The 50,879-nt window shown below is 58.0% G+C and carries 50 protein-coding genes, 1 tRNA gene and 1 rRNA gene; 2 read left to right on the top strand and 50 right to left on the bottom strand.

Going from position 1 to position 50,879, the window contains the following annotated elements:
• Window positions 1-339: 339 nt before the first annotated feature.
• From lysS to ACFFIY_RS07020, 13 genes are all read right to left on the bottom strand, one after another.
• On the bottom strand, window positions 340-1,830 hold the full coding sequence (gene lysS, locus ACFFIY_RS07080) for a lysine--tRNA ligase (protein ID WP_354198136.1): 1,491 nt from the start codon (window positions 1,828-1,830) through the stop codon (window positions 340-342).
• 162 nt (window positions 1,831-1,992) lie between these two features.
• Window positions 1,993-3,003, bottom strand: a complete 1,011-nt coding sequence (gene dusB / locus ACFFIY_RS07075) for a tRNA dihydrouridine synthase DusB (protein WP_354198134.1) — start codon at window positions 3,001-3,003, stop codon at window positions 1,993-1,995.
• Window positions 3,004-3,064: 61 nt separating this feature from the next.
• Entirely contained in the window at window positions 3,065-3,568 is a 504-nt protein-coding gene (folK, locus tag ACFFIY_RS07070) for a 2-amino-4-hydroxy-6-hydroxymethyldihydropteridine diphosphokinase (RefSeq protein ID WP_354198132.1), read from the bottom strand.
• Window positions 3,565-3,933 carry a dihydroneopterin aldolase gene (gene folB / locus ACFFIY_RS07065; protein WP_354198144.1) on the bottom strand — a complete coding sequence of 123 codons (369 nt, stop codon included), beginning with the start codon at window positions 3,931-3,933 and terminating at the stop codon, window positions 3,565-3,567. Before folB ends, folK begins: the two co-directional genes overlap by 4 nt.
• A gap of 5 nt (window positions 3,934-3,938) precedes the next feature.
• The gene (gene folP, locus ACFFIY_RS07060; protein ID WP_354198130.1) at window positions 3,939-4,790 is read right to left on the bottom strand and encodes a dihydropteroate synthase; all 852 of its coding nucleotides are present in this window, start codon (window positions 4,788-4,790) and stop codon (window positions 3,939-3,941) included.
• Window positions 4,791-4,921: 131 nt separating this feature from the next.
• Window positions 4,922-5,851, bottom strand: a complete 930-nt coding sequence (cysK, locus tag ACFFIY_RS07055) for a cysteine synthase A (RefSeq protein WP_354198128.1) — start codon at window positions 5,849-5,851, stop codon at window positions 4,922-4,924.
• A gap of 187 nt (window positions 5,852-6,038) precedes the next feature.
• Entirely contained in the window at window positions 6,039-6,977 is a 939-nt protein-coding gene (locus ACFFIY_RS07050; RefSeq protein WP_354198126.1) for a peptidyl-prolyl cis-trans isomerase, read from the bottom strand.
• Window positions 6,958-7,845: an Hsp33 family molecular chaperone HslO gene (gene hslO, locus ACFFIY_RS07045; protein WP_354198124.1), complete on the bottom strand. Its 888-nt coding sequence runs from the start codon at window positions 7,843-7,845 to the stop codon at window positions 6,958-6,960. Before hslO ends, ACFFIY_RS07050 begins: the two co-directional genes overlap by 20 nt.
• Window positions 7,846-7,865: 20 nt before the next feature.
• A complete protein-coding gene (locus tag ACFFIY_RS07040; RefSeq protein ID WP_354198142.1) occupies window positions 7,866-8,630 on the bottom strand; it encodes a type III pantothenate kinase in 765 nt (254 codons plus the stop codon).
• A gap of 239 nt (window positions 8,631-8,869) precedes the next feature.
• Window positions 8,870-10,852: an ATP-dependent zinc metalloprotease FtsH gene (gene ftsH, locus ACFFIY_RS07035; protein WP_354198120.1), complete on the bottom strand. Its 1,983-nt coding sequence runs from the start codon at window positions 10,850-10,852 to the stop codon at window positions 8,870-8,872.
• 124 nt (window positions 10,853-10,976) lie between these two features.
• On the bottom strand, window positions 10,977-11,519 hold the full coding sequence (hpt, locus tag ACFFIY_RS07030; RefSeq protein WP_354198118.1) for a hypoxanthine phosphoribosyltransferase: 543 nt from the start codon (window positions 11,517-11,519) through the stop codon (window positions 10,977-10,979).
• Window positions 11,516-12,958 carry a tRNA lysidine(34) synthetase TilS gene (gene tilS / locus ACFFIY_RS07025; RefSeq protein ID WP_354198116.1) on the bottom strand — a complete coding sequence of 481 codons (1,443 nt, stop codon included), beginning with the start codon at window positions 12,956-12,958 and terminating at the stop codon, window positions 11,516-11,518. Before tilS ends, hpt begins: the two co-directional genes overlap by 4 nt.
• Window positions 12,959-13,041: 83 nt before the next feature.
• Entirely contained in the window at window positions 13,042-15,447 is a 2,406-nt protein-coding gene (locus ACFFIY_RS07020) for a SpoIIE family protein phosphatase (RefSeq protein WP_354198114.1), read from the bottom strand.
• A gap of 184 nt (window positions 15,448-15,631) precedes the next feature.
• On the opposite strand from ACFFIY_RS07020, the gene ACFFIY_RS07015 reads away from it, so the two are divergent.
• A tRNA-Met gene (locus ACFFIY_RS07015) sits at window positions 15,632-15,705 on the top strand.
• Here the strand turns inward: ACFFIY_RS07015 and ACFFIY_RS07010 are convergent.
• From ACFFIY_RS07010 to metG, 27 genes are all read right to left on the bottom strand, one after another.
• Window positions 15,706-15,999 (bottom strand): hypothetical protein, encoded by a 294-nt coding sequence (locus tag ACFFIY_RS07010; RefSeq protein ID WP_354198112.1) that lies wholly within the window; start codon window positions 15,997-15,999, stop codon window positions 15,706-15,708. It lies immediately after the preceding tRNA gene.
• 52 nt (window positions 16,000-16,051) lie between these two features.
• On the bottom strand, window positions 16,052-16,489 hold the full coding sequence (locus ACFFIY_RS07005) for a S1 domain-containing RNA-binding protein (protein WP_354198110.1): 438 nt from the start codon (window positions 16,487-16,489) through the stop codon (window positions 16,052-16,054).
• A gap of 857 nt (window positions 16,490-17,346) precedes the next feature.
• Entirely contained in the window at window positions 17,347-17,811 is a 465-nt protein-coding gene (locus ACFFIY_RS07000; RefSeq protein WP_354198108.1) for an FtsB family cell division protein, read from the bottom strand.
• Window positions 17,812-17,861: 50 nt separating this feature from the next.
• Window positions 17,862-18,365, bottom strand: a complete 504-nt coding sequence (gene yabQ / locus ACFFIY_RS06995) for a spore cortex biosynthesis protein YabQ (protein ID WP_354198106.1) — start codon at window positions 18,363-18,365, stop codon at window positions 17,862-17,864.
• Entirely contained in the window at window positions 18,362-18,667 is a 306-nt protein-coding gene (yabP, locus tag ACFFIY_RS06990) for a sporulation protein YabP (RefSeq protein WP_354198104.1), read from the bottom strand. Before yabP ends, yabQ begins: the two co-directional genes overlap by 4 nt.
• A gap of 161 nt (window positions 18,668-18,828) precedes the next feature.
• On the bottom strand, window positions 18,829-19,119 hold the full coding sequence (locus ACFFIY_RS06985; RefSeq protein WP_354198102.1) for an RNA-binding S4 domain-containing protein: 291 nt from the start codon (window positions 19,117-19,119) through the stop codon (window positions 18,829-18,831).
• Window positions 19,116-20,579, bottom strand: a complete 1,464-nt coding sequence (gene yabN / locus ACFFIY_RS06980) for a bifunctional methyltransferase/pyrophosphohydrolase YabN (protein ID WP_354198100.1) — start codon at window positions 20,577-20,579, stop codon at window positions 19,116-19,118. Before yabN ends, ACFFIY_RS06985 begins: the two co-directional genes overlap by 4 nt.
• A complete protein-coding gene (locus ACFFIY_RS06975; protein WP_354198098.1) occupies window positions 20,572-22,170 on the bottom strand; it encodes a putative polysaccharide biosynthesis protein in 1,599 nt (532 codons plus the stop codon). Before ACFFIY_RS06975 ends, yabN begins: the two co-directional genes overlap by 8 nt.
• A 147-nt stretch (window positions 22,171-22,317) precedes the next feature.
• Window positions 22,318-22,854, bottom strand: coding sequence for a stage V sporulation protein T (gene spoVT / locus ACFFIY_RS06970; protein WP_354198096.1), 537 nt, complete (start codon window positions 22,852-22,854; stop codon window positions 22,318-22,320).
• Between the two features lie 86 nt (window positions 22,855-22,940).
• Entirely contained in the window at window positions 22,941-26,459 is a 3,519-nt protein-coding gene (gene mfd / locus ACFFIY_RS06965; RefSeq protein ID WP_354198094.1) for a transcription-repair coupling factor, read from the bottom strand.
• 66 nt (window positions 26,460-26,525) lie between these two features.
• Window positions 26,526-26,753 carry an anti-sigma-F factor Fin gene (locus ACFFIY_RS06960; RefSeq protein ID WP_354198092.1) on the bottom strand — a complete coding sequence of 76 codons (228 nt, stop codon included), beginning with the start codon at window positions 26,751-26,753 and terminating at the stop codon, window positions 26,526-26,528.
• A gap of 59 nt (window positions 26,754-26,812) precedes the next feature.
• Entirely contained in the window at window positions 26,813-27,376 is a 564-nt protein-coding gene (pth, locus tag ACFFIY_RS06955) for an aminoacyl-tRNA hydrolase (RefSeq protein WP_354198090.1), read from the bottom strand.
• Between the two features lie 103 nt (window positions 27,377-27,479).
• Complete coding sequence (locus tag ACFFIY_RS06950; RefSeq protein WP_354198088.1) at window positions 27,480-28,127, bottom strand: 50S ribosomal protein L25/general stress protein Ctc; 648 nt, start codon at window positions 28,125-28,127, stop codon at window positions 27,480-27,482.
• Between the two features lie 472 nt (window positions 28,128-28,599).
• A complete protein-coding gene (locus tag ACFFIY_RS06945) occupies window positions 28,600-29,559 on the bottom strand; it encodes a ribose-phosphate diphosphokinase (RefSeq protein WP_354198086.1) in 960 nt (319 codons plus the stop codon).
• Window positions 29,560-29,562: 3 nt separating this feature from the next.
• On the bottom strand, window positions 29,563-30,951 hold the full coding sequence (glmU, locus tag ACFFIY_RS06940; RefSeq protein ID WP_354198084.1) for a bifunctional UDP-N-acetylglucosamine diphosphorylase/glucosamine-1-phosphate N-acetyltransferase GlmU: 1,389 nt from the start codon (window positions 30,949-30,951) through the stop codon (window positions 29,563-29,565).
• 206 nt (window positions 30,952-31,157) lie between these two features.
• Window positions 31,158-33,179 (bottom strand): penicillin-binding transpeptidase domain-containing protein, encoded by a 2,022-nt coding sequence (locus tag ACFFIY_RS06935; protein WP_354198082.1) that lies wholly within the window; start codon window positions 33,177-33,179, stop codon window positions 31,158-31,160.
• A gap of 94 nt (window positions 33,180-33,273) precedes the next feature.
• A complete protein-coding gene (gene spoVG / locus ACFFIY_RS06930) occupies window positions 33,274-33,558 on the bottom strand; it encodes a septation regulator SpoVG (RefSeq protein ID WP_354198080.1) in 285 nt (94 codons plus the stop codon).
• A gap of 167 nt (window positions 33,559-33,725) precedes the next feature.
• Window positions 33,726-34,103 carry a RidA family protein gene (locus tag ACFFIY_RS06925; RefSeq protein ID WP_354198078.1) on the bottom strand — a complete coding sequence of 126 codons (378 nt, stop codon included), beginning with the start codon at window positions 34,101-34,103 and terminating at the stop codon, window positions 33,726-33,728.
• Window positions 34,100-34,936: a pur operon repressor gene (gene purR / locus ACFFIY_RS06920; protein WP_354198140.1), complete on the bottom strand. Its 837-nt coding sequence runs from the start codon at window positions 34,934-34,936 to the stop codon at window positions 34,100-34,102. Before purR ends, ACFFIY_RS06925 begins: the two co-directional genes overlap by 4 nt.
• Window positions 34,937-35,043: 107 nt before the next feature.
• A complete protein-coding gene (gene ispE / locus ACFFIY_RS06915) occupies window positions 35,044-35,907 on the bottom strand; it encodes a 4-(cytidine 5'-diphospho)-2-C-methyl-D-erythritol kinase (RefSeq protein ID WP_354198076.1) in 864 nt (287 codons plus the stop codon).
• Between the two features lie 183 nt (window positions 35,908-36,090).
• The gene (locus ACFFIY_RS06910) at window positions 36,091-36,276 is read right to left on the bottom strand and encodes a small, acid-soluble spore protein, alpha/beta type (RefSeq protein ID WP_354198074.1); all 186 of its coding nucleotides are present in this window, start codon (window positions 36,274-36,276) and stop codon (window positions 36,091-36,093) included.
• Between the two features lie 115 nt (window positions 36,277-36,391).
• Window positions 36,392-36,658 (bottom strand): biofilm formation stimulator Veg, encoded by a 267-nt coding sequence (gene veg, locus ACFFIY_RS06905; protein ID WP_040224486.1) that lies wholly within the window; start codon window positions 36,656-36,658, stop codon window positions 36,392-36,394.
• Window positions 36,659-36,818: 160 nt separating this feature from the next.
• The gene (rsmA, locus tag ACFFIY_RS06900) at window positions 36,819-37,697 is read right to left on the bottom strand and encodes a 16S rRNA (adenine(1518)-N(6)/adenine(1519)-N(6))-dimethyltransferase RsmA (protein ID WP_354198072.1); all 879 of its coding nucleotides are present in this window, start codon (window positions 37,695-37,697) and stop codon (window positions 36,819-36,821) included.
• Window positions 37,690-38,256, bottom strand: a complete 567-nt coding sequence (gene rnmV / locus ACFFIY_RS06895) for a ribonuclease M5 (protein ID WP_354198070.1) — start codon at window positions 38,254-38,256, stop codon at window positions 37,690-37,692. The genes rsmA and rnmV overlap by 8 nt, the downstream gene beginning before the upstream one ends.
• A 122-nt stretch (window positions 38,257-38,378) precedes the next feature.
• The gene (locus tag ACFFIY_RS06890) at window positions 38,379-39,605 is read right to left on the bottom strand and encodes a resuscitation-promoting factor (protein WP_354198068.1); all 1,227 of its coding nucleotides are present in this window, start codon (window positions 39,603-39,605) and stop codon (window positions 38,379-38,381) included.
• 132 nt (window positions 39,606-39,737) lie between these two features.
• Window positions 39,738-40,511: a TatD family hydrolase gene (locus ACFFIY_RS06885; protein WP_354198067.1), complete on the bottom strand. Its 774-nt coding sequence runs from the start codon at window positions 40,509-40,511 to the stop codon at window positions 39,738-39,740.
• Between the two features lie 249 nt (window positions 40,512-40,760).
• Complete coding sequence (gene metG / locus ACFFIY_RS06880; RefSeq protein WP_376837214.1) at window positions 40,761-42,731, bottom strand: methionine--tRNA ligase; 1,971 nt, start codon at window positions 42,729-42,731, stop codon at window positions 40,761-40,763.
• 320 nt (window positions 42,732-43,051) lie between these two features.
• Between metG and abrB the strand changes: the two genes are divergently transcribed.
• Entirely contained in the window at window positions 43,052-43,342 is a 291-nt protein-coding gene (gene abrB / locus ACFFIY_RS06875) for a transition state genes transcriptional regulator AbrB (RefSeq protein ID WP_354198065.1), read from the top strand.
• A 49-nt stretch (window positions 43,343-43,391) separates the two neighbouring features.
• Here the strand turns inward: abrB and rsmI are convergent, their stop codons facing one another.
• The 10 genes from rsmI to rrf form a co-directional block, all read right to left on the bottom strand.
• Window positions 43,392-44,267, bottom strand: a complete 876-nt coding sequence (gene rsmI, locus ACFFIY_RS06870) for a 16S rRNA (cytidine(1402)-2'-O)-methyltransferase (RefSeq protein ID WP_354198063.1) — start codon at window positions 44,265-44,267, stop codon at window positions 43,392-43,394.
• Window positions 44,264-44,533, bottom strand: coding sequence for a GIY-YIG nuclease family protein (locus tag ACFFIY_RS06865; RefSeq protein WP_354198138.1), 270 nt, complete (start codon window positions 44,531-44,533; stop codon window positions 44,264-44,266). The genes rsmI and ACFFIY_RS06865 overlap by 4 nt, the downstream gene beginning before the upstream one ends.
• Window positions 44,526-45,275 (bottom strand): tRNA1(Val) (adenine(37)-N6)-methyltransferase, encoded by a 750-nt coding sequence (locus tag ACFFIY_RS06860; RefSeq protein WP_354198061.1) that lies wholly within the window; start codon window positions 45,273-45,275, stop codon window positions 44,526-44,528. The genes ACFFIY_RS06865 and ACFFIY_RS06860 overlap by 8 nt, the downstream gene beginning before the upstream one ends.
• Before the next feature lie 62 nt (window positions 45,276-45,337).
• On the bottom strand, window positions 45,338-45,700 hold the full coding sequence (gene yabA, locus ACFFIY_RS06855; RefSeq protein WP_354198059.1) for a DNA replication initiation control protein YabA: 363 nt from the start codon (window positions 45,698-45,700) through the stop codon (window positions 45,338-45,340).
• Window positions 45,701-45,724: 24 nt separating this feature from the next.
• Window positions 45,725-46,531 (bottom strand): PSP1 domain-containing protein, encoded by an 807-nt coding sequence (locus tag ACFFIY_RS06850; RefSeq protein ID WP_354198057.1) that lies wholly within the window; start codon window positions 46,529-46,531, stop codon window positions 45,725-45,727.
• Window positions 46,521-47,531, bottom strand: coding sequence for a DNA polymerase III subunit delta' (gene holB / locus ACFFIY_RS06845; protein ID WP_376837213.1), 1,011 nt, complete (start codon window positions 47,529-47,531; stop codon window positions 46,521-46,523). Before holB ends, ACFFIY_RS06850 begins: the two co-directional genes overlap by 11 nt.
• A 68-nt stretch (window positions 47,532-47,599) precedes the next feature.
• Complete coding sequence (gene darA, locus ACFFIY_RS06840; RefSeq protein ID WP_076760181.1) at window positions 47,600-47,929, bottom strand: cyclic di-AMP receptor DarA; 330 nt, start codon at window positions 47,927-47,929, stop codon at window positions 47,600-47,602.
• Window positions 47,930-47,978: 49 nt separating this feature from the next.
• A complete protein-coding gene (tmk, locus tag ACFFIY_RS06835) occupies window positions 47,979-48,611 on the bottom strand; it encodes a dTMP kinase (RefSeq protein ID WP_354198053.1) in 633 nt (210 codons plus the stop codon).
• A gap of 20 nt (window positions 48,612-48,631) precedes the next feature.
• Window positions 48,632-50,059, bottom strand: a complete 1,428-nt coding sequence (locus ACFFIY_RS06830) for an aminotransferase class I/II-fold pyridoxal phosphate-dependent enzyme (RefSeq protein WP_354198051.1) — start codon at window positions 50,057-50,059, stop codon at window positions 48,632-48,634.
• Between the two features lie 581 nt (window positions 50,060-50,640).
• A 5S ribosomal RNA gene (rrf, locus tag ACFFIY_RS06825) occupies window positions 50,641-50,756 on the bottom strand.
• Window positions 50,757-50,879 lie beyond the last annotated feature (123 nt).

The following is a 50,879-nucleotide window of genomic DNA, read 5'->3' as shown; positions in this document are numbered from 1 at the left end:
TTCACCCGACGGGGTCGGGATCCGAAAACAATTTTATCAGCGTTTTGCTGTTCAGTTTTCAAGGTTCAGTTCGTTGCCGCTCGTTTTGGCGACTTTATTAGTATAGCACCGGCCGCCGGCCGAGTCAACAACTTTTTTAACTTCTTTTTTCGTTGCCGTGATCGGTTAAAATCACAACGTTGATTAATATACCACCGTCTCCCGATCCTCGCAAGCCTTTCTCGCATAGTCGGAATGTTCACTTTCGCTTGCTTGCCTGCCGACTTGGCTTCAACCCATAAAAACAACCGCCCGTTCCCAAACACGGGGAACGGGCGGCCAGTATCATCCATCATCCAATCAGTCGCGCTGGCGCATCTGCGGGAAAAGCAGGACGTCCCGGATCGATGCCGAGTCGGTGAGCAGCATGATGAGCCGGTCGATGCCGATTCCCAGGCCCCCGGTCGGCGGCATGCCGTATTCGAGCGCTTCAATGAAGTCCTCATCCATCTCATGGGCCTCATCGTTGCCCTGCTCCTTCTCGACGAGCTGTGCTTCAAAACGCTGGCGCTGGTCGATCGGGTCATTCAGCTCCGTGAAGGCATTCGCATGCTCACGGCGGACGATGAAGAGCTCAAACCGGTCCGTGAAGCGGCCGTCCTCCGGGTTCTTCTTGGCAAGCGGAGAGATTTCAACCGGGTGGCCAAAGATGAACGTCGGCTGGACGAGCTGTTCCTCCACCTTCTGCTCGAAGAATTCATTGAGGATATGGCCGACTTCCATCGTCGGACGCACTTCGATGCCGTGTTCTTTTGCGAGTGCATGGGCTTCTTCCTTCGTCATCTGCTGCCAGAAGTCGACGCCGGTGTATTCTTTTACGGCATCCGCCATGTGGAGCCTCTTCCAGCCAGGGGAAAGATCGATCTCTTCCCCGGCGTACATGACCTTGGACGTGCCGAGCACTTCCTGCGCCACATGGGAAATCAGGTTCTCCGTCAATTCCATGACGTCCTGGAAGTCCGCATAGGCTTCGTAAAGCTCGAGCATCGTGAATTCCGGGTTGTGGCGGGTCGAAATCCCCTCATTCCGGAACACCCGGCCGATCTCATACACTTTTTCAAGCCCGCCCACGATGAGCCGCTTCAAGTGCAGTTCGATGGCGATCCTCATATAAAGCTCCATGTCGAGCGTGTTGTGGTGGGTGATGAACGGACGTGCGGCCGCTCCGCCGGCGATGCTGTGGAGCATCGGCGTTTCGACTTCCAGGAAGCCGTGTCCGTCCAGATAGTGTCGGATCGAGCGGATGATCCGGCTGCGCGTCAGGAATGTCTCCTTGCTTTCCTCGGATGTGATCAGGTCCAGGTAGCGCTGGCGATAGCGTTGTTCGACATCCTTCAGTCCGTGGAACTTGTCCGGCAGCGGACGGAGCGCTTTCGTAAGGAAAGTGAATTCCTGCGCACGGACCGACAGTTCGCCGACTTTCGTCCGGAACACCGTACCCTTCACACCGACAATGTCACCAAGGTCCGCTGACAGAAACTGCTCGTAGGCCTCTTCCCCGATGTCGTCTTTGCGCACATAGATCTGGATCTGCCCGTCAAGGTCCTGGATATGGGCAAAGCCCGCCTTCCCTTTGCCGCGCTTGGTCATGATGCGGCCGGCGATCGTCACTTCATGCCCTTCCGATTCCAGGTCCTCCTTCGACTTTTCGCCGAACTCGTCCTTGATCTGCGACGTGAGGTGCGAGCGCTCAAAACGGCCGCCGAACGGATCCAGGCCGTTCTCCCTCATTTCCGCCATCTTCTCGCGCCTCACCACGAGCTGATCGTTCAATTCATCCAGATGCGACATACGTCTTCCTCTCCTTTATCTTCACGTGGGCCGAATTAACAGTCATGCCTTCATTGTACACAATCCGGCGCGGTTGTTCACATCATTTCTCCGCCGGCATGCTTCCCGCGGCTCCCCTCAACGGCGAAAGGGCCGCCGCAGCCGCGGCAGCCCCCGATCTTCTCACACGGCACTCGGCTCAATCGCCCGTGCCTCATCTGCAAACCCGTTCAGCAGCGCAGTGAACTCGCCGGCCGATTCCGCCCCGTTGATCGCTTTGCGGATATGGGCGTTGCCGCGGATTCCTTTCAGATACCAGGCCGCGTGCTTGCGCATTTCCCGCACCGCCACAAACTCTCCCTTGAGTTGTACGAGTCGCTTAAAATGGAGCAGGCACACATCCATCTTCTCGCGCGGCGTCGGCTGCGCGATGAGTTCACCCGTCTCCAGGTACTTCACCGTCCGGTAGATCATCCACGGGTCCCCGAGCGCCGCGCGGCCGATCATGACCCCGTCGACGCCGGTTTCCGCGATCATCCGCCCGGCGTCCTGCGGCGTTTCCACGTCGCCGTTGCCGATCACCGGTATGTTCACGGACTCCTTCATTTTGCGGATCCAGTCCCAGTTTGCCGTGCCTTCATACATCTGGACGCGCGTGCGCCCGTGGACCGCAATGGCTGCAGCGCCCGCCGCTTCCGCCGCCCGGGCATTTTCGACCCCGAGCAGATGTTCTTCATCCCAGCCGATCCGCATCTTCACGCTGACCGGCTTGTCGACGGCCGAAACGACCGCAGACACCATCTCATGGATTTTGTCCGGGTCGAGCAGCCATTTCGCCCCCGCCTCGCAGCGGATGATCTTATTGACCGGACAGCCCATGTTGATGTCGATGATGTCGGCGTTGGAACTCTTGTCGACATACTGCGCCGCTTCCACAAGTGTTTCTTTGTCGCCGCCGAAGATCTGGAGCGACAGCGGGTACTCCCGCTCATCGATGTACAGCATGTCCATCGTCTTCTCATTGCGCTGGACGATCCCCTTGTCACTGATCATCTCAGCATACACCAGACCGGCCCCGAACTCCTTCACAGTCAGCCGGAACGCCGAGTTGCACACACCCGCCATCGGAGCGAGGACCACCCGGTTGTCCATCCTGATGCCGCCGATCTCAAACGGCCTGTTCAATTCTGCCATGCTGCTTCCTCCCGTAACCAAAGACTGCGACTGTCCATAAATACCGCCGCTGCGACGGCCGTCATTCCGGCTCTGCCTCGCCGCCGGGCTGCCTGAGCCTGATTCCTTCTTCAAGATTCACCGCCGGAAATCCGGGGAAACGCCTCTCCAGCACGGGACGGATCCCCGGCTCGAGTTCAAGAAGCGGAACCAGGACAAACGCACGCTCGTGCATGCGCGGATGCGGAACCGTCAGCTTCTCCGTCTGCACGCCTTCATCATTGAACAGCAGGATGTCAAGATCCGCCGTCCGCGGGCCCCACCGGACCGTGCGCACCCGGCCGAGCTCCGACTCGATCCGCTGGCATTCCCCGAGTAATTCCTCCGCAGCCAATTCCGTCTTCAGACGGACGGCCATGTTAAGAAAAGCCGGCTGTTCCTCGAACCCGACCGGATCCGTCTCGTAAATGGATGACACCCCGTCCACTCTCGTCGAAGGCAGGTCTCCGAGCATCCGGACCGCTTCCCGGAGGTGGGTCTCCCGGTCTCCCATATTCGTGCCGATCGACAGGTAGGCCGTGTTCACGAGAACCGCCCCCTCGTGATGTCCACTTCAACTCCCCGGTAATGGCCCGGAATCGGCGGGTCGGGCTTCAGCACACGCACCCGGCATCCCGACACCTTTCCGGGAAAGGCAGCGAGGACGCGTTTGGCAATCCGCTCGGCCACCGTCTCGATGAGCTTGACCGGCTCCCCTTCGACGACATCACGGACCAGTCCGAACACGTCCGCATAGTTCACGGTGAGTTCCAGGTCATCCGTCCGCCCCGCTCCTGCCAGGTCGACGGCCAGGGACAGCGACACGCGGAACCGCTGGCCGATTTTATTTTCCTCGGGCAGTACGCCGTGGTAGCCGTAGAATTCCATTTCATGAAGGTGAATAAAGTCCAATTTTTTCATGCCCCCTCGTACTCCGTTCTCCCGGTGAGCACGTCCATCATCGCGGCCATCCGGGACATTTCCTTTACGTCATGCACACGCACCATCCGGCAGCCCTTCTGGATGCCGTAGCAGACGGTGGCGCCGGTTCCTTCCATCCGCTCGTCCACCGGCAGGCCGAGGATATTGCCGATCATCCGCTTGCGGGAAGTCGCGAGCAGCACCGGATAGCCCATCGCTACGAGATCGTCGAGGTGCTGCATCATCATAATGTTATGGCGGGTGTCCTTGCCGAACCCGATGCCCGGGTCAAGCCAGATGTTGCGGTCCGGAACACCGGCATCCTTTGCAATCCGGAGGCTTTCTTCAAGGTCGGCCTTCGCTTCCGGCCAGAAATCACCATATTCGGCCACGTCCCGGTTGTGCATCAGGATGATGGGCACGTCCCGCTCCGCCGCCAGACGGGCGATCTCCGGTTCCCGCTTCGCGCCCCAAATATCGTTGAGAATGTGTGCGCCGGCGTCAAGCGCGCCTCTGGCCACTTCCGCCTTGTACGTATCAACCGACAGGCAGATTCCTTCTTCTTCCTTCAGCCGTTCGATGACGGGCACAATCCGGGACAGCTCTTCGTCGGCCGAGATGACCGTGTGGCCAGGCCGGGTGGATTCGCCGCCGACATCGATGATCTTTGCGCCCTCGTCCCTCATGCGCAGGGCATGTCGGACCGCATCCTCTGTGCCGTTATGACGGCCCCCGTCGGAAAACGAGTCAGGCGTGACATTCAGGATGCCCATGATGACTGTTTCTGTATTGAGATCAAAGGACGTGCCGCCGATCTGGAAGCGGCCGTCCGAGCCGTTGAATTTCATCCGATAACCTCCAAGCAAAGCGGCCTGCGCCGCCTGATACCGTCTATTTTATCGCCTTCTTGCAGCGCGTTGTCAATAAAACCCGAAATCCGCGCAAAAAAAGAGTGCACGCGGCACTCTTCGGAGCGTTCTTATTGTTCGTCAAACTGATAGAGCGGCGTGCTCAGGTAGCGCTCGCCGTTTGACGGGATGATCGCGACGACCGTCTTGCCCCTGCCGAGATTTTTCGCCGTTTCAAGCGCGGCGTGGATGGCGGCTCCCGAAGAAACACCTCCGAGCACCCCTTCCTGGCGGGCGGCTTTGCGGGCAGTGTCGTATGCATCCTCATCAGACACTTGAATGATCTCGTCGTAAATATCGGTATCCAGCACTTTCGGCACAAAACCGGCGCCGATGCCCTGGATTTTGTGGGGACCCGGCTGGCCGCCGGACAGAACCGGCGATTTCGTCGGCTCGACCGCGATGATTTTGACGTCCGGGAACCGCTCCTTCAGTACCTCGCCGACGCCCGTGATCGTTCCGCCTGTGCCGACGGCTGAGATGAAGGCATCCACTTGGTCAAGGGAGTCCGCGATTTCCGGTCCGGTCGTCAGCCGGTGGAATTCCGGGTTCGACTCGTTCTCAAACTGCTGCGGCAAATACCAGCCGTTTTTTTCAGCCAGTTCGTCCGCTTTCTTGATGGCGCCTTTCATGCCGTCCGCACCGGGCGTCAGGACGAGCTCTGCACCGAATGCGCGAAGCAGGTTCCGGCGTTCCATGCTCATCGTGTCCGGCATGACGATGACCGATTTGTAGCCTTTTGCAGCGGCGATCATGGCCAGGCCGATTCCCGTGTTCCCGCTCGTCGGCTCGATGATCGTGTCGCCTTCCTTCAGCTTTCCGCTTTTTTCGGCGGCTTCGATCATGGCCAGTGCAATCCGGTCCTTGACGCTGCTTCCCGGGTTGAAGTACTCGAGCTTCAGGTAGACATCCGCATCATTGGCCCCTGTCAGGCGGTTCACTTTCACGAGCGGCGTCCCCCCGACAAGATCCGCCACCGAATTTCCGACCCTCGTCTTCATTCCAGATCACTCCTAATCCCTATTAATCAAATCGGTTTTATTCCACCCATCATAACAATGTATGCCGCCGGCTGTCAATCCGCAACAAACGCATATGGTTCTTTTCCCTTTTGTCCCGGCCATACACTTTTTTGGTCACGGTGAACCCAATAAAACAAAAAAGCACGCCCGGAGGCATGCTGTCTGTTTATTCATTGCCGTAGAACCACTTGGCGTCAAATTCATCCCAGAATGCCTCGGGCGTGACGGATTGGGTGAGCTGCTCAAGGGCCAGTTCCCGCCGGATCTGATCCTTCACTTCCTTGAACTTGAACGACCGGCCTTCATACACGCCGGAAGAGTGGAGAACAGCGGCGGTTCCGTCCGCCAGCTTGACCGGCCCTGCGTTTTCTCCTTCTTTCATCTTCCCGACCGTCTTGACGATGGCAGGATCGATGTTCTCGGAAGACTCGTTCACATAGCCGATATCGCCTCCGAGGCTGGCCGATGCCGCGTCGGTGGACCGTTCTTTGGCCAGGACGCCGAACGAAGAGCCGTTTTTGAGCTCCTTGAGCGTCTTTTCCGCTTCTGCCTCATCAGGCAAAAAGATTGCGGAGACCCGGTAACTCGTTTTCACGTCATAAAGCGCTTCGTTTTCATCGTAATAGCGCTTGATGTCCTTGTCGTCGACGAGCACATCCTTTGTGAGCACTTTTTCCAGGATGAGGCGGGACTTCACCTGCTCCCGGAGAGCGGGATCGTCCGGGTCGCCGGAGGCTTCCCCGGTTCCCTCTCCGTCCGCACGCAGGAGTGCCAATTCCAGGTCGACTTCCCCGTCCGTCACTTTGATGCCGTACTTTTCGGCGGCCGCTTCCATGACGGCCTGGTTGACCAGCTCACGGAGCGTTTCCCGCCCATACTGTTTCTCCATCGCCGACATCCAGGCTTCCCGGCTGATCGATGTCTTGCCGACATTCGCCACCTGTTCGCCGCCCTCCGCAGCGGACGATCGTCCGTCCTTCGTCGCCCACAGGGTAAACCAGAGCAGATTTCCGGCGAGCAGGATTCCGAGAACCGCGAGGACGGGCTTTGTCTTCAGCCGGCGTTTCGTCTTCTGACGGTCAGACTCATTCCCCGCCTTGCGCATCCTTCAGGTATCCTTCCAGTTCTTCTTTCGAGAATTGGTATGTCTCCATGCAGAAATGGCACTGTGCTTCGGCACCGCCGTCTTCCTCGATCATGTCGCGGATTTCATCGGCGCCGAGGCCGACAATTGCATTGCCGAAACGCTCTTTGGAGCAGTTGCAATGGAAAGCGACCGGCAGCTTGTCGATGAATTCGACATTTTCTTCGCCGAGCACTTCCTGCAGGATTTCTTCGGGTGTCAGTCCTGCATCGATCTGGCGGGAAACCGGACGTGCGGCAGACAGCTTTTCTTCCAGCAGGGTGATCGTCTCATCGGTCGCACCCGGCATCACCTGGATGATGAAGCCGCCCGCCGCGAGGATCGAGTTGTCCGGATTGACGAGGACGCCGAGGCTGACCGCGGACGGCACTTGCTCGGACACCGTCAAGTACTGAGTGAAGTCTTCTGCAATCTCGCCCGAAACAATCGGAACCTGTCCCGTGAAGTAGTCGCGGAGGCCGAGGTCCTTCACGACGGAAAACATCCCGTTCGTGCCGACCGCACGGCGGACGTCGAGCTTCCCTTGTTCATTCAAGTCAAAATGCACATTCGGATGCGTGATATAGCCGCGCACTTCCCCGTGGGCATTCGCATCGGCGAGGATCGGGCCTGCCGGGCCGTCGCCTTCGACCTTGACGGTGACCTGGTCATCGCCTTTCAGCATGGCACCGAGCATCACCGTGCCGGTCATCACGCGTCCGAGCGCGGCGCTTGCCGTCGGCCAAGTGCCGTGGCGGCGCTGGGCTTCTGCAACCGTATCGGTCGTCCTTGCTCCCATGACGCGGATCGTCCCGTCAAACGCCAAACCCCTGACAATATAATCAGACATGTTGAATCCCTCTCAATCAGTTATTGGTTTCTGTCGTAAATCAGCTTGAGGCCTTTGAGCGTCAATTTGCCATCCACCACATCGATGGCGTCCGTCTCCGCCGAGATGAGCGGGGCAAGCCCGCCGGTCGCGATGACGGTCGGATCCACGCCGGCCATGTCCTTGATCCGGCCGATGAGTCCCTCGACTTGTCCGACGTAGCCGTACACGATGCCGGCCTGCATGGCCGCGACCGTGTTTTTCCCCAGCACCTGTTCGGGACGGACGAGTTCAACGCGCGGAAGTTTCGAGGCACGCTCGAACAAAGCCTCTGTCGAAATGCCGATCCCCGGCGCGATGACGCCGCCCATGTATTCGCTGCGTTCATTGATATAGCAGAGTGTTGTGGCCGTCCCAAAGTCCACGATGATGAGCGGGCTTCCATATTCATGGATGCCGGCCACCGCGTTGACGATCCGGTCAGCCCCGACTTCACGCGGATTCTCGTACTTGATGTTCAGCCCCGTCTTGACTCCGGGCCCGACCACGAGCGGTTTGAGGCCAAAGTATTTTTGGCACATATGCTCAAGGGCGAACATGATCGGCGGAACGACGGAGGAAATGATGATGCCCTCGACGTCTGCCATGTTCAGGCCGGCGTGCTCAAAAAGCGCTTTCACCTGCATGCCGAATTCATCTTCGGTCTTGTGTCGGTTCGTGCCCATCCGCCACTGATATTTCAGCTCGTCGCCGTCATAGACGCCGAGTACAATATTCGTATTGCCAGTATCCATCACCAAAATCATGGCCATTTCCTCGCTTCTCCCAGTTTCCAAAACATCATACCACACCCGGCCCCGCTTCAAAAGCACGTACACCTGAATAACGGTTTGTCCTGGGACGGCAGTGTTTTGCCCGAGAGAGAACGCCCTGCACGCTTCCTCCTCCCTTCTTATCTTTGGCGCATTTCCTCCCCCTCATTCCGCAGACGAAAAAAGCCGTCCGTCCCAAAGCGGGACGGACGGCTTCTGATTAAAAGTGTTGATCAGCGGCGGTCTTCGCGGATCGGGTCGAGCGGTTCATCGCCCGAGTCCCCGTGGGGAAGGTCGCCTGCGGAAGGATCCGTCGGGGCACCTGTGGAATCCGGCGTCACTTCGGCATCCGCTTCTATTTCCTCAGCCACCGGAAGCGGGTCCGGCAGCCGGCCGTGGTCTTCAAGATGCTTGATCTCACGCGCGTCGAGCGTTTCCTTCTCGAGAAGCGTCGTGGCGATCAGGTTGAGCAGCTCACGGCGTTCAGTGAGGATTTTCTTCGTCCGCTCATATTGTTCCTTGATCATGGCTTGCATTTCCTGGTCAATCTCATAGGCGATCTTGTCGGAGTAGTTCTGTTCCGAGCCGATGTCCCGTCCAAGGAAGACATTGCCGCCCTGGCTCTGGCCGAATTGCATCGGTCCGAGCTTGTCGCTCATCCCGTATTCGGTGACCATCTGGCGGACAATGCCGGTTGCGCGCTGGAAGTCATTGTGCGCACCCGTCGACACTTCGCCGAAGACAATTTCTTCGGAGGCGCGGCCGCCGAGGAGCCCGGCCACTTTGTCGAACAGTTCCGGCTTCGTCATGAAGTACCGGTCCTCTTTCGGCAGCATGACGGCGTAGCCGCCGGCCTGGCCGCGAGGAACGATCGTCACTTTGTGGACCATCTCCGCCTCGTCGAGCGTCAGCCCGATGACGACGTGCCCGGCTTCGTGGAAGGCGACGATATTGCGTTCCTTCTCGGAGATGACGCGGCTCTTCTTGGCAGGACCCGCAATGACACGGTCTGTCGCCTCGTCGATGTCGAGCATGTCGATCATCTTTTTGTTGCGGCGGGCGGCAACGAGCGCCGCTTCGTTCAGGAGGTTCTCGAGGTCCGCACCGGAGAAGCCCGGTGTGCGCGCAGCGATCGCCTTGAGGTCGACGCTTTCCGCCAACGGCTTGTTGCGGGCATGGACTTTCAGCACGGCTTCACGGCCCTTGACATCCGGGCGTCCGACCGTGATCTGGCGGTCAAACCGGCCCGGGCGAAGAAGTGCCGGGTCCAGGATGTCCGGACGGTTCGTCGCGGCGATGATGATGATGCCTTCGTTTTCGCCGAAGCCATCCATCTCGACGAGGAGCTGGTTGAGCGTCTGCTCGCGCTCGTCGTGACCGCCCCCGAGGCCGGCGCCGCGCTGGCGGCCGACTGCGTCGATTTCATCGATGAAGATGATGCCCGGCGAGTTCTTCTTCGCTGTTTCGAACAGGTCGCGCACACGGGATGCCCCGACACCGACGAACATCTCGACGAAGTCGGAACCCGAGATGGAGAAGAACGGAACGCCCGCTTCGCCCGCAACTGCGCGCGCAAGGAGGGTTTTACCGGTACCCGGAGGCCCGACAAGGAGAATCCCTTTCGGAATGCGGGCGCCGATATTGTCGAACTTGTGCGGGTCTTTCAGGAAATCAACGACCTCGACGAGTTCCTGTTTCTCCTCGTCGGCGCCGGCCACGTCGTCGAACGTGACTTTCTTCTTCTCTTCGTTATAGAGCTTCGCTTTGCTCTTGCCGAAGTTCATAACCTTGTTTCCGCCGCCCTGGGCCTGGTTCAAGAGGAAGAAGAAGAGAATGATGATGATGATGAATGGGATGAGCCCTGTAAGGAACTGGACCCAGCCGCTTGATTGAGGAGCCGGCAGGAAGGTGATCTTCGTATCGGTCTGATCCGCAACGCGGTCGATCTCATTCATGAGCTGTTCATTGTCCGGCGGGATGTTGACAATGAAGGTTTCGCCTTCCTTGGCGTCCTTCAGCACCCCGCGCACTTCGTAAACGAGCTGGTTCGGCTGGATTGTTGCTTCTTTGACCTCACCGCCGGAAAGTGATGAAAGGAAATCATTGTACGTCAGATTGTCTGTTTTGGTATTCGGGTTATTGAACGATCCAAAAATCCCCATGATCACGAGGAAAATCAGGCCGTACAAGATGGTATACCTTAATATTCGGTTCATCCCGAGCCTCCTCACCATAAAAGAAAACTATAGTAAATCTTATCACACGATTACACGCCCGCCAAAGGAAAAGGCTCTGTCTTGGAAAAGGTACCGGCAGGCGTATCCGGTTCCTCTTTTTTCCTCAGAATGAATAGATTTCTTTCTTCAAAACACCAATATATGGTAGATTCCGGTATTTTTCCGCGTAGTCCAATCCGTAGCCGACGACAAAAGCGTCCGGCACTTCGAATCCGACCATGTCTGCCTTGAGGTCCACCTTGCGGCCCGTCGGCTTGTCGAGCAGCGTGACGATCTTGATGGACTTCGCTTTCCGGTATTTCAGCAGGTCGACGAGATAGCTCAGTGTCTTGCCGCTGTCGATGATGTCTTCGATGATGAGGACGTCACGGCCTTCGACGCTCGTGTTGAGGTCTTTGACGATCTTCACTTCGCCCGAGGAGACGGTTGCATTTCCGTAGCTTGATACGTCCATGAAGTCGATCTCGATATAGCCGTCGAACTGCTTGATGAGATCGCTCATGAACGGGAGTGCGCCTTTGAGGACGCCGATCGCCAGCGGAAACTTGCCTTCATATTCTTTTGTCAGCTCTGTGCCGAGCTCGCGGATCTTCTCCTGAATCTGTTCCTCGGAGATGAGGGTCTTTTCAATATCGTTGCCAATCATTTTGCATCCTCCTGTGCGTGGGCCGCTCCGTCCGCGTCCTTCACGATGAATATGTACCGGCGGCCGGCAGCCGCGTCCCGCGTGAAACCGGCACCATAGCGGATGCCCGGCACTGCGATGACACGGCCGTCCCGGCCGGTGACGAGCGGCCATCCCGCCCGTCTGTCCCTTGGAATTTTCTCGTCGATGAAGATCCGGGAAACCCGCTTCGGCTTCTCCATGTTCGGGAGAAGGAGCCGGTCCCCCTCTGCCGGAGGTCTGACCGCCGACGGGGGGAACGAAGGCCCTTCATCAAAGTAAAGGACGTCCGTCCCGCTCCCCGGAAGGATCCCGGGTGCGGCGCCGCACTCCGACCAGAACAGCTGCAGGCCGTTGCCGGCGTTGATCCAGCTGCCTTCCGGAAACGGAACCGGCGCCGTCCGGTTTCCGGACCGGCCTTCATCCTGTTTCCTGAACTCCGCACGGCTGTAAGTTCTGTCCAGGCGCCAGCCGCCCGGCAAATCGACCGTTCCGCTCCCGTCCGCCTTCAGGAGCTCACTCCTGATCAGTCCGGCAAGACGCATGCCGGACGGGGCCGGACCGGGGCGGTATAGATAGTCTAATAGTATGGGAATCAGGCGTCTTTGTAAAGCAGATGGCATGCCCGAAAAACGTGCGGTGTCCACGACGGCGCCGCTGCCGTCAAGCAGCCGGACCGCTTCCCCGAACCTTGCCCCGGCAAGTTCTCCGAGGAATGCCTCATCCTCACGCCGTTCCATGTCCCACGCGGCCACTCGGCGGGCGGCGTCCGGGCTTTCTTCCAGAAGCAGCGGCACGATCCGGTGACGGAACCGGTTCCGCGTGTAATCCGGTTTCGCGTTCGACGGATCGGTCCGGAATTGAATTTTATTCGCCGACAGATAGTCCATGACATCTTCGCGCGCCGCACCGATGAACGGCCGGATGACCAGGCCGGGGCCGAACGGGCGCACCGGCGGGATGCCGGGCGCCGATTCGGAGGTGCCCCGCACGAGCCGCATAAGCACGGTTTCCAGGACATCGTCGGCATGATGGGCGGTGGCGAGCAGCCCATAACCGCCCGACTCCAGCACTTCTTCGAAAAAGCGGTATCGTTCCGTCCTGCAGACATCCTGGACGTTTCCTCCCCGCTCTTTCACGAGCTCGCCGACCGGGATGGCGGCTCCATGGAAAGGCACGCCGAGCCGCGCACAGGCTGCGCGGACAAAGCGTGCATCTTCCGCCGACTCTTCGCCGCGGAGCATATGGTCGACGTGAGCGCAGCCGATTTGAAGCCCGAGCGCCGGCGCCGCATCAACCAGAACATGCAGGAGGGCGATGGAGTCGGGGCCTCCGGAGCAGGCAACGAGCAGGCGGCTTTCCCCGGCGTCCAGCTTGTACTCCGCCATAAACTCCGCCGCCGCCCGTTCGAGTTTGTGCATCGGCGCACCTCCTTTATTTCTCTGTGCCGTTTTGGAAATGGCCGGCTCGCGACAAGGCGCTGGCCGGCATTCCTGTGTTCTAACTATCTTACCACCGTTTCCTTCCCGGTAACCTTCGGATTCGGCTTGAAAATGGACCATTTCTGGACGGTGTGCTCTATTTTGACCGCGATGACGGTCCGGTCGTCTGCAGGAAGGCGGAACTTTCTCGCCAGTTCCTGCATGACCAGGTCCGCCGTCCGCTCCGGCCCCGCATCTTCGCACTTGGCCAGGATGGAGCTGAGGACACGTTCCTGCTGGGCGGGTTCCGTGCCGGGCGCGAACATGCCGTCCGTCATCATGATGATCGTGTCTCCCGCCTTCAGCCCGTGCCGCTTCGCATCAACCGAGAAGGACGGAAGGAAACCGAACGGTGCCGTCGAGCCTTCCAGCTTCATGAGCCGCCCGCCCCTGCTGATGTACGTCGTCATGGAACCCGCCTTCCACGACCAGAGCCGGCCGTCCTGCAGGTCGATGAGCGCGAGGTCGACCGTCGCGTACATGTCGCCGCCTTTCAGCGACATCACATAGTGGAGGGTGTGCATCGCCGTCTCCGGATCCATCCGGCGGTTCAGGCATTCCCTCATGAGGCGGATCACTTTCCGGCTTTCACGGTATGCGTGGATGTCCGAACCCATTCCGTCGGACAGGATGACGGCGGCCAGCCCGTCGTGCAGCTGGAATACCTCGTGGGCATCGCCGGCGTGGAACGTTCCGTCTTTTGAAGAAGACACGACCGCGTAGTCCATCGTGAACCGGACCGCCGAAATGAACGTCATCTGCATGTGCGGGAACGGCTCCTCCAGCCAGATTGATTTCTCGACTTCGAACGGCTCCCCGTACATCTCCTGAAGCACAGGCATGATGAGCCGCTCCGCCACCATCCGCTCCGTTTCCCACTCGGCTTTCTGTTCAGGCAGGGACAGGACGAGTTTTCTCGACCCCTGTTCCTCGGACAGGATGTCCACCTGGAAGTGAGGGATGCCGAGCTCGTGGAGACGGCCGGACAGTTCTTCTTCCTCAGGCTGGAATGATTTGATCTCTTCCTTCATATTCATCATCATGTCGTTCAGATGGCGGCTCATGTCGCGCAGCTGGAGAGCCAGCATTTTCCGCCCGTGGTGGAGCTGGCTGTTCAGGACGGCGGCCGAGTAGTCTTCCTCCAGCTGGCGGATAAGTCCCTGCGGGCGGACGCAGCGGTAGCCGAGCCGCTCTTCCGCCCGGATCCTTGCACCGCGCGATGACGCCTGTGCAGCCATCCATTCATCGATCGCCGGCACGATGCCCTCCCCCTCGCCTCCCCAGCACTTGTCCCTGCGGAAGCACGTATGACAGATCGACGGCGGCTCATGGCGGATGCCCGCTTCCTGTTCATCCGCATGCTCGCCGACAAGACGGGACATGAAATGGGCAAACTGGTGGAAATCATGCAGCTGGCTGTCCATCTTTTCTTCCAGCCAGCGCCTTCTGCGTTCCGACTGGCCTGTGCGGTCCGGATAAATCCGCGTCCGGCAGCCGTCGATCCAGCGTTGCGGAATCGCGAGGAACAGCAGCGTCGCCAGTGCCAGAGACATGAAATGCACGGAATCAAGCGGCAGGGTGGCGTCATACATATAGAAGAACACCGATGCGAGCGGGCCTGCGAGCGCGATGCCGATTTTGCCGATCCGGTACGCGGCGCCCGCGCAGAATCCGGTGAGCGCATACAGGGCGATCATTCCGCTGAACGACAGATCGGAAACGCTCACGATCGATCCGATCACGACGGCGGCGGCCGTGCCTGCTGCAAGCCCGCCGACCGACACGGCAAACAGGATGGCCAGGTGGATCAACACGGACGGCAGGGAGAAATAGCCGAACACCGCCCCGCCCATCCCCGTGATGATGAAGGCACCGACGATGAATGCGGCCCCCGCCCGCTCGGCCGTCCACCGTTCATGCAGGAATCGGTGGACGGGCGTCACGACGGAAAACAGGAACAGGCCCATGAAGAGGGTCAGCAGTGCCTCGCATCCGACAAAGAACCAGACATCCCCGGGAACCGATCCGGCGTAAGACACGGCCTGCCAGCCGACTTGCACGAGCAGCACGGCAATCGCGGCCGTCGCAGGCACCGACTTTCTCGCCGGTGCAAACCGGATCACCGCCTGAAACAGCACGATCTGCAGCAAGTGGATGGCCGCCTGACCGGGACCCGCCGTCAGGCTGCCGAGCCCCCCGCCGATGATGACGAGCGGCAGATAAGCACGGTAACGGACCGCCGCCAGCGCCCAGACCGGCAACAGGAACGGCACCGCCGCCCCGAACAGCACGGCGCGCGACAGGAAGAAAGACGCCGCCAGGAAAAACAACGAGAACCCCCACTTCACCTTGCGCTTGCCGAAAGTCTCAAGCCACTTCCGGACAGGCCAGACGGCATTTGTCAGAGATTCACTACCCAATACCCTCATCTCGATTCCCCCTCGTTCGAATCAGTGTGTCGAGTATAACGGGGGCATGGCATGATAATTTGTCTGTTCCTGGCATCGTTTCAACAAAACTTTTCGACGGAATCGGTGACATTCGGCCCTGTTTCAAAAAATGGATTGACACTCGGCAGAAGCCCGGTTATGATATTGGAGTGTCTTAACACGAGGCGGCGTAGCTCAGCTGGCTAGAGCGTACGGTTCATACCCGTAAGGTCGGGGGTTCGATCCCCTCTGCCGCCATTACGAAGGCCCGGCATCCGGTTTATCCGGCTGCCGGTTTTTTTGTCGTTCCCGTAGTTTTTGTCGTTCATCTGAGATGCCGGTTTCTAAAATCCGGTGAAATAAACCCCGTGCGCCGGGCGGCCGGATTGCGCGCTCCGGCGGATAATTCCTGGGGGAGGCGCGGACAGCTTTCGCCACCGTGCGGCGATGTTCCACATGAAACAGCATGGTTTCGACAGCTTTTCGGCGGAAAATAAAAAGACAGCTTTTCGGACATCCGTCCGAAAAGCCGCAGAAGCGTGCCCGGCTCATGCCGGGCCATCTATGATCGAGATCATTTTTTTCCGTCGAAGCAGCCAGCAAGTCAGCCTCTTCTCGCACCCCGGCCGCCGCGTTTTGATTCCGTTGCTCGCTTGAGCGTGGAAAGGCGGTCTTCACTGTCTTTAAGGAACCGGGCCATCTTTTGTTCAAAGTTCTCCGGCCGGCCGCCGCCGCGGCCATGTCCGCCGCCGTCACGGTTGCCGCGCGGGCGCTGTGGGCGTTCCGGACGCTGCGGGCGCTCGGATTCCGGCTTCGCTTTACGGATCGACAGGCCGATCTTCCCGTCATTTCCGATATTCATCACTTTCACTTCTACGGTGTCGCCGACTTTCAGCAGATCGTTGATGTCCTTGACGTAATGATCCGCAACCTCACTGATGTGGACCAGGCCGGTCTTCCCGTTAGGCAGCTCGACGAACGCCCCGAAGTTTGTGATGCCTGTTACTTTTCCCTGTACCTTGCTGCCGACTTCAATTGACATAAAAAAAATGCTCCTCCTTAAAGATTAAGCGGGCTGCTCTGCAGCCGTGCATATGCATATTCGGGGTCTTGACCCTCCAAGTCCCTTATACTTCATTATAACTGACAAAAAAAGAGTGTCAATAAAATGGCTGGAATTGTTTGCATGACCAAGGGCTCATGGTTTTCTGGAAATCGGCGGCCGGGTCGGATGGCCCGGCCGGTGGAGTGCGGGGTGTGGACCGGCGAAGGGCGGGGCGAAGGGCGGGATTGATCGGGATGGTCAGCCTGCTTCCAGGGGCACGCTCTCCGGGATTGAAAGGTGCATGGGGATGACCGGAGGGATGCTTCGATGCCGGATAACCGGATTCGACGGAGGGGCTGCGACGGAATTTGGTTCCTTACTCCGATTTTGCGTTCCTTACTCCGATATTTGGTCCCTTACTCCGATATTCCATTCCTTACTCCGATATTTGGTCCCTTACTCCGATATTCCATTCCTTACTCCGATATTCGGTCCCTTGCTCCGATTTTGCGTTCCTTACTCCGATATTCGGACCCTTGCTCCGATTTCGCATTCCTTACTCCGATATTTGGTCCCTTACTCCGATATTCAATCCCCTGCTCCGATTTCGCATTCCTTACTCCGATATTCGGTCCCTTGCTCCGATTTCGCATTCCTTACTCCGATATTTGGTCCCTTACTCCGATATTCAATCCCCTGCTCCGATTCCGCATTCCTTACTCCGATATTCGGTCCCTTGCTCCGATTCCGCATCCCTTGCTCCGATATTCAATCCCCTGCTCCGATATTCCGGCTCATTCTTTTCCAATAAAAAAACCTGCCCGTTGTCCGGCAGGCGGTGGGGCGGAATCCGGTCACTTTCCGGTGCTTTCTTTGCTGTCGCCCTTGTCTTTTTTCTCTTCTTTGCTGTCTTTGTCTTTTTTCGTTTTCTTCTCGTCCGGGAAGGTGAAGATGATCTCCCCTTCCTCGGAAAGGAGGTATTCTTTTCTGGCGAGTTTGGCGATGTACTCCGGATCGTCGAGCTTATCGAGCTGGATTTTCAGGTCATGGCCTTCGGCTTCCAGCTTTTCGAGTTCGGCGAGTGCCGCTTCCTTCTCCTGCTGCTTGGCTGCGAGCGCGTTGTTCTTTTCCACGATCATCCACGTCAGCCATCCGAAGGCCAGCACGACCACAAGGCCGAACACGGCAAGCCGGCGGTAGAGTCGGACTTTCCTCGCCTGGCGAATCTGTTCTTTGCGTTCCTTGGCCCGGACGTAATCAGTTTGGAGCGGAGTGACGGGCCGCCGTTCCGGTTGAGACTGCCTGTTTCGTTGTTCCATCCCTGGTCCCCCTGCCTGATCGATGGATCGCATGTTTCATCCATTATACATCAGATGGTTGGTTTTTTTAAAGGGTTTCGGGGGAGTCGTTTCCGTATTTTTCTTGCTTTGGCTCCGAGACGGTGCCGGACCGCGCGATAAGGCCGCCGGAACGGCCTCAGCAGCAACTTCAGCACGAAGCGGATCAGGCGCAGCGGAATGCCGATGATGAATAAAATAGTCCGAAAGACTCCGCGTAAAATCAGATATGCCGGCCTCAGCAGCAGCAGGCGGATGAGGCGGCCGGCCAGGCGGAACGGCCGGCAGAACACCGATTCATAGAGCAGGAGTCCCGAAAGTTGAGCCAGCAGGTCATAAAATCGCCATTCTCCGTCACGGACGGCGAACAGCACCCCGTAGGCTGCGATGCCGAGCAGAAGCCAGGCGGCCAGTTCCAGAACGGTCCCCGCCCGAGTGCCGCCCGCCGCGGTCCGGACGGCGTCGATGGCGGCCGTGGCGAGGACACCCGTTGCAAGCATGGCGAGAAGCCCGAGCAACTGCTGGGAGACGATCATCCGAACAGTTTTGTGAGGATGTTGCGGGAATGGCCGTCTTCATCGTCGTACTGGAGCGTCTTCACGTTCCCCTCGAGGGTCAGCAGGCCCTTGTCCACGTCAAGATGGACGATTCGGAGCTCTTCTCCCCTGATCTGGAGTTGTCCCTGGGACGTCCGGACGATGAATTCTTCCTGGTCGAACCGGTCGATCGTCTTCACGGAAGTGAGGTCCATCCGCTTCCGGTTGCGCATCGTGACCACGTGATCGCCGGAAGGGATGGCGTATGTCGGCGACGGGTTGTCCGTTTGCTGGAATTGCATAGATCGTTCCCCCTTTTGCTTGTCCTTGTCCGTTCATCGCATTCTATGAGAACAGCAGCAAAAACATGACAGGGAGCATCCCGGCCACACATGCGGGCCTTGCCCTTGTCCCGCCCGACAAAAAAACCGCCCGCATCTATCTGCGGACGGCTTTCTGCCGGTCAGTCTTCGTCGTCGACAAATTCGGGTTCGACCTTTTCAAGCTTTTCTTCTTTCAGGATGGTGAACATGTTGGCGGCATCGTCTTTCTTGACGCTGTCCTTGAGCATGTCCACGCGGGCGGTGACCCGTTTCTGGCCGAAGCGGATGGCCAGTTCATCGCCTTCCTTCACATCGGTCGATGCTTTGGCGGTTTTGCCGTTCACGGTGATCCGCCCCTGGTCCGCCACTTCTTTTGCAAGCGTGCGGCGCTTGATGAGCCGGGATACTTTCAAAAATTTATCGAGTCTCATGAATTTCTCTCCATTCTTTTCGCCTCGTCCCAGAACCGGTCGAGTTCCTCGAGCGAATAATCCCCGAACGAGCCGCGGCCTGCCGACACCCGCTCCTCGATATGGCCGAAGCGGCGCCGGAATTTCCGGTTGGCGGCCGTCATCGCCTCTTCCGGCGATATTCCGTGGTACCGGGCGATGTTCACGAGGGTGAACAGCACATCACCGAACTCGTCCGTCTTCTCTTCTTCGTTCCCATTCGCCGATGCTTCCAGGAATTCCTGCCACTCTTCCTCAAACTTCGCCTTCGCCCCTTCGGCATCCGACCAGGAGAACCCGACTTTCGCCGCTTCCTTCTGGAAATTGAACGAAGTGAGCAGAGAAGACGAGAAGCGATCCTGGCCGTCGAGGATCGAGTTTCTCGGTCCTTCTTTTTCCTCTTCCTTGATCGCCTGCCAGTTGCGGACGACCTCGTCGGCGTTTTCCGCGGTCGCTTCTCCGAACACATGCGGGTGGCGGCGGATCATTTTCCGCCCGGCCGATTCCAGCACGTCTTCCATGGAGAAGTATCCGTCGTCTTCGCCGATCTGGGCATGGAGCATCACCTGAAGCAGGACATCGCCGAGTTCGCCGATGATCGCGTCATCATCCCCCGAATCGATTGCCTCGATCAGTTCATGGGCTTCTTCGATCATGTATTTCTTCAGGGATTCGTGGGTCTGCTGCCGATCCCACGGGCAGCCGTCCGGGCTGCGCAGGATGCGGATGATTTCACGGTAGGCCGGCCATTCCTTCACCCGGTCGGCCAATTCCTCCACGGGCGGGACATAAACGGTCGTCAGATTATTTGTTTCCACGGAGCGGTCCAGCTCAAACAGCGGCACGGTGATGAGCCGCTCTGCGGATGAGCCGGCGGCGGTGACGACGGTCACCGGATGGTCGTACGGATATTTCTCCATCAGCGTCAGCTTCGCCTCGGATGCGCTGAACTGGTCATACACCTGTGCGAGAAGCACATGCTGGGCCATGTTCACGTCATCCCGTCGGAACGTCGTGCCGTCGAGCAGCTGGAAGCCGTCGATCGGATCGATCCTGAGCGCTTCGAACACAGGGTCGAGGAAACTCTGGCCGCCTCGGATCGAGAGCCGGATCTTCCCCTGACGCTCCGCTTCGATGAGATGAGCGACCGTCTGCTCGGCGACGAGGGGATGGCCCGGAACTGCGTACATCAACGGCCCCTCTTCCGACAGGCGGATAAGCGTGTCGGCAATTTCCCGGTAAACGGGCGGGAACGACTCATGCTTTTCATAGACGTCGTCAAAGGTCTTGATCTGCAGCCCTTCCGCTTCCAATTCCCGTAGCACCGGATGATCGGCGGTTCTGGCGTAAAACTTGCCCGCATTTTTCAAGATCCGGTAGATGCCGACCGGCAGCTGGTCAAATTCCCCCGCGCCGAGGCCGATGACCGTCAGTTCATTCATTCGGACCACTCCCTTTTTTGTCTTGATTCAAGAATAGCTGAAGGGCGGCAAGCCTGCGCCCGCCGGGGAGAAGGTACCATTCCTTCTCTGACAGGATGCGCGATTTGGCGACAGCCCCAAGAAATATCGGTGCGCCGATTGCGACTGTCGAAAGTCCCGTCAGCACGGCGGCGAGCCTGGACGGCAGGCCGTCGAACAGCCAGATGTCCGACAAAAGCATCCACGGCACGATGACTGCGGCCATGAGGATGGACGCGCCGATGATCGTCTTGTAAAACCGGTTATCCGCCAGCCGGACCGGCCAGATCCGCTTAAAGTAAACAACCAGCCCGGCCGTTGCCGCGGCAAAGCCCGCATTGCCGGCAATCGCCGCGCCCGCAATGCCGAGACCCGGCACGAGCAGCACATTCGCCGCCGCCTTCAGGGCAAGCCCGGCGAATAAAATCAATGCCGGCCATTTCACGCGGCCGAGCCCCTGCAGGACCGCCGTAAGCGGCAGGATGAGTGACAGCCAAAAGATCTGCAGGCTGAAGATCATGAGCGCCCCGGAGCCGCTGCGCGTTTCAAACAGCATTTCATTCACAAACGGCATGACGAGGATGAGCCCGAGCGCCGCCGCCCAGCCGAACAGGAAGGCGATCCGCCAGGCGAGCTGGACGAACGGCTCCGCTGTTCGCCCGGATTTTTTTCCGGTGTGTGCCGCCACGAGCGGGACAATCGTGAGGGAGAGTGTGGAGGCGATGAGAATGCCCATCTGCACGAGCGGCTGGCCCCGGTCGTACACGCCTTTTGCCTCCATGGCGGCTTCGCGCGGCGTGCCGGAAGCCGTGATCAGGTTGAACATCGTGAACGAGTCAATCAGCTGGAAAAACAGGAGGATGAGCGAACTGAGGCTCGCGGCCAGGCTGACCGCCGTCAGCTCCTTGGCAACCGGCCAGACGGGAACCGCAGTCCGGGAACGCGCATCCGGCCGTCCCTGCCACTTGCCGAACAGGAAAAAGAGCAGCAGAACGCCGGCCAGTTCGCCGGCGACGGTGCCCCACATCGCCGCGCGTCCCGCCGCATACAGCGAAGCGCCGGCCGAGATGACGATCCACGTTCCCGCGAGGATGACGGTGACTCGGACAGCCTGCTCGGCGATCTGCGCACCCGCCACCGGCCCCATTTTCCCGTGCGCCTGAAACGCGCCTTTCAGGACGGACAGGAACGGCATGAGCAAGAGGACGGCCGCACCCGTGCGCAGCAGCGGCGCCAGTGCCCGGTCGCCCATCCAGCCGGTGATGATGTCCGCCCCTGCAAACAGGATGAGGAACGACAATCCGGACAGGACCGCCAGATACAGGAAGGCGATTCTCATGATGCCTCCCGCTTCCGACCGGTCCCGGTCGGCCAGGATTTTGGAAAGGGCGACCGCAAATCCGGAGGAAGTCCAGACTGTCATGATGCCGATGAACGGATATACTTGCTGATAAATATAAAACCCTTTGTCGCCGACCAGGTTCTGGAACGGGATGCGGTAGACCGCACTCAGGAGTTTGACGATGATTCCGGCGGCGGCAAGCATCGCCGCGCCTTTCATGAATGTTTTCATGTTCCATTGCTGCATGCTGGACAAGCTTCCTTCTCTTCAAGGGATGATCCCATTATAGCATGCAAAATACCGGGAAAATCGGCAAAGGCCGCCACGCGACCGGATCTTTCCGGTTTCGCTTGGCGGCCTTGTCGGCTGATCCAGCTATCATGGTTCCATTTGCTTTCCGAGAAAATGTGCAGCCGTCTCTGCCGTCTTCAGTTCAGGCTCTCCGATGAAGTGCACTTTCGACAGCAGGTAGACGGCACCGATCGGGTCCCCGCCCGAGATGATCGGGCAGATGCAGGAGGACTTCACCTGCTCTACCTGACCCTGCACCCACTCCAGCGACTTTTCGTTTTTTTCAACGACCGGTGTCCGGCCGAGCATGAATTCTTCCAGGTCCGGCGAAATCCGCTTGCCGAGATAATCTTTCTTTGACAGGCCGGCAACGGCAATCACTTCATCCCGGTCGCTGATGAGCGCCGGCGTGCCGAGTGTCTCATAAAGTGTGTCGGCGTATTCCTTGGCAAAGTTGCCGAGCTCGCTGATCGGGGAATATTTTTTCAGGATGACTTCCCCGTCCCGGTCCGTGTAAATCTCGAGAGGGTCGCCTTCCCGTATGCGCATCGTCCGTCTGATTTCCTTCGGAATGACGATCCTGCCAAGATCGTCGATCCGCCGGACAATTCCGGTTGCTCTCATTCGTGATGCCTCGCTTTCGACAATTCGATTGTGTGCCCGCGGGGTTAGTATGCATCACGATTCGCCAATTTATGCAATCACCGGATTCAGGCGGCTTCTTTTCTTGCTTCCGGCAACAGCTTCATGACTTCTTCCAGCACATCAAAAGCTTTCATTTTACCGGTTTTCTTGGCATCGACGGTCAGCAGCAGCCGCCCGCCTTCCATGTGAAAACCGACCGCACGGCCAAATCGGAGCGTCTCCTCCACGATTTTCGCGCCGTCTGCCCGCTCCGTTCCTTCTTCAGAAAGCGTGATGACGGTCCGATCGCCTTTCTGGCGGATGGATTCAACGCCCGCTTCTCGGCCCCACACCTTCATGCGGCCGATTTTCAGCAGCAGCTCGGCCTCCAGCGGCAGATCTCCGAAACGGTCGGTCATCTCATCGACGAGCTCCGAGTAGTCGGATTCCTTTTCCATCGCCTTCACGCGCTTGTACATCTGGATTTTCTGGAATCCGTCCGGAATGTACGAATCCGGGATGTAGGCATCTTCGTGAAGGACGATTTCGAGATCCCCTTTTTCTTCTTCCGTCCCTTCTCCGCGCCGCTCGGCAATGGCTTCCTCCAGCATATGGGAGTACATGTCAAAGCCGACCGAGTCAATGAAGCCCGACTGCTGGGCGCCGAGCAGGTTGCCGGCACCTCGAATGGACAGGTCGCGCATGGCGATCTTGAACCCGGATCCGAGCTCCGTGAATTCCTTGATCGCCTGAAGCCGGTTTTCCGCCACGTCGGTGAGCACTTTGTTCCGCTGGTAAAGGAAGTACGCATAGGCGATCCGGTTTGACCGGCCGACGCGCCCGCGCAGCTGATAAAGCTGGGAAAGGCCCATCCGGTCGGCGTCATGGACGATGAGCGTGTTGACGTTCGGGATGTCGACGCCCGTTTCGATGATCGTCGTCGTGACGAGCACGTCGTATTCCCCTTCCAGGAACGCGAGGATCACGCCCTCAAGTTCCGACTCGGACATCTGGCCGTGCGCGGTCGCTATCCGGGCGTCCGGCACGAGCATGCTGATTTCCTCGGCCTTCCGCGCCATGTCTTCAACGCGGTTGTACAAGTAAAACACCTGGCCGCCCCTGGCCATCTCGCGCTCGATCGCCTCTCGGACGATCGCGGCGTTGCTTTCCATGACGTATGTCTGGACCGGGAAGCGGTTGGCCGGAGGGGTTTCGATGACGGACAGGTCCCGCACGCCGATCATCGACATGTGCAGCGTCCGCGGAATCGGCGTCGCCGTGAGCGTCAGCACGTCGACGTTCGTCTTGAGCTTCTTGATCCGCTCTTTGTGCGTGACGCCGAAACGCTGCTCTTCATCGACGATGAGCAGGCCGAGGTCCCGGTACTCGATATCTTTTGACAGCAGGCGGTGCGTGCCGACCACGACGTCGACCGTTCCGTCCTTCAGCCCCTTGATCGTCTCGGTGTGCTGCTTTTTCGTGCCGAACCGGCTCAGCATCCGCACTTCGACCGGAAATCCGGAAAAGCGCTCTTTCATCGTTTCAAAGTGCTGCTGGGCCAGAATCGTCGTGGGCACGAGGAAGGCGACCTGCTTGCCGTCGGACACGGCCTTGAACGCCGCCCGGATGGCGACTTCCGTCTTGCCGTAGCCGACATCGCCGCAAAGGAGGCGGTCCATCGGCCGGATGCTTTCCATATCGCGCTTGATCTCCTCGATCGAGCGCAGCTGGTCGTCGGTCTCATCGTAAGGGAATGACGCCTCGAACGCATGCTGCATGTCATCGTCCGCCGGGAAAGCGTGTCCTCTTTCCGCTTCGCGCTTCGCGTACAGCTTGATGAGATCGTCGGCGATGTCCTGGACCGCCTTGGACACTTTGCTTTTCGTCTTTTTCCACTCGGTCCCGCCGAGTTTGTGCACTTTCGGCTCGCGGTCTTCGGAGGCGACATATTTCTGGATCAGGTCGATCTGGTCTGCGGGCACGTACAGCTTGTCGTCCCCTCGGTAGTTGATATGGAGATAATCTTTGTGGGTGCCATTCACTTCAAGCGTTTCGATGCCGATATATTTCCCGATGCCGTGCTGGGCATGAACCACATAGTCTCCCGGCTTGATTTCATTGTAGCTCTTGATGCGTTCGGCGTTCGACAGTTTCTGGGGACGGGCCTTCCGGCGGGCTTTCTGCCGGAATAGTTCGGAATCGGTGACGAGCGCGAGCTTTCTCGCCGGCAGCTCAAATCCCGAAGACAGGTCCCCGCTGATGACATGGATGCCAGGACCCGGCGCCGTTCTCGCTTCGGGAATGTCCGCCTCCATGCCGTAGTCGGCGAGGATTGCGCGGACCTTCTCCGGCCGCCCTTCCCCTTCCGCCGTGATCAGGACCGTATAGCCGGAAGTCTGCCAGCGATCCACCTCGGACTTCAGCAGGTTCATTTGGCCGTGGAACTGCTGCATCGGCTTGCAGGAGATCTGGACGGTGTCTTTCAGGACAATGCCCGGAAGTGAGCGGGCGAACAGAGACAGATATACCCGCCGCTGTCGGAACATCCCTTCGATTTCCTTGAACGAATGGCTGATGCGCGCTGCATGGACCGTCTTGCCCTCGGCGAGCATATCCATCTGCCATTCCCCTTCCTGGCGCTCAAGCGACTCGGCCACTTCCAGGATGCGACCGGCTTCGTCATGAAAGACGATGCCCGTCTCGGGGAAATAATCTCCGAGAAATGAATCCGCCCCTGCGAGCGAGGCGAACCGGTTGACTGAATCCGGGATATCCCCGTCCCTCAGGCGCCCGATGGTCTCCCGGATGTTGGCGAGCATCGCCTCTTTTGCCGCTTCATCTTTCAGTTTTTTGAGGCTCGCCCCGAGTTCCTCCTCCAGCCGGTCTGCCAGCTGAGAAAGGCGCTCTTCCGTCCAGGTGAATTCGGAGGCGGGCAGGATGCGGATGGACTCCAGCCGGCCGGTGGAGCGCTGATCCTCTGCGGAAAAGGTCCGGATCGAGTCAACTTCCGTATCGAACAGCTCGATGCGGACCGGTTCATCCCGGTCCAGGCTGTAAATGTCGAGAATGCCGCCGCGCAGCGAAAATTCGCCCGGCGACGTCACCATCGGCTGGCGGGAATACCCCATCGCAACGAGCCGGGTGGCCCAGCCCGCCGGGTCGATTTCATCGCCTGTTGCGGCCGTCAGGATGGAAGCCGCCCATTCTTCAGGCGAAGGAAGGAGCTTCCGGAGTCCCGCGATCGGCGTGACAAAAAGGCCGGACTCTCCGTGAAGGAGCCGGTCAAGCGTATCGATCCGCTGGGCGCGGAGTTCGGGACTGGAGACCGACAGCTCCGCCGCCGTCAGTTCATCCGCCGGGTACAGATGCACCCGCTCATCACCCGCGAGCCTGGCGAGATCCTCATAAGTCCGCTGGGCCTGGAGCATATTCGGCTCTACGATGAGCACCGGGCTTCCGGTTTCCCGTCCGGCAAGGGCAAACAGGGCGGGCCTCGCCCCGCCGGCCAGGCCCGTGACAAGCTGCCGGTCCTTGCCTTCCTTCAGCTGGCCGATCAGTTCGGGGATCTCCCCGCCTTCCGCCAGTACATCAAGTATCTCTTCCATGCGTTCCATCCTTTCAAAGAAAACAGAAAAAGCCTTGGACACCGGACACGGTGCCAAAGCAACGGCTCATTGCAGCCATTTCTGCAGTGCGTAGTAGTCGGGAAACCGGTCGAGCGACTGCTGGCAATGCTCACAGATGCACTGCACGGTCACTTCGCCGTCCTCCTCTTCGGTGATGAAGTCCACCGCTTCCCCGTCCGCCAGACGGTGCAGGGTCCGCACCTCTTCGGCGGAACCGAACGGGAGCCGGCCGACCTCCGTCTCGCAATGACGGCAGTGATAACGGATCGCCATCTCGGGCGGCCCCTCCTTCCCTTTTCCGTCAGTATAGGCGGTAAGGGGCGGGGTTATGCTCAGCGCGCATTGAAATCGTTCATCAAGTCAAGGAAGTCCCTGGAAAGGAACGCCTCGCACGCATCCGCCGCCTGGCCGGCGGCATCCTGCATGACCGGCTCTTCCTCTTTTGAAAACCGGGAGAGGACATAGTCCGTGATGGCCATCGGACCGTCGGGGCGCCCGATCCCGACGCGGATGCGGTTGAATTCCTGCGAGCCGAGGTGACGGATGATTGACTTCATGCCGTTGTGCCCGCCGCCGCTGCCCCTCTGCCGGAGCCGGAGCTTCCCGGGCGGGAGGTCGAGATCATCGTAGATGACGACGAGATCCTCATCCGCGATGTCGAAGTAATCCATCATCGGACGGACGCATTCTCCCGAAAGGTTCATGAACGTGAGCGGCTTGACGAGCAGCGCCTTGCCTTCCGGACGGTGCACCGTTGCATACATGCCGTTGTATTTGGTCTGATTCAGGGATGCGCCCCAGCGGTCTGCAAGCAGATCGACGGTGTCAAAACCGATATTGTGGCGCGTCCGTTCGTATTGCCGGCCCGGATTTCCGAGCCCGACGATCATTTTCATCCTCATCTTCCTCTATGGCGGTGATGCTTCCCATTTTAGCATATTGCACGGAAAGAACAGACAAAAAGGGCCGCCGTCAATGCGGCAGCCTTTTCTGTTCGGGTCATTCGTCTCCGGATTCGCCTTTTTCGCCGACCACTTCCGGCTCTGCAGACGGTTCCTCGGATTCATCGTCAAGCGAGTCGAGCTCCTCCTGCGTGCGCGGCGCCGTGATTGTGACGAGCACCGTATCGTCTTCATCCGTCACTTCCACGTTCCATTTGCCTTTCACGTCTCCGACCGTCAGTGTCTCGCCGACCTGCAGGTCCGATACATCGACTTCCAGGGTTTCCGGCATGTCCGAAGGTTTCGCGCTGACGTTCACTGTCCAGAGCGGCTGGGTGATCGTGCCGCCTTCCTTGACGCCCGGCGCATCTTCATCACCGACGAGCGTGATCGAGACTTCCGCTTCCATCGCCGTATCCATGTTGATGGCGAGGAAGTCGGCGTGGCGGATATCGCCCTTCAGCACGTCCGCCTGGTAGTCGTTCAGGATTACATTGACCGGACGCCCTTCCACTTCAAGCCGGATGACGCCGTTGCGCCCGACCTCACGGAGCGTCATCATCAGGTCCCGCTCGTTGACCGATACCGGCACATTTTCCAGCTGGTATCCGTACACGACCGCCGGTATGTACCCCCCGTTTCGCAATGCCGATAGATCTGACCGTTTGGAACCTTCTCTTCGCTCTGCTTTGATCGTCTGTACCATACAAGTCACCATCCCATTTATTCTCTAACAATACGTATACCCCAACGAGAAAGGGTTCAAACATTTCAGCAAAAACTTTCGTGACGTGGATCCTCTGGGAAGAAAACCTGCGGGCACCCGGCGTGACGGGGGCTAGTCTGGAGGGAAGGGTCGGGAGCGTGTTGGTTTCTGCTGCGGGCGGACGCTTTTCGCGGGCATGGCTTCCGTCTCCTCGTCCGCTGCCGCTCCCTGGCGCGCATGTTGTCCAACGCTTCGCTATTGGACACGGAAATGCTGTTCCCGCAGGAGTCGCCGCCCTCCGCTCCAATCAACTACCTTATAAATTTGTGCTGATTGAAAAGCAGAAAATGCTCAGACTCAACAGATCTATTCATGTTTTGAAGATGATCATTTGCTTGAGCCATCGCGCTTGAATAAAAAAACCCGCCGGGGCAGTTTGGGGGCTGCGCAGCCGGTCGGGTTCTCTGGCTCATCAGATGAAGAGCGTGCTGACGGATTTGTTTTCGAAGACGCGGATGATGGCGTCGGCGAGGAGCGGGGCGACGGAGAGTTCTTTGATCTTCGGCGACTGCTTCTCTTCAGACAACTCGATCGAATTGGTGATGACGAGCTCCTTGATCTTGGAATTGTCGATGCGCTCGATCGCGGGGCCGGAGAGGACCGGATGCGTGCAGCATGCGTACACTTCCTTGGCGCCGCTCTCGACGAGCGCATTGGCCGCGATCGTGATCGTGCCGGCGGTGTCGATGATGTCGTCGATCAGGATGGCCGTCTTGCCTTCGACGTTCCCGACGATGTTCATCACTTCCGCGACATTCGGACGCGGGCGGCGTTTGTCGATGATGGCGATCGGCGCCTTGAGGCGGTCGGCCATCTTGCGGGCGCGGGTCACGCCGCCATGGTCAGGGGAGACGATGACGAGCTCTTCGTTGTTGATGTCTTTTGCTTCAAAGTAATCGGACAGGATCGGCACAGCGACGAGGTGGTCGATCAGGATGTCGAAGAAGCCCTGGATCTGAGGTGCATGCAGGTCGAGCGCGATGACACGCGTCGCGCCCGCAGTCTCGAGCAGGTTTGCGACGAGCTTCGCGGTGATCGGCTCGCGGGCACGCGCTTTCCGGTCCTGGCGCGCATAGCCGTAATACGGCATGACGACATTGATCGTCCGTGCGGAAGCGCGCTTGACGGCATCGACCATGATGAGCAGCTCCATCAGGTTTTCGTTGACCGGCGCGGATGTCGACTGGATGATGAACACATCGCAGCCCCGGATGCTTTCCTCGATGTTGATCTGGACTTCACCGTCGCTGAAACGGTTGACCGAGCATTTTCCGAGCGGGCGGCCGATCTCTTCTGCCACTTCCCGCGCCAATGATTCGTTGGAGTTCAACGAAAAGATCTTCAGTTTGTCGTTCGGATAATGATTCGCCATTTGTTAGTCTGCTCCTCCTGGTCGCTTCTTGTTCAGTTTATGGACATAGCCTTCCTTATTTTCCTGCCTGGAGCGGGCAATTGCAAGGGCTTCTTTCGGAACATTTTTTGTGACGGTCGATCCGGCTGCCACATAAGCCCCTTTTCCGACGGTGACCGGTGCGACGAGATTCGAGTTGCAGCCGACGAACGCATCGTCCTCCACGGTCGTGCGGTATTTATTCGTCCCATCGTAATTGACGGTGATCGTCCCGCAGCCCATGTTCACGCGCTCCCCGATGTCGGCGTCCCCGATATAGCTCAGATGCGACACTTTGCTGCCGTTGCCGAGCACCGACTTCTTCACTTCGACGAAGTTGCCGATCTTCACGCTGCTGCCGAGTTCTGTGTCCGGCCGGATATGCGCGAACGGCCCGACCGCGGCATCTTCGCCGATCCTGCTCGCGATGACGACGGACTGGCGGATGACGGCGCGGTCCGAGACGGCGCTCTCGGTGATCTGGCTGTTCGGTCCGATCATGCAGTCTTCGCCGATGATCGTCTTGCCTTCGATCATCGTGCCGGGAAGAAGAACCGTGTCCCGGCCGATTTCTGCATCCGCACTGATGTAGGTGGACGACGGGTCAATGATCGACACGCCGTTCCGCATATGGTGTTCGGCAATTCGCTTCCTCATGACCCGCTCCGCTTCTGCGAGGACGACCCGGTCATTGACGCCGAGCGTCTCTTCAAAGTCGGCGGTCGCGAAGGCGGCGATCGTCTCTCCTCCGGTCTGCAGGATGCCGAACACGTCCGGGAGGTAATACTCGCCCTGGGCATTGTCGTTGCCGACTTTGCGCAGCGTGTCGAACAAAGTGCGGTTGTCGAAGCAGTACGTGCCGGTATTGATTTCCTTGACCTGTTTTTCTGCTTCCGATGCGTCTTTTTGTTCCACGATCCGGAGCACATGGCCTGATTCGTCGCGGATGACGCGCCCGTAGCCGGTCGGATCGTCCGCATAGGCGGTCAGGATGGTCGCCTTCGCACCCGTATCGTTGTGGTGCGCGACGAGCGCCGCCATCGTCTCCGGCGTGATCAGCGGCGTGTCGCCGCACACGACGATCGTCGTTCCGTCAAGGTCGCCGATCATCTCCTCCGCCTGCTGCACCGCGTGGCCCGTCCCAAGCTGTTCAGCCTGCAGGACGAACTCGCTGCGCTCCCCGACTTCCTCTTCGACGAGCTCCGCGCCGTAGCCGACGACGGTGACGATGCGGTCCGCACCCAGTCCCCGGATATGGTCAATAACATGGCTGACCATCGGTTTTCCGCATACCGGATGAAGTACTTTATATTTTTTAGACTTCATGCGGGTGCCCTGGCCGGCAGCCAGCACCACTGCATATGTATTTGTCATCAGGCAAGTCCCCAATCATCGTTTTCTTCTAATTAACGATAGACGAAAACACGCTTTTTTTCAACAAATTCGGGAGCGAGTCTTGACAATCATCCTGCAGTCCGGTTCAAAACAGGAAAAGCCCCGCCGCTCCGGAAGGCTTCGCGGCCTGAAAGAAAAAAGCAGGCCGCCCGCCGAACGGACCATGCCTGCCTCTTTCTGCCTTTTTACGGGGCTACACTGCGGTAGACGTCCGCCGCCATGCCGGCGACGTACCCGCTGCCCCCGTTGTCCTCGACGCCCTCCACCATCATGGCGAGGATAAAGGCCGGGTTGTCTTGATTGTACGACACGAAATAGCCGTTTTCCTTGCCGCTCGTCTCGCCGGCCGACTTCAGTTCGGCCGTTCCGGTCTTGCCGGCGATTGGAATGTCGTCCAGGTTCGCAGACTGCGCAAAACCGTCCAGGACGACGTTTCTCAGGATCGTCCTGATCGTCGAGGCCGTGTCCGCGGACAGGATCTGTTCTTTCCACGGTTGCGGTTCTTCTTCATCCAGGAGAAGCACCGGCTTGTACATCGTCCCGTCTGTCAGGAACGGTTCATACATCGAGGCGAGATGCAGGATGTTCACGAGCATCTGTCCCTGTCCGAATGACGTGTCCGCCAGTTGTCCTTCAGATCCGATCTTGCCGTCATTGGAAATCTGGGACGGCTTCAAGTCCATCACCGCGAGCGGGATTTCTTCGCCGAAGCCGAACTTCGCCAGTCCCGCGGTGAAGGCATCCTTGCCCATTGCGAGTGCCTGCCGGGCGAAATAGATGTTGTCGGAGTAGATCAGCGCTTTATTCAGATCGACCGGGTTCGGCGCCTCGTCGTGGAGACGGGAAACCCGGTAGGCGCCCCACGACGAATCTTTTTGCCACGTCTTGCCGTTGATCGTCAGGCCCTCCGCCGGATTGAGCGTGCCGGCTTCCATGCCGATGGCCGCCGTGATCGGCTTGAGCGCGGAACCCGGCGCGTAGCTCTGGGCGAACCGGTTGAACAGCGGGGTGTTTTCATCTTCTTCCAGCGCTTTGTAGCGCTCCCCGCTCACGCCCGTGATGAATTCATTCGGGTTGTAGGCGGGGGAAGAGACGAGCGCCAGGACTTCCCCGCTGGCCGGGGCGACCGACGCCGCGGTTCCCGGCTCGCCCTTCATCGCATCATAGGCCGCCTTCTGAATTGCCGCGTCGATCGTCAGCCGGATCGTTTCCCCGTCTTCCGGCGCTTTCTCGGCAATGGTCACGGTTTCCGCATTTTCCCCCGCTTTTTTGACATAGATGCTGATTCCGTCTTTTCCGTGCAGCCGGTCTTCCAGGATGCTTTCCAGCCCCCTGCGGCCGACCTGGTCTGTTTCGGTGTATCCTTTGTCCTTCAGCTTTTCAAGCTGCTCTGCGGAGATTGACCCGATGTAGCCGGTGAGATGGGCTGCCGCCGGCCCGTACGGATACACGCGCATCGGAGTTTCCTGTGCGCCGACGCCCGGTATGGCCACAAGCTTTTCAATCCGTTCCCCGTCATCCTTGGACACCTTGCCGATCGGCACGAACAGATCCGGCTTGACCCATTTTTGACCGAGCTTTGCGTCAATCGCTTCCACGGTCGTGCCGAGCAGCGAGGCGATTTCCGCTTTTTTGGATTCATCGGTCAGTTTTTCGGGCACGATGCCGATGTTGTAGCCCGTTCCGTTTGCAGCCATCGGATTTCCGTTTCGGTCCAAAATTTCCCCGCGGGCCGCCTTTTTACGGCTGATGCCGATTTCGTCTTCCGGTCCGAGATCGGGGAAGATGTAGGAAGGATCCCAATCTACATACCAGTTCTTCTTTTTCCCCCGTTCCTCATACAAAAGCTTCGCCGTCTTTTCAAATTCCACCGGTCCGGCTGCCGTGTCCATCTTCACAGTGATGGGAAACTCGGCGGGCTGTTCCTTGTCCCACTTCGTCCCTTTTTCCGGTTTTGTATAAGTGACTTTCAGGTTTTCGATCGCCAGGTCTTTTTGGAGCTGTTCCTGGCGTTCGGCAAAGTCTTTTTCTGAATAGGCGTCAATTGATTCTTTGGTCAGATAGTCATCATACATCTCGGTGAATTTCCCGTCATTCCAGTGGCCGATATAGTCGGACAGCCGGTCTTCCGGTGTCACCTTGTCCCCGCATGCCGAAAGTGCGGTGAGCAGCCCCAGAAACAACATGCACTGTACAATCTTCTTCATTCTGATCCCCCTTATTTCTTTTTCCATCTTATCAGCAAAACGGTTTCGGGAAAAAGAAATAAACCGCCCCGATACGGGACGGCTTCGGCAAGGATCAGGCCCCCGCCTCTTCAAGTGTCGGTTCTTCTTTTGTAAGATGGTAGGCTCCGAGGACGGCATCCTGGATCTTCTGCCTGGAGCCGGGATTGATCGGATGCGCGATGTCGCGGAACTCGCCGTCCGGCGTCCGCTTGCTCGGCATGGCCACGAACAGGCCATCATTTCCGTCGATGACCCGGATGTCATGGACGACGAACTCTTCATCGATCGTGATGGAAGCAATGGCGCGCATACGGCCATCGGTCTCAACTCTACGAAGTCTTACGTCAGTTACTTCCACAATCTCACCACCTTCCGCACAGTGCCGGCATTATAAATACTACATTCAATATAAAGGTAAATTCTCCTTCTTACAATACTAAATTTTTGAACTATTCGTTTATGAAATGGCGGAATGAAAAAAGCGGCAGTTTCCGATAACCGGAAAACTGCCGCCCAGATGGCGTGTTATTCGCTGACGAGCGCGACCGCTTCGATTTCCACCTTGACGTCTTTTGGCAGACGCGCCACTTCCACGCAGGAGCGGGCCGGCTTGTGGTCTCCGAAATAAGAAGCATAAATGTCATTGATCGTGCCGAAGTCGTTCATGTCTGCGATGAATACCGTCGCTTTCACGACCCGGCCGAGCGACGAACCGCCCGCTTCCAGAACAGCGGAGAGGTTTTTGAAGACCTGGTGCGTCTGTTCTTCGACGGAACCGTCGATGAGGCCGCCTTCCGGCGTGAGCGGGATCTGGCCCGATGTGTAGACGACGCCGCCCGTTACGATTCCCTGGGAGTATGGCCCGATGGCCGCGGGCGCTTTGTCGGTGGAGATGATGTTCACAGTGCATGACCGCCTTTCGAAAAATAGTTTCCTTCCACGAGTTCGATCGTCCGTTCTTTTTCATTCACTTTCCGGAGCCTGGCGAGAGACAGATAATCCTCGACAAGGCGCTCCTCCTGGACATCTTCCGATTCCACGAGAACGGCGACACCCGCCGGCTCGCATCCGAATTCGGCAAGGAGGTTTTTCATGCCGTTCATCGTCCCGCCGACTTTCATGAAGTCATCGGTGAGCAGGACATGCTGGTCGACCTTCATGCTGCGCTTTGACAAGACCATCGTCTGGATCCTGCGGTTGGAGCCGGACACGTAGTTGATGCTGACGGTGGGTCCGTCGGTCACTTTGCTGTCGCGCCGGACGACGATCACCGGGACGTTCAGATGCCGCGCGATGGCGTGGGCGATCGAAATCCCCTTCGTCGCCACCGTCATGATGGCATCGACGCGGCGGTCGGCGAACCGGGAAGCGAATAATTTTCCGATCCTGTCGAGCAGATGCGGATCCCCGAGCAGGTCGGTCATGTACAGATAGCCTCCCGGAAGCAGGCGGTCCGGATCCTCCAGGGCATGGATCAGCCCGGCGATGATCTCCCGGGCCTCATCCGAACCCATTTCCGGTATGTATTTGACGCCGCCCGCTGCACCCGGCACCGTGACGAGCCGTCCGGTCCCCCGCTCTTCAAACGTCTCCTTCACAATCGCCAGGTCTTCACTGATCGAGGACTTCGCCGCATCGTAGGCCGAAGAAAAGTGAGTCAGGGGAATGAGGGTATGCGGGTTCGCCAACAGATGCTGCGTCATGTCGACCAGCCGTTCACTGCGCTTCCATTTCAAAATGTCCACCTCTGATATCGTCGATCCGGGCTTCCGTCTGCCGGAATTCGGCCCGGGCCTCCCAAAACACGAATGATTTACCTGTACATTAACATAATTATCCGGCTTTAATCAAGCAGAACCTCACCGAGCATCCGCACGGCATGCACTTCCGGGCAGAATCCGCGCAGCCCGTTGACGATCCGGGCCACGCGCGCCTCCGATGAGACGAGTCCGTAAACGGTCGGGCCGCTGCCGCTCATCAGAACCGCATCCGCTCCGAAACGCCGCATTCCGTCCTTCAGCATCGCCACTTCCGGGTGCATCCCCATCGTGGCAGGCTCCAGCACATTGCCGACCGAGCGGCACATCGCGTCGTAGTCACCCGCTGCAAGCGCCGCCTCCATCGCCCGGGTGTCCGGATGATCCATCTTCCTCAGGTCAAGCCGGCCGTAAGCATCCGCAGTCGATACGCCGATGGCCGGCTTCGCCAGGATCACCCAGCAATTCGGCGGTGCCGGAAGATGGCGCAGCTTCTCGCCGCGGCCCGTTGCAACCGACGTTCCGCCGAACACGCAAAACGGGATGTCCGACCCGATCTGTGCCCCGATTTCCGCCAGCTCGCCCAAGGTCAGACCGAGATTCCAGAGCCGGTTCAGCCCGCGGAGCGCCGCCGCTGCATCACTGCTGCCCCCGGCAAGCCCAGCCGCCACCGGAATCCGTTTTTCCAGCTCAAATGTGACGCCGCTTCGGATCCCGAACTTTTTCCTGAGAAGATCCGCCGCCTGCCAGACGAGATTCCGCCGGTCGTCCGGGACGTACCGGTCGGAAGAGAGAATATGGATCTGGCCGTCGCGCGACGGCCAGATCGACAGCCGGTCCGCCAAGTCGACCGTCGTCATGATCATCTCGACCTCATGGTAGCCATCCGGCCGCTTTCCGAGAACGTCCAGTGTCAGGTTGATCTTCGCCGGTGCTTTTTCATGAAGCATGGATGGCACCCCCACTAAATTCAGTGCCCCTATTTTACCATACGCCCATCGGATTGGAGGAAACAAACGAATAAAAATAGCCGGGCTGGGGGCATGTGCTCCCGGACAATAAAAAAAGCAGGCGGATCAGCTCCGCCTGCCCCGGTGTCAGCCGTTTTTGGATTCCGGGTTTTCGGTTCCGGTTTATTTCGGGCCGTTTTGGCCGCCTATTCCCCGTTCCGCCATCTCAATCGCACGTTTGACCATGTTTCCTGCGTCACGCGCTTTGATGCCACCCCAACCTTCCTGCTGCACAACATCGTAAAACCCAAGTTCCTTGGCGATTTCTTCCTTCAGACGCTCGGACATTACTCCGCCGTTTCTAGCCATTCGGTTTCCTCCTCGTTCAGCTGACAAGCGTAGTATGGCCGCAAAAAAGAAAAACACCCGGGGAAAACCTTCCAGACGGAAGTCCCGGGTGTTGTTCATAAAAAATAAAGACTGATTACTTAACGACAAAATCCATTTTCTCTGCACCGTTGAAGAAAGTCAGTTCAACGGCTTCCGTCAGAACGTCGGTATAACTGTAGGATACCCGTTCAAACGCATGTTCATCTTGGTCGAGCTCAATGACAAAGACGGCATGATACGTTTCCCGAAGGACACCGGCTCTTTCAATCGTCTTCTTGCGGCCGCCGTTTGCCTTCAAATGCAAACGCTGCCCCAAGTGTGAATCCAGCGACTTCTTGATATCAGCTAATGTTTTTGGCATATCGCTTACACCTCACTATACATAAGCATAACATGCCAATAAATTTCTGTCAATTAAAATTTATAATTTTATCAGTGCACCAAACCGATGTCAACGTTTTTCGTTAAGTTTGCTCCAAATTTAAACAATCTGAAAGAAGTTTGTAACAAATGATTCAGATTCAGCCGAAAGACGGATAAAGCGAATCCGCAAGCCGGCCGAATTCCTCAAGGGTCAGCGTCTCTCCCCTGCGCCCGGGATCGATTCCCGCTGCTTCAAGCGCCGAGGCAATCTCATCTTTCCGCTTCTTGCCGTCCGGCATCGAGGCCTGGAGATTGTTGAGGATGGTTTTGCGGCGCTGGACGAACGACCCCCTCGTCACTTTGAACAGGAACGCCTCATCCTCTACACGGACCGGCGGCTCTTTTCTCATCTTCAGACGGACGACGGCGGATGCCACATTCGGCTGCGGCATGAAGACCGTCTTCGGCACCGTCATGACCGTCTCGGCCTCCGTATAATACTGGATGGCGATCGACAGCGAACCGTACTCCTTCGTCGACGGACTTGCGCTGATCCTGTCCGCGACTTCCTTTTGCATCATGACGGTCATCGAGTCGATCGGCAGCCGTGACTCGAGGAGCTTCATGAGGATCGGGGTGGTGACATAATACGGCAGGTTGGCCACGACCGCCACCCGCTCCATCCCGGCAAACTCACGGGAGATCACATCTGCGACATCGGCCTCCAGGATGTCGGAGTGGATGACGGTCACATTGTCATAGGGGGACAGTGTGTCTTCAAGAACCGGCAGAAGCCGCTGGTCGATCTCAAATGCCACGACCTTTCCCGCCTTGCGCGCGAGATGCTCGGTGAGCGCGCCGATCCCCGGACCGATTTCAATCGCGCCTGATTTCTCGTCGAGTTCCGCATAGCCGGTGATTTTCTCCAGGATGTTCGGGTCGATCAGGAAATTCTGGCCCAGACTTTTCTTGAATGAAAAGCCGTACTTGTCCAGGATTTCTTTCGTTCTCGCCGGTGTGGCAATGTCTTTATGCATGGTTTTCCCCTTCCTCGTCAACAGCGGCGACCGCCGCCATGAATTCGTCCCGGCTGATCCGGAACATGGCCAGCCGCTTCACCAGGCTTTTTCCGTTCGTCTGGCCGATCATCAGGATGTCTCCGAGCCGCTCACGGCGTCTCCTGGCATCCGGGTGACCGACCAGCCGCAACCGCACCAGCTCGGCGTCCGTCACCGGCTCTTCTTGCCTCTCGCCGGCCGGCGTCCGCACTGCCGCCAGCGCGCTCCGGATGTCCTCATCGGCCGCATGTTCGATGCCGACCTTTTTTCCGTTCGCGGAAATCGACTGTGCCTTTGGCAGGAACGCATGCTTCACGCCCGGCACCTGCTCCTCGATGATGGCCCGGATGCGGCGGCCCGGATAATCGGGGTCCGTAAAGACGATGACGCCCCGCTTGTCCTGCGCATGGCGGATTTTCATGAGAGTCTCGGCGGAAACGGCAGAGCCGTTCGTCTCGATCGTGTCCGCGCCGGTTGCCCTGCGGACGGCGACCGTGTCCGACTTCCCTTCCACAACGATGATTTCTTCGATTTTCACGTTCCATCCCATTCTTTCGTCCGTTTTCACCAATTTTACAAGCCGCCGCCCCTGATGTACAGAAATGCGGGCGTCTTCACCAAAAAGCCCGCAGAACGGGTCTGCGGGCCGGGTGCCTCAACTCAGTTGAGGATCTTGATTCTTACTTTTTTGCGGCCAAAGCTCATGGCTTGGCTTTGGGACGAGACAAACACGTCGATTTTATGGCCTTTGATGGCACCGCCCGTGTCTCCTGCCACCGCATAGCCGTAGCCTTCCACCCATACCTTCGAGCCGAGCGGGATGATGCTCGGGTCAACGGCGATGACTTTTGCATTCGGGTTGGCCTTCAGGTTGATGCCGGTCGATGTGATGCCGGAGCATCCGTTGCAGGAGGCCGTGTAAGCTGTTGCCGATACATAGAACTCCTTGCCTCCGGACGGTTCGGCGCTGCGTGCAGCACTGTTCGAAGCCTGGACGACTTTGCCGGCGGGCTTCTTGGCTGCTGCCGGCGCGGCGCTTGCGACCATCGTGCGCGTGCCGACCGCGACGACCTTGTTGACCGGCTGCTGCTTCACATTTTCTGCCGTCATGCTGCGGGAAACTTCCTTCCCGTCTTCCTTGACGATTGCGTATGTGCGTTCCACTTTTCCTTCTTTGCCGTTTTGGACGACTTTTTCGCTGCCCTTGAGCAGGGACGCGTCTTTTTTCGTTTCAACGGAGAAGTCCATCGATTCTTCCACTACATCGGTGACCTTTTCCACCCGGACGACCTTCACCGCGGAACCCGGCAGGACCTGTTCGTCCAGCTTCTGCTCCACCCGGTCATGTTCGCCGAGTTTGATGTCCTGATTCTTTAAAAAGTCAGCGACCGTAGTCGAAGTGGTCCAGACATTGCTCGTCTGTCCCCCGTCGATCATGGCAACTTCATAGGCTTTCTCAATGTTGACGGTATCGGTTTCGCCGAGTTCGCTGCCGCGTTCCGGCTGAATTTTGTCATGATCCGTCAGCTCGATGCCGGCCTGCTCCAGCAAACCGTCGAGATTCTTTTCGGTCGTCCAGATTTTCTGGCTTTCCTGGTCGACATTTATTTGGACCTGTCGGGCTTTCGTCCATTCGATCGATGCGCCGTCCTCAAGTTTCGTGTCCTTGGCCGGCGACAGGTCATCGTGTTCGCCGATCGCGATTTCCTGTTCGGAAAGCAGTTCGCCGACCGTCTTGGCGTGTGTGCGGAATTCCTGCTGATCGCCGTCCGCGGAAAGGGAGACGTTTTTCTTCGTCCCTTCATAGACAGCGTAGGTGATGACGCCTGCGAACAGGACAACCGTCAGAATGGCCATGATGGTCTTTTTGCCCTTCAGGTTTTTCATTGAATCATTAAACAAACAAATTCCTCCTTGTCACCCGAGTGATTATATCGGCCCCATTTTTGGGTGTCAAACCCAAAGACTCTCAGGTTGCCTTTATGTCTGCGGGTGAAGTGTGGGAAAGAAACTCCGAATCTATTCTTTCAATCTGAAAATCCGTTCTGCATTTTCCGTTGTCTTCCTGGCCACTTCCTCGACCGGTATTTCCTTGAGGCGGGCGATCTCTTCTGCAACGAGCGGCACATAGGACGGTTCGTTGCGCTTGCCGCGGTTCGGATGCGGGGCGAGATAAGGGGCATCGGTCTCGACGAGCAGGTGTTCCAGTCCGATTTCCTTTGCCACTTCTTTCGGCATGCGGGCGTTCTTGAAAGTCACCGGTCCGCCGAGCGAGATCATGAAGTTCATGTCGATGCATTCCCTGGCCGTTTCAACGCTTCCGCTGTAGCAGTGCATGATGCCTCCGGTCTCGGCGGCACCTTCCTCGCGAAGGATCTCCACGACATCTCCCGTTGCATCCCGGTTGTGTATGATCACCGGAAGCTGCAGGCGCCTCGCCATCGCAATCTGCTTGCGGAACAGTTCCTTCTGCACTTCCCTCGGCGACTTGTCCCAATGATAATCCAGACCTGTTTCTCCGATACCAACCACTTTCGGGTGCTCCGAAGCCAGCTGTTCAATCCAATGAAGGTCTTCGTCCGTGCAGTCGACGGCATCAACCGGATGCCAGCCGATCACGAGATAAATGAACGGATACCGGTCGGCAAGCTCCAAAGCCCGCTCGATCGTCGGCCGGTCAAAGCCGACCACCACCATTTTGCCGACGCCCGCATCGAGCGCCCGCCGGATCACTTCATCGAGATCCTCCTTGTATTGGTCGTCATTCAAATGGACATGGGTGTCAATCAACATCGTCTGCCACTCTCCTCGCATTGGTTCAAGTCTATACATAAAAAGAATTTCATATTTCACAGCGACATTACAGTTAGATTACATTCCGGATTCTCATTCGTAACATGAAGTACTTTTGCAGCATAGCCAGTTGTATCCCAAGAACTTAAAAATGTCAAAACAACCGGTTTAAAATGCAAAAAAACGGAGAGAACCAGGACTTTTAACCCCGGTTCTCATCCGTTCTCCTCATCTTGCCTTATTGGTTTATTATTTCACTTTTGCTCCGTTCGCCAGCGCAGGATCAACGGAAGCGAGTTTAAGAACCCCGTCTTTTTCACCCGCCAAAATCATTCCCTGCGACAATTCACCTCGCAGCTTCACCGGTTTTAGGTTGGCGACGACGATGACTTTTTCACCGACGAGCGATTCGGGCTCATAGAATTTTGCGATGCCCGAGACGACCTGGCGGGTTTCATACCCGAGATCCAGCTGCAGCTTCAGAAGTTTGTCGGCCTTCGGCAACTTTTCGCACGCAGTTACCGTGGCCACGCGGAGATCGACTTTCATAAAGTCGTCGATCGAGATTTCCGGTTCATCCGGCTTTTCTTCCTCAGCCTCTGCCGCTGCCTCTTCCTCCGGCTCCTCCGTCTTGACGGTCTTTTGCATTTCTCCCCGGATATAGGCGATTTCAACTTCAGGATCCAGGCGAGGGAACACCGGCACGCCTTTTTCGGCCACCTTCGCCCCTTTCGGCACCGCCTGTTCATTCAGGAGCGTGTCCCAGCCGAGTGCAGCGTCCCCAAGGCCGAGCTGACGGACGATTTCCTTCGGCGCCTTCGTCATGAACGGCTGGAGCAGGACGGCCGCCTCATGCAGGCTGAGGACGAGATGCCTCATGACGGAATCCAATTCCCCTTTTTTCGACTCGTCCTTCGCGAGCTTCCACGGCTCGGTTTCGTCGATGTATTTGTTCGTGCGCGAAATAAGCGCCCAGATGTCGGAAAGGACAACGCTGAACTGCATGTTGTCCATGCCTTTCTCGTACTTGCGGACAGTCTCTTCCATCGTGATGCGGAGCTTTTCATCGAGTTCGGTCGAGCCGGACGGTTTTGCCGGGACGACGCCTCCGCAGTATTTATTGACCATCGAAACGGTCCGGTTCAGCAAGTTGCCAAGGTCGTTCGCCAGGTCATAGTTGAGCCGCTCGACGAATGCTTCCGGAGAGAAGACGCCGTCGGAGCCGAACGGCAGTTCGCGGAGGAGGAAATAACGGGTTGCATCCAGGCCATAACGCTCGACAAGCATTTCCGGATAAACGACGTTGCCCTTCGATTTGGACATTTTGCCGTCCTTCATCATGATGAAGCCATGCGCGAACACTTTTTTCGGAAGCGGCAGATCCAGCGCCATAAGGAAAATCGGCCAGTAGATCGTGTGGAAGCGGACGATGTCTTTCCCGACAACATGGACATCGGCCGGCCAGTACCGCTCGAACAGCGTTTCATCATCGGTTCCGTAGCCGAGCGAAGTGATATAGTTCGACAGCGCATCCACCCATACGTAGATGACGTGTTTCGGATCTCCCGGGACATGGATTCCCCAGTCGAATGAAGTCCGCGAGATCGACAAATCTTCAAGCCCGGGTTTGATGAAGTTGTTGACCATCTCATTCTTGCGGGATTCCGGCTGGATGAAATCAGGGTTTTCTTCATAGTACTTCAAGAGGCGGTCTGCGTATTTCTTCATATTAAAGAAATAGGACTCTTCCTTCACCTTGTGGACAGGCCGGCCGCAGTCGGGACAGTTGCCGTTGTCCAGCTGAGATTCTGTGAAGTACGATTCGCAAGGCGTGCAATACCATCCTTCGTACTCGCCTTTATAAATATCCCCGTTGTCGAGGAACTTGCGGAAGATTTTCTCGACCCCTTCCTGATGACGGGGATCCGTCGTGCGTATGAAATCGTCATAAGAGATGTCCATGAGATCCCAGAGCTTCTTGGCCCCGTCGGCGATGCCGTCGACGTACGTCTGGGGATCCAGTCCGGCCTCTTCAGCTTTTTGCTGGATTTTCTGGCCGTGCTCGTCCATCCCGGTCAGGAAGCGGACGTCAAATCCCTTGAGCCGTTTGTACCGGGCCATCGTGTCGGAAGCCACCGTCGTATAAGCGGTACCGATGTGAAACTTGCCGCTCGGATAATAAATCGGCGTGGTGATGTAAAACGTGTTCTGTGAACTCATGGCAAGGCCTCCATTTTCAAATAAGCGTTTCCTTTCATTTTAGCCGATGGACGCCGGCTCTTCAATGTCCGCGGTCTTTGCCGGCATTTCCATCTGTTACTATATACCTATTATCACTTTTTTGATTTGACTTAAGAAAAACGGCTATATTGGATCCTATTTTTATCACAAATATGCTTTCTTCAAAAAAAATGATTGATTCTGCAAAACTTTCATCAAAACAAATTGACGCTAATGGGAGTTGTTGGTATGATGGGCATATGACATACTCCATGTCGAATTTTGACGAATCCAAATGGAGATGAAAGGAGCAGTAACAGATGAAATCGACTGGTATCGTAAGGAAAGTTGACGAACTTGGCCGGGTAGTCATTCCTATTGAGCTCCGTCGCACACTGGGCATCAAAGAAAAAGACGCACTCGAAATCTACGTGGACGACGAAAAGATCATCTTGAAAAAATACATGCCGAACATGACTTGCGCGATCACAGGGGACGTCTCTGACGACAACCTCCGCCTGATCGACGGCAAGCTGATCCTCAGCGAAGACGGTGCAGAGCAGCTTATCCAAGAAATCCAGGAGCGCCTCGGCAAAAAGCAGCACGTTTGATCACGATCGGCTTATATAAAACCGGAACGGGGATCCCGTTCCGGTTTTTTTATTTTTCCAGATGATACGCACGATATACATCCCGCTTTGCTTCTCCCCGTGCCTTGGCGGCCGCCTTGATCGCCTCTTTGGACGGCAAGTTTTCCCTTTCGATGAGCGCTTCAACATGTTCTTTCGCCGGCAGGCCCGTCCACCACTCATCCTCCGGTTCCCCGGCTTCTTCACCGGCTCCTTCGACAACGAGGCAGAACTCGCCTTTCAGGTCGGTTTCCTCCGCCCATGCGGCCGCTTCGCCGACAGTGCCGCGGAGTATCTCCTCGAACTTCTTGGTCAGCTCGCGCACAACCGCAATCCGGCGGCCCGTGCCGAACGCTGCTTCCATATCCCGCAGGGATTCCTTCAGGCGATGCGGGGATTCGTAAAGCAGAATGGTTTCCACCCTGCCGGCCAGCTGCCGGAACAGCTCGCGCCGGTCCGCTTTTTTTCTCGTCGGGAATCCGTAGAACAAAAACGGCTGTGCCGGCAGTCCCGAGGCGATCAGTGCCGTCAGCGCGGCATTGGCCCCCGGCAGCGGAACGACGGCGAAGCCTTCTGCGATCGCCCTGGCGGCAATGTCGGCACCGGGATCCGAAATGCACGGCATGCCCGCGTCACTGACGAGCGCAACGTCCTTGCCTTCCGCCAGGATGCCGAGTATGCGATCGCCGCCCGCTTCGAGATTGTGCTCGTGATAGCTGATGAGCGGCGTCCCGATTCCGAAGTGGCTGCAAAGCTTTTTCGTGTTTCGCGTGTCTTCCGCGGCGATGGCGGCCGACTCGCTCATCACCCGGACCGCCCGGTACGTCATGTCTTCGAGATTGCCGATCGGCGTGGCGACAAGGTACAACTTCCCCCCCGGATCCTGCACGCTTTTCTGGGACTTCACGGTTTACCGCCTCCTCTTTCCGTCATATAGCCGATTTTCTGGCCCCGCCTGAGCTGCTTGAATGCATACTCGGCCTGCATGGCCTCGCGCTTCGTCTCGAACCGTTCGCAAAAGATGCAACGGACCGGCCGGCGGGCCCTCGTGTACTTCGCGCCCCGCCCGTCATTGTGCGCCTTCACCCGCCGCTCGAGGTTGTTCGTGTAACCCGCATACAGGGTTCCGTCCGAACATTCCAGGACGTACAGCACATGGGTTTCCTCAGGCATCCTGTCCATACAGCATTTCCTTCACTTCCGGCGTGTACTCTCCGTTCTCTTCATAAACATACAGCGGCGGCAGGATTTTCAGGTCAGGCCGCCCGTCTTTCGTTCCTTCGATGAGAAGGGTGTTTGCCTCGCGTCCCTGTTTCGGATAAACGAAGCGGATGCGCTTAGGCTCAAGCCGGTTCGCCCGCATCGCCGTCACGAGGTCGAGCAGCCGTCCGGGGCGGTGGACGAATGCCGCCTTCCCGCCCTGCTTGAGCAAGGAGGCTGCATTGGCCACCGCCTCGTCCAGCGTCAGCTTCAGCTCATGTCGGGCAATGGCCACTTCCTCAAGCATGTTGCGGTCACTCAGTTCATGTGCGGGAAAATAAGGCGGATTGCATGTGACCGTATCGTGCTTTTCGTAGCCGAGGACGGCCGCAATTCCCTTCACGTCACCCCCGACGATCCGGATGCGCCCTTCCAGCCCGTTCAGCCGCACGCTCCGATCCGCCATGTCCGCAAGCCTAGGCTGGAGCTCGACGGCCGTGATGTCCGCATGCGACCGTGCACTGAGGAAAAGGGGGATCGCGCCGTTGCCCGCACAAAGATCAACGATGCTTCCCTTGCGGATCGGGACGTAAGCGAACTTCGCCAGAAGCACGGCGTCGAGCGAAAACGAAAACACGGACGGGCTCTGGATGATTTTCAGCCCTTCCGCAAGCAGGTCATCAAGCCGCTCGTCCCCTTGAAGTTGTCCTTCCATACATTGACTTCCTTTCCCATAAGAAAAGACCGCAACCCGCAACTTGTGCGGGACCGGTCCTTTCAGCCATTCTGTTTATTCAGGAACGACAGGCAGAACAGGCAGTCCTCACCTTTCCGCGAGCTTCCGAAATGGACGTTGCACACATGAAATCCCTCATTGTACAGGCGGGCCAGATTATCGTGTCCCTCACTGATCTCGGCCCCTGCCGGCACCTTGCGCGTTCCCGGCTTCCGGGTTTGCTTGGCGCTCTGTGCCTCCACTTCTTCAAGACGCTGGCGGAGATGATGATTCTCGATCTGGAGGGAATGGTTCTCCTCCATCACCTGTGCGACCGATTCCTTCAGTTCCGCAAACTGGCGGTTCGCCGATTCGAGCTGCTGGCCAAATTCCATGACCTTGTCCAAGAAGTTCCGGTCCTTCATTGTCTACACCTCATCGCCTAGCCTTTATACCGACTGCATAATTTCATCCAGCGTGTAATCGATCACTTTCTGGCCGCCCGACAGTTCCACTTGAAGAATCCGTTCGAGCAGATTGAGACCGACGACCTTTCCGGTACCTTCAGGCGTCGTGATCCGGCTGCCGATGTCCGGCATGAGCCGCTTCGCTTCTTCATATTCATCATTTTCGTACTTCAGGCAGCACATGAGCCGACCGCACAGCCCCGAGATCTTCGAAGGATTGAGCGAAAGGTTCTGGTCCTTTGCCATCTTGATCGATACCGGCTCGAAATCCCCGAGGAACGTCGAGCAGCAGAGCATCCGGCCGCACGGACCGATGCCGCCGAGCATTTTCGCTTCATCCCGCACGCCGATCTGCCTCAGCTCGATGCGCGTCCGGAAAACGGAAGCGAGGTCCTTCACCAGATTACGGAAATCCACGCGTCCGTCGGCGGTGAAGTAGAAAATGATTTTGTTCCGGTCGAACGTGTATTCCACATCGACCAGCTTCATGCTGAGCCCGTGCTCTTCGATTTTCTTTTCGGCAATCCCGAACGTGCGAGTTGCCTCTTCCTCGTTGTCGAGCACGGTTTCCCGGTCCTCATCGGTCGCCGGACGGACGACCAGGCGAAGCGGGAGAACCACGTCGTCGCCGCTCATCTGTCTCGGCGGAATCGCGACTTTCCCGTATTCCACGCCCCTCGCCGTTTCGACGATGACATAATCGTCTTTTTTAAGGGCATAGTTACCGGGGTCAAAGTAATATATCTTACCCGCTTTTTTAAAGCGGACGCCAATCACATTATAAAGCATGTTCTACCTCCTGCATGTTGAGCACCAGCTGTTCCATGAGAAGCGTGCGGTTCATATTGCTGTGGAGGTTCCGTTTGGCCCCGAGGATGGCGCCGAGGATGGTGGACAGCCTGCCGAACGTCATCCGCAGCGCGAGCTGTTCCCACAGTTCGCGCTGGTCCGGATAAGCAAGCGCATTTCCAAGACCCGCCTTGACGGCCGCAATGTCCCTGTAGGCAAACAGAAGAAGATCAAGCCCGAGCTCCGTTTCTTCTTTTTCCTTGAAGACCGGGCCCCAATCCGTTCCGATGAAAAGCAGCGCTTCCTGGATATTCTTTTCCGATGCTTCCACCAATTTTAACACCGTTTTCCTGGCCTGTCCAAACTGCTCGCCGCCCGCAAGCTCCATCGCTTCTTCCGGGCCGGCCGTCACCATCGTTGCCGTCGAGGCCATGGAGCGGGTGAGCCCGTTCTCCTCGACAAGCCGTTCGATGATCTGCTCGCGGGGGGGCGGCTGCAGATGAACCTCCAGGCAGCGGGAACGGATGGTCGGCAGGATGGCGGAGCCGGTATCGGTGAGCAGCAGCGCCGTCACTTCGCCCTCAGGCTCTTCCAGAAACTTCAGGAGTGTGTTCGCCGCGGCCGTATTCATGCGATCCGCCTCGTGGATCAAGTAGATCTTCCGTCCGTCCTCGAGGCCTGTTTTGTTCAGCCGGTAAATCAAATCGGCGATCTGCCCTTTTTTGATGTCCTGCCCGTCCGGATGGATGTCCGACACGTTCGGATGGTTTCCTTCCCCCACCCTGCGGCAGTTGCGGCACTGCCCGCACGGCACGGCATCGTGCGGATTCAGGCAGAGCAGCAGCCGCGTGAAAAACAGGGCGACCGCTTCCTTTCCCGAGCCCTTGATGCCGTCGATCAGATAGGCATGGGCCACCCGGCTTGATGCAAAAGCCGCCCGGAGACCGCCGATTGCCGCTTTCTGTGTGTCCATGACCGGAAATTCGCTGTTCATCCCCATGCCCCCTGTCTTTGAAAAAATCCCGTGTCCGGCAGTTATTCCGGGCACGGGGCGTCTGTTTCAGATCATCAAAAATGGTGGAACTGTTCAATCGGAAGCACAAAGACCGTCGCCCCGCCGACTTCCACTTCAACCGGATACGGGATATACGAATCGGCATTCCCGCCCATCGGTGATACCGGGGCGACCATCTGGTCACGGGACCGGCAATTTTCGCGGATCAGACCGAGCAGCTTCGGAACGAGCGGATCATCCGTTCCGATCAGGAACGTCGTGTTGCCCGAGCGGAGGAACCCGCCGGTGCTCGCCAGCTTCGTTGCACGGAAATCATTTTTCGTCAATGCGGCGGATAAACGGTTGCTGTCCTGGTCCTGCACGACCGCTACGACCAATTTCATTCGGATCAACTCCTCGCCTGCTTTTATAATAGTATATCACAAACACCCTTCACGGCAGACGGCTTTTTAACGATGCCCACGCCTTTTCTGCCGTCTCTTCCAATGTCCCCGAAGCATCGATGCGGATAACCCGCTCGGGCTCCGTTTCTGCAATCGTCTCATATTCGGCCCGGACGATGCGGTGAAACTCCAGGCTTTCCGAATCGAGCCGGTTCACTTCCCGGCCTTTGTTCCGGGCAATCCGGGCGAGCCCTTCCTCAGCGGAAAGGTCCAGCAGAATGGTCAGATCCGGCATGGTGCTGCCGATGGCGAAACGGTTGATCTCCCGGACTTCCTCTGTGCCGATCCCCCTGCCCGCTCCCTGATAAGCGATCGAACTGTCGATGAACCGGTCGCACAGCACAATTTTCCCTTCCTGCAATGCCGGTACGATTTTTTGCACGAGATGCTGCCGGCGGGCCGCCGCGTACAGCAGCGCCTCCGTGCGGGCATCCATTTCCGTGTTCGCCTGGTCCAGGATGATTTCCCGGATCATTTCGGAAATCCGGATGCCGCCGGGCTCACGGGTCTGGATGAAAGGCTTGCCCGTTTCCTTGAGACGGGCAGCAAGAATTTCCATGACGGATGTCTTGCCGGCCCCGTCCGGACCTTCAAGCGTCACGAATAACCCATTTTTCTTCATATAAAGTATGCCTCCGTTGACTATAGTAGAACGAGAATGAACCCCTCTTTTAGCCGGTGACGCCCTTGGAACGGGACCCCCGTTTCCAGCAACATTCCGATGCGGGTGACCGTTTCCGGAACGATTTCTTCTCCCGGCAGGACGAGCGGAATTCCGGGAGGATAAGGAATCAGGGATGCAGCGGAGATCCGTCCCCCGGCCTCCCGAAACGGAATCCATTCCTTCGGAGAATCCAGATCCTCTGCGGGCGGATGATCAGCGGCGGTCATGCCGGCTATGGGCTGGTATGCGGCGGTTCGCCTGACGAACTTTGAAGGTCCTCTGTTTTTCATTGCTGCCCGGCTACGGCGGGCCGCTTCATCGAACCGGTCGGGACTTTCTTTCTTGAGAAGGGGAAGCACAAGCAGGAGTTGATGGGGGTCGGCCAATTCGGCGTAAACCCCTACCGCCTGAAGCACTTTTTGAAGGCCGGTTCCTGTCACCCCTTCCGGCCGGATCAGCAGTTTCAGCGGATCATCCGTCTCTGCCACCGACAAGCCGGGGATGCGCGACAATTCCCCGACGAACCGCTCCCGCCTGGCGAGGAAGGACTCAAGATCCGCCGGCCCGTAAGTCGCGAAGAAATGACGGGCATCATCCAGCGAAGCCATAAGCGGATAGGACGGGCTGCTCGACTGCAGGATGCCGAGGCGGCCGGCCACGGTTTCCGGCATGACGGATGAGCCTTCGGCAATGTGGAGAAACGAAGCCATCGTCATGGCCGGCAGGGTCTTATGGGCAGATTGGACGACCACATCCGCGCCCAGCTGCAGCGAAGAAACGGGAAACGGCTCCCCGATCCCGAAGTGGGCACCGTGCGCTTCGTCGACAAGCAGCGGGATTCCCGACTGCCTGCAAACCTCGGCAATCCGGGGAAGTTCTGTCGACACCAGCCCGTAATAAGTGGGATGAGTCAAAATGACCGCACGCGCATCCGGGTAGGCAGACACCGCTTCCCGGACAAGCGAAGCCGGCACATGACCGGCCGCCAAAGTCCGCTCATCCCACTCGGGAGCCAAATAAACCGGCCGGGCACCGGCAAGGACCAATCCGTTGAACACCGACTTATGGGCATTGCGCTGAACGATCACCCGGTCGCCCGGACGGCAAACTGACAGAATCATCGCCAGGTTCCCGGCCGTCGATCCATTGACGAGGAAGAAGCTGCGGGCCGCCCCGTAGGCCTCGGCCAGGAGCTCCTGCGCTTCCCGGAGAACCCCCTCGGGCGCATGAAGATCGTCGAGACCGGGAAGTTCCGTCACATCCCACGACAGCATACCGCGGACGCCTGCCGGCAAGCCGGTGAGCTCCCCATTCTTGTGGCCCGGCACGTGAAAGGAAAGGGGCTCTTCGGTTGCAAAGGCCCTCAGCATCTCAACAACCGGCCGGCGGCTCTGTCTGTCGGACATATGAAAAACCCCTCTTTTTTCTGATTGACGTTGGTCCCATTATAACATGACGGGTCTTTTCCGCCTTCCGGAACGGTGCGCGTCTCCAGGAAATCGGGGTTGCACTCGGGTGAAGATTGGATAGTGGAACCCGTACGGCCCGGGGCTCGATCCGTACGGTTCAGGGGTGAATGCGTACGACTCGTCCTGGAGAGTGGGTGTTTCCCTCTTGGAAAGCGGAACCCGTACGACTCATAGCCGGATCCGTACGGTTCAAGGGTGAATGCGTACGACTCGGGGCCGGATCCGTACGACTCGCCCTGGAGGGTGGAGATTTCTCTCTTGGAAAGCGGAACCCGTACGACTCAGGGCCGGATCCGTACGGTTCAAGGGTGAATGCGTACGACTCGGGGCCGGATCCGTACGACTCGACCTGGAGAGTGGAGATTTCGCTATTGGAAAGTGGAGCCCGTACGACTCGAGGGCGGATCCGTACGGTTCAAGGGTCGATCCGTACGACTCAAGCCTCGATCCGTACGACTCATCCGGATTTCCCTTTTTTACAGCACAAAAAAACCGCCTCCATAGGGAGACGGCTTTGTGCCCAGCGGCGTCCTACTCTTGCAGGGGGAAGCCCCCAACTACCATCGGCGCTGAAGAGCTTAACTTCCGTGTTCGGGATGGGAACGGGTGTGACCTCTTCGCCATTGTCACTGGACTATTGAGCTTGTTCGCTCAAAACCGGATAAAACAGACATTGAACCAAGCTTCTACCGAACCTTGTTTATGCATGAGGTTAAGTCCTCGATCGATTAGTATCCGTCAGCTGCACGTGTCGCCA

The sequence above is a fragment of the Bhargavaea ullalensis genome (assembly GCF_042432615.1).
GTDB classification, from domain to species: Bacteria; Bacillota; Bacilli; order Bacillales_A; family Planococcaceae; genus Bhargavaea; species Bhargavaea ullalensis.
The sequence above is the reverse complement of the archived record's forward strand: the minus strand, read 5'-3'. Positions and strand labels throughout refer to the sequence as shown.

What these genes read in the sequence shown, in the direction of transcription:
- ACFFIY_RS07050 (WP_354198126.1), bottom strand. Translation starts at nt 6,977, where the DNA reads ATGCGCAAGGCGGGGAATGAGTCTGACCGTCAGAAGACGAAACGCCGG.
- hpt (WP_354198118.1), bottom strand. Translation starts at nt 11,519, where the DNA reads ATGATTGGCAACGATATTGAAAAGACCCTCATCTCCGAGGAACAGATT.
- ACFFIY_RS07020 (WP_354198114.1), bottom strand. Translation starts at nt 15,447, where the DNA reads ATGAGGGTATTGGGTAGTGAATCTCTGACAAATGCCGTCTGGCCTGTC.
- lysS (WP_354198136.1), bottom strand. Translation starts at nt 1,830, where the DNA reads ATGTCGCATCTGGATGAATTGAACGATCAGCTCGTGGTGAGGCGCGAG.
- yabP (WP_354198104.1), bottom strand. Translation starts at nt 18,667, where the DNA reads ATGCAATTCCAGCAAACGGACAACCCGTCGCCGACATACGCCATCCCT.
- ACFFIY_RS07005 (WP_354198110.1), bottom strand. Translation starts at nt 16,489, where the DNA reads ATGTCAATTGAAGTCGGCAGCAAGGTACAGGGAAAAGTAACAGGCATC.
- yabN (WP_354198100.1), bottom strand. Translation starts at nt 20,579, where the DNA reads ATGAATGAACTGACGGTCATCGGCCTCGGCGCGGGGGAATTTGACCAG.
- ACFFIY_RS06885 (WP_354198067.1), bottom strand. Translation starts at nt 40,511, where the DNA reads ATGTTGATTGACACCCATGTCCATTTGAATGACGACCAATACAAGGAG.
- ACFFIY_RS06910 (WP_354198074.1), bottom strand. Translation starts at nt 36,276, where the DNA reads ATGGCTAGAAACGGCGGAGTAATGTCCGAGCGTCTGAAGGAAGAAATC.
- pth (WP_354198090.1), bottom strand. Translation starts at nt 27,376, where the DNA reads ATGAAAATGATCGTCGGGCTCGGAAATCCGGGCCGGCAATACGAACGG.
- cysK (WP_354198128.1), bottom strand. Translation starts at nt 5,851, where the DNA reads ATGAAGACGAGGGTCGGAAATTCGGTGGCGGATCTTGTCGGGGGGACG.
- ACFFIY_RS06935 (WP_354198082.1), bottom strand. Translation starts at nt 33,179, where the DNA reads ATGAAGAAGATTGTACAGTGCATGTTGTTTCTGGGGCTGCTCACCGCA.
- hslO (WP_354198124.1), bottom strand. Translation starts at nt 7,845, where the DNA reads ATGTCTGATTATATTGTCAGGGGTTTGGCGTTTGACGGGACGATCCGC.
- ACFFIY_RS07040 (WP_354198142.1), bottom strand. Translation starts at nt 8,630, where the DNA reads ATGATTTTGGTGATGGATACTGGCAATACGAATATTGTACTCGGCGTC.
- metG (WP_376837214.1), bottom strand. Translation starts at nt 42,731, where the DNA reads ATGAGTTCACAGAACACGTTTTACATCACCACGCCGATTTATTATCCG.
- holB (WP_376837213.1), bottom strand. Translation starts at nt 47,531, where the DNA reads ATGGGGATGAACAGCGAATTTCCGGTCATGGACACACAGAAAGCGGCA.
- glmU (WP_354198084.1), bottom strand. Translation starts at nt 30,951, where the DNA reads ATGACAAATACATATGCAGTGGTGCTGGCTGCCGGCCAGGGCACCCGC.
- tmk (WP_354198053.1), bottom strand. Translation starts at nt 48,611, where the DNA reads ATGAAGAAAAATGGGTTATTCGTGACGCTTGAAGGTCCGGACGGGGCC.
- mfd (WP_354198094.1), bottom strand. Translation starts at nt 26,459, where the DNA reads ATGGAAGAGATACTTGATGTACTGGCGGAAGGCGGGGAGATCCCCGAA.
- ACFFIY_RS07010 (WP_354198112.1), bottom strand. Translation starts at nt 15,999, where the DNA reads ATGAGCCGGGCACGCTTCTGCGGCTTTTCGGACGGATGTCCGAAAAGC.
- ftsH (WP_354198120.1), bottom strand. Translation starts at nt 10,852, where the DNA reads ATGAACCGAATATTAAGGTATACCATCTTGTACGGCCTGATTTTCCTC.
- ACFFIY_RS06960 (WP_354198092.1), bottom strand. Translation starts at nt 26,753, where the DNA reads ATGGCGATCCGTTATCACTGCCGTCATTGCGAGACGGAGGTCGGCCGG.
- ACFFIY_RS06865 (WP_354198138.1), bottom strand. Translation starts at nt 44,533, where the DNA reads ATGCCTGAGGAAACCCATGTGCTGTACGTCCTGGAATGTTCGGACGGA.
- abrB (WP_354198065.1), top strand. Translation starts at nt 43,052, where the DNA reads ATGAAATCGACTGGTATCGTAAGGAAAGTTGACGAACTTGGCCGGGTA.
- tilS (WP_354198116.1), bottom strand. Translation starts at nt 12,958, where the DNA reads ATGCACAAACTCGAACGGGCGGCGGCGGAGTTTATGGCGGAGTACAAG.
- ACFFIY_RS06850 (WP_354198057.1), bottom strand. Translation starts at nt 46,531, where the DNA reads ATGCTTTATAATGTGATTGGCGTCCGCTTTAAAAAAGCGGGTAAGATA.
- yabA (WP_354198059.1), bottom strand. Translation starts at nt 45,700, where the DNA reads ATGAAGGACCGGAACTTCTTGGACAAGGTCATGGAATTTGGCCAGCAG.
- spoVT (WP_354198096.1), bottom strand. Translation starts at nt 22,854, where the DNA reads ATGAGAGCAACCGGAATTGTCCGGCGGATCGACGATCTTGGCAGGATC.
- yabQ (WP_354198106.1), bottom strand. Translation starts at nt 18,365, where the DNA reads ATGATCGTCTCCCAGCAGTTGCTCGGGCTTCTCGCCATGCTTGCAACG.
- ACFFIY_RS06890 (WP_354198068.1), bottom strand. Translation starts at nt 39,605, where the DNA reads ATGAAAAACCTGAAGGGCAAAAAGACCATCATGGCCATTCTGACGGTT.
- rsmA (WP_354198072.1), bottom strand. Translation starts at nt 37,697, where the DNA reads ATGCATAAAGACATTGCCACACCGGCGAGAACGAAAGAAATCCTGGAC.
- veg (WP_040224486.1), bottom strand. Translation starts at nt 36,658, where the DNA reads ATGCCAAAAACATTAGCTGATATCAAGAAGTCGCTGGATTCACACTTG.
- darA (WP_076760181.1), bottom strand. Translation starts at nt 47,929, where the DNA reads ATGAAATTGGTCGTAGCGGTCGTGCAGGACCAGGACAGCAACCGTTTA.
- ACFFIY_RS06985 (WP_354198102.1), bottom strand. Translation starts at nt 19,119, where the DNA reads ATGAGACTCGATAAATTTTTGAAAGTATCCCGGCTCATCAAGCGCCGC.
- ACFFIY_RS06945 (WP_354198086.1), bottom strand. Translation starts at nt 29,559, where the DNA reads ATGGCGAATCATTATCCGAACGACAAACTGAAGATCTTTTCGTTGAAC.
- dusB (WP_354198134.1), bottom strand. Translation starts at nt 3,003, where the DNA reads ATGGCAGAATTGAACAGGCCGTTTGAGATCGGCGGCATCAGGATGGAC.
- ACFFIY_RS07000 (WP_354198108.1), bottom strand. Translation starts at nt 17,811, where the DNA reads ATGGAACAACGAAACAGGCAGTCTCAACCGGAACGGCGGCCCGTCACT.
- ACFFIY_RS06830 (WP_354198051.1), bottom strand. Translation starts at nt 50,059, where the DNA reads ATGTCCGACAGACAGAGCCGCCGGCCGGTTGTTGAGATGCTGAGGGCC.
- ispE (WP_354198076.1), bottom strand. Translation starts at nt 35,907, where the DNA reads ATGCTTCATGAAAAAGCACCGGCGAAGATCAACCTGACACTGGACGTT.
- ACFFIY_RS06975 (WP_354198098.1), bottom strand. Translation starts at nt 22,170, where the DNA reads ATGAAAACATTCATGAAAGGCGCGGCGATGCTTGCCGCCGCCGGAATC.
- ACFFIY_RS06950 (WP_354198088.1), bottom strand. Translation starts at nt 28,127, where the DNA reads ATGGTACAGACGATCAAAGCAGAGCGAAGAGAAGGTTCCAAACGGTCA.
- ACFFIY_RS06860 (WP_354198061.1), bottom strand. Translation starts at nt 45,275, where the DNA reads ATGGAAGGACAACTTCAAGGGGACGAGCGGCTTGATGACCTGCTTGCG.
- folP (WP_354198130.1), bottom strand. Translation starts at nt 4,790, where the DNA reads ATGAAATTCAACGGCTCGGACGGCCGCTTCCAGATCGGCGGCACGTCC.